Consider the following 57,671-nt stretch of genomic DNA (forward strand, 5'->3'; position numbering starts at 1 on the left):
CGCCGCCCCCCCCCCCCACCACCCCACACCCCCCTTTTTTTATCACTCTTCCCCCCCCCCCCCCCCGCCCCCACTCAAAAAAAAACAACACCCCCACGCAGGGGTTACGGGGCCAGGACCTCGGCGAGGGCGTCGATTGCGAGGTCGATCTCCGCTTCGGTGATGACCAGGGGTGGGGCGAGCCGGATCGTGGAGCCGTGGGTGTCCTTGGCGAGGACTCCGCGCTCGGCGAGCCGCTCACACGCCTCCCGACCGCTCATCAGCGCCGGGTCGATGTCCAGCCCGGCCCACAGGCCGCGGACGCGTACCCCGACCAGACCCTTGCCGACCAACCCTTCCAGGCCGGCCCGCAGCCGCTCACCCAGCTCGGCCGAACGGCGCTGGAACTCGCCGGTGGCCAGCAGCCGGACCACCTCGATCGCCACCGCGCAGGCGAGTGGGTTGCCACCGAACGTGGAGCCGTGCTGGCCGGGCTTGAGCACCCCGAGCACGTCGGCGTTCGCGGCCACCGCGGAGACCGGCACGATGCCGCCGCCGAGCGCCTTGCCGAGCAGGTACATGTCCGGCACGACGCCCTCGTGGTCACAGGCGAAGGTCGCGCCGGTACGCCCCAGACCCGACTGGATCTCGTCGGCGATGAACAGCACGTTGCGCTCGGTGCAGACCTGGCGCACGCCCGGCAGGTAGCCCTCCGGCGGCACCACCACACCCTGCTCACCCTGGATCGGCTCCAGCAGCACGGCCACTGTGTTCTCGTCGATCGCGGCGGTCAGCGCCGCCAGGTCGCCGTACGGCACGACAGTGAACCCCGGGGTGTACGGCCCGAAGTCGGCGCGGGCGTCCTCGTCTGTGGAGAAGCTCACGATGGTGGTGGTCCGGCCGTGGAAGTTGCCCTCGGCGACCACGATGTTGGCCTGGCCGGCGGGCACGCCCTTGACCTGGTAGCCCCACTTGCGAGCCACCTTGATCCCGGTCTCCACCGCCTCGGCGCCGGTGTTCATCGGCAGCACGAGGTCCTTGCCGCACAGCTCCGCCAGCTCCCGGCAGAAGTCGGCGAACTGGTCGTGGATGAACGCACGGCTGGTCAGCGTCAGCCGGTCCAGTTGGGCGTGCGCGGCGGCGATCAACTGCGGGTGCCGGTGACCGAAGTTCAGCGCGGAGTAGCCGGCCAGGCAGTCCAGGTAGCGGCGGCCGTCAACGTCGGTGAGCCAGGCGCCCTCGGCGGACGAGATCACCACCGGCAGGGGGTGGTAGTTGTGCGCGGTCCAGCGCTCGGCGTCCCGGACCGCTCCCGGCGTACGCAGCTTGTCATCCACGATCACTTGCTTGCCTTTCCCTGACGGAGTCGCAGCGTGCAGCACTTCGGTCCGCCGCCGGCCTTACGTAGCTCGGACAGGTCGACCCCGATGGTTTCGTAGCCCCGGTCGCGCAGCTTGGCGGCCAGGTCGGTGGCCTGCGCGGGCAGCACAACGTGCCGCCCGTCGCTGACCGCGTTCAACCCCAGCACCTCGGCGTCGGCCATGGTGGCGTGCACCGCGTCGGGGAAGAGCCGGCGCAGCACAGCCTGGCTGCCCGGGGAGAACGCCTCCGGCAGGTACGCCACGGTCCGCTCGTCGAGCACTGTCAACGCGGTGTCCAGGTGGTAGAAGCGCGGGTCGACCAGTTGCATGGTGATCACCGGGTAGCCGAAGACCTCCTGCAGCTGGGCGTGCGCGGCGTGCGCCGTACGGAAGCCGGTGCCGGCCAGCAGGTGGTCACCGGCCAGCAGGACGTCACCCTCGCCCTCGTTGACGTGCTTCGGGTCGTACATCTCGAAGCCGGCGGCCTCGAACCAGGCCCGGAACGCCGGCGCCTCGTCGGCGCGCTGCGGGTCCCGGAACTGCACGGCCATCGCCTTGCCGTCGATCACGGTGCCGCCGTTGGCGGCGAAGACCATGTCGGGCAGGCCGGGCACCGGAGTGATCTCCTCGACGGTGTGGCCCAGGTCAAGGTACGTCTGGCGCAGCTGCTCCCACTGCCGGACGGCCAGCGCGGCGTCGACCGGCGCGTTCGGGTCCATCCAGGGGTTGATCGCGTAGTCGACGGCGAAGTACGTCGGCCGGCACATCAACAGGCGCTGGCTGGTGGCGTCCATCGTCATTGTCCTGCTCCCAGGGGTCGGGCGCGCCCGGCCACCGTGGCCCACGGGCTGGCGCCGTTGCTCAACGGTATGCGGCGTGAGCGGCAGGATCCACCGCCAGGAGTTGCGCAGGGCGTAGATCCGTTGCGTGTGGTGAGACCTCCGAGGCGATTCGTTGCGTCGGAGCCGAGATCCGGCAGGCAGAGCTCAGAGGCAGGGCCGGGAGGCTGGTTCGCAGCCTTTGCTCTGCTGCCTTATGTGCGCCACCAGACGGCGTCGCCCTCACCGGCGAGTAGCGGAATCCGCCACCACTTCCCGGCGCCACTCATCGGACACCTGGCCCCGACCCCCTGGCGCATATAGGGCAGCAGAGCAAAGGCTGGCGTACATGGTTCGCCCGGCAGTGTGGGGTGGGGGATCGCCGGGTGACGCGCGAATCCTCCGGCGATCTGGACCGGAGACGTCGAACCCCGGAAACACTTCAGGGGCGGCGAACCGCCGCCCCTGAAAGGGTGTCTCCCGGCCGGTGAACCACCGGACTGATCGGGTTGCCGGCGAACCGCCGGCTGCTCGCCGGTGCATCACCGGCGAGCGGAACAGTGCCCGCTAGAAACGATCGACAAACTGTGAGTCAAGCCACTCACGGAAGCGCTGCACCCAGTCGCCGTCGGTGGTCGGCCAGTCGAACTGGCCGGTCATCGCGAGCACCCCGATCACGACCGCGGCCAGACCGATCAGCACGCCGAAGAGCGCGTCGGTCTTGCCGGCGACGTGCCGGCGGCGGGTTGCCATCAGGCCGAGCACCGACAGCACCGCGCCGAACGCGCCGAGCCCGATGCCGTACCCGGCCAAGGTGCCGGTCAGCACGAACGTCGCACCGACGACCGAGACGATCAGGCCGAGGGTGGCGAGCAGACTGGCCCGCGGCTTCGGGCCACGCGTCACCGGCGGCTCAGGCGTGGTCGCGCCCGGGGTCGGGTCGACAGTGCGGTCCGTGGTGGTCCGGTCCGTGACGGCACTGTCGGCCGTGACCCGGTCGGTGGTGTCGGGCCGACGGGTGGTGCTGTCGAGGTCGGCGTCCCGCTCGGCGGTGCGCGCCGTGGCCGGGACGACGGCGGGCCGGGCCCCGGTCTCCACCTTGCTGGTGGTGCCGGTGCGGGGCTCCGGCGTGACCGGGCGGGTCGTGCCGTTCACGGGCTCCGGCGCGACCGGGCGGGCCGTGCCGTTCGACGGCTCGGGCGCGACCGGGTGGGCGGTGCCCCGGGAGTCGACCTCCGCCGGTCGACCGGTGGCGGCTCGGGCCACCGCCGCACGCTCGTTGGCCCGCCGCTCGGCCTCACTGGTCTGGCCGTCGGTCGTGCCGGCGCTGCGGTACGTCGTCTGGTCGGCGTCCCGGTCGGTGACCACCGGGCGGCCGACGCTGTCGTCGGACTGGGCGGTCTCGGTGACCGGGGTGTCGCGGCCGTCCACTTGGCCGTCGAGGTTCTCGTCCCGCGTCGGTGCCGGCTCGGACCGGCGGGACAGCGAAGGAATCCTGACCACTACACACCTCCTGATGAATGCGTGGTGGCCGACGGAAAGGGTGGCACCCACGCGGTGTCGGCTCTCAACTACCCACCTGGGCGTTTCCTGACACCAATCCTGGGTACGGCCGCCAAGACCGGCCTCGGCCGGCCTCCCCGCCTGGCCTGGACCAGCCTCGGCTCGGCCTTGATCGACTCGGTTTCCCGGAAGTCGCGGTTTCCCGCCTCCGTGGACACCCCGATTTCCGGAAACCCGAGTTGATCAACGCGACGGGGACCGGGTCGGTCGAGGCGGCGGCGGGCCCGGTGCGGATCAGCGCGCGGGCCGGTCGGGCGGGGCTGGCTATCCTTGGCACCTGTGCCAGAGGGACACTCGATCCATCGCCTGGCGGCCCGGCACGCCGAGCTGTTCGCCGGGGACAAGCTGCTCGCCGCCAGCCCGCAGGGCCGCTTCGCCGAGGGTGCCGCCCGGCTCTCCGGGACAGTGCTGGAGGGCACCGAAGCGTACGGGAAACACCTGCTGCACCACTACGCCGGCGAGCTGACGTTGCACGTACACCTCGGGTTGTATGGCAAGTTCACCGACGGGCCGGGGGAGCCGCCGGAGCCGGTCGGGCAGGTGCGACTCCGGCTGGCCAGCGACCGGCACTGGCTCGACCTGCGCGGGCCTACGGCCTGTGAGCTGCTCACCCCACCCGAGGTGGCCGCGCTGCGGGACCGTCTCGGGCCGGATCCGTTGCGTGCCGCCGCCGACCCGGAGCGGGCGTACGCCCGGATCGCCCGTAGCCCCACCCCTCTCGCTGCTCTGCTGCTGGACCAGTCGGTGGTGGCCGGCACCGGTCTGATCTTCGTGACCGAGGCGCTGTTCCGGGCGGGGCTGCCGCCCACGATGCCGGGTCGACAGTTGACCACTACCGGCTGGGACGCGCTCTGGGCCGACCTGGTCGGCTTGATGCGGCTCGCTGTCGAGCACGGTCGGATCGACACGGTCCGCGACGCGCACCTGCCAGAGGCCATGGGCCGGCCTGCGCGCGTGGACCGGCACGGCGGCGAGGTGTACGTCTACCGCCGCCCGGGAGCACCCTGCCACGTCTGCGGCACCGAGGTCAGTCGCGGCGAACTGGCCGGCCGCAACCTGTACTGGTGCCGCACCTGCCAGCCCACCCACCCGGGCCACCCCGCACCCCGCACCCCGCACCCCGCACCCGCGCCGGCACCCCCGCACCCCGCACCCGCACCCCCCGCCCCGCGCCCGCCGATCTTGCGGTTTGTGTTGTCGGTATGGGTGGATACGCGCGCTGTGTCGGGACAGAAAGTGCAAGATCGCGGGAGTTGGGGCGGGTGCGGAAAGCCCGAGCGCTGCTGGAACTCAGTCCTTGTCGAGCAGCCAGCGGACCACCTCGATCTTCTCGGGGAAGACCGCCTTGTCGGCGAGGCCCCAGGACAGGGTGTGTCCGATCGTCCAGCCTCGGACCCGTTCCCGGTCCAGTCCCAGGTCGGTGCTGAGCCGGTCCAGTCGATGCCGGACGGCGGCCGGTGAGTGGCCCAACTCCGGGCCGCGCACCATCGGCACGACCGAGAACTCCCGTTCCCCGGTCAGCGGCTTCGGGTCGATCGCCAGCCACGGCCCTCGATCGCCGGCGAGCGCGTCGCCGCCGAGCGCGTTGGCGGCGAGGATGTTGCCGGCGTGCAGGTCCTGGTTGACCAGCACCTGCTCGCCCTGGCTCGACGCCAGTCCGCTGAGCAGGTCGAGCGCCGCATCCAGCAGTCGTCGCTCGTGCGGTCGGCCGGCCCGCTCCCAGGCCCGGGGCATCCGGTCGATCCAGCCGGCGGCCTCCCGTGCGAGCGGGGTGAACGGCGTGTCGGCTGGTCGCCAGAGCCGGGGGAGCAGTCCGACCACCACGTCCAGCGCCCGGTCCGGCGCAAGGTCGTGCAGGGGAGTGCCGGGCTGGCAGCGTTCGAGCAGCAGGGCACGCCGCCCGGGGTCGTGGGCGAGCAGACGGACCGCCGCGACGCCGTCCCAGAGCGCCAACGCGTCGGCCTCGTGCCGGCTCTCCTCGTCGGGATACTGGAGTTTCAGCACCACAGCGGTGCCATCGGGCAGGTGGGCGGGGAGCGCCAGTGACGCGTACGTCTGCCGGAAGGGCGGCCCGACCCGCAGCGACCAGCGCTCGGCGCACTCGTTCAGCCACGTCGGGAGTGCGGCCAGCCAGGCGCGACCGGCCGGTGATCCTCGTACCCAGTCGAGTCCTTCGGGCAGATCCATCCGGCGCTCCTGAGTCGTGCGGCAATCCGCGGCGGCTGCCAGGTGACTCAGCCGGGCTGCGGCGTTCACACACCGGTCCACAGTGACTAGCGTGGACGGGTGCAGATTGGTGTGAACGTACCGAACTTCGCCCCGGGCACCGACCCCGACGTGCTGCGTCGGTGGGCGCAGACGGTGGAGGGTCTCGGCTTCGACCTGTTGATGGTCTCCGATCACATCGCGGTGACCCCGGACGTGGCCGAGCAGTATCCGGCGCCGTTCTACGAGCCGTTCACCACGCTGTCCTGGCTGGCCGGGGTGACCAGCCGGGTTCGGCTGGGCACCACGGTGCTCATCGTCCCGTACCGGCACCCGCTGCTCACCGCCCGGATGGCGGCGAACCTCAACCGGCTCAGCGACGGCCGGCTCGTCCTCGGTGTCGGCGTCGGCTGGGCCCGGCAGGAGTTCGAGGCGCTCGGCGTGCCGTTCCGGCAGCGCGGTGCGCTGACGGACGAGTACCTGCACACGATGCGCGCGGCCTGGCAGGACACCGACGACTACGACACGGCAGCGATCCCGATCTGGGTCGGTGGCAACAGCGAGGCCGGCATGCGCCGCGCGGTACTGCTCGGTGACGCCTGGCACCCGCTGCGGGTCACACCGGGACGGCTGGCCGAGGCGGTCGGACGACTGACGGACATCGCCGGCGAGCTGGGTCGCCCGGTGCCCGCGTTGGTGCCGCGGATCGCGCTTCAGGAGACCCGGGAACCGATCACCGACCCGGACCGGCTGGCCGGTGTCGGCACCATCGACCAGATCGTCGCCGACCTGGACCAGCTTCGCGTGCTCGGCGCGGAGACGGTGGTGCTGGACCCGTTCAACGGCGACCTGACCGAGATTCGCCAGCCCGAACGCGCCTGGCGGACCCTTGCGGCAGTGGCCGCACATCACAGAACCCAGGAGGACGGATGACCCCCGACGACGAGAAGTTTCTCCGCCATGCCGTCGACATCGCCAGGCGGGCGGGGGCTTCCGGCGAACGGCCGTTCGGCTCGTTGCTTGTCGACGCGGCCGGCGTCGTCCTGATCGAGGACCACAACACCGTGGTCTCCGACGCGGACATCAGCGCCCATCCGGAGTTGAAGCTGGCCCGCTGGGCGGCTCGGGAACTCTCTCCCGAGGTGGCCGCCGGCACCACCATGTTCACCAGTTGTCAGCCCTGCGCGATGTGCGCGACGGCAATCGATCGGTCCGGCCTCGGGCGGGTGGTCTACGCGCTGTCCACCGAGCAGTTCGAGGAGGTCAAGCCGGCCACCCCGCCGCTGCCCCCGGTCCGCTACGAGGGGCCGGCGCTGTTCGACGAAGCACGCCAGCCGATCGACGACTACTACTGAGCGGAGCCGCTCCGGGTCGGTGTGACGCAGCCGGAATTGACAGTCGGCCGGCTGCCGGAGCAGGGTTGAACGGTGACAACGATGTCAACGGTCAAATAGGAGGAAAACCCTCTAGCTGCGCGCCGACCCTGGCCAGTCGCTTCGTGGCGTACCGTTGGCAGTTTTGCGGCGCGGACCCGGTCCGTTCGCCGATCCTGGCCGTATGTCCCTTTCCTACCCCACGGTGACCAGCTGAAATGACCGACGTGCCCCGATCCGACGCCGCAACGACCCCTGCCCCGCCGGGGTCACCAGACCTGCCCGAGCTGGACGAGTTCCTCGTCGACCAGACCCGGACGCTGCTCGACACCGCCCGCCGCTCGCTTCGGCCCGAGGGCGGCTTCTGGTGGCTCACCGACGACCGCACCCCGGATCGCGGAGAACCCATCCACACCTGGATCACCTGCCGGATGACCCACGTGGCCGCCCTCGCCCACCGCAACGGCGACCCGGACGCCGCCGCCCTGGTCGACCACGGGATCGCCGCGCTCAGCACGCTGCTGCGTGACGACCGGTACGGCGGCTGGTTCGGCGCGGTGGACCAGCAGGGAGCACCCGTCAACGACCGCAAGGCCGGCTACGACCACGCGTTCGTGCTGCTCGCCGCCTCCAGCGCCGCGCGCGCCGGACGCCCCGGCGCGGACCGGCTGCTCGCCGACGTGCTGGCCGTCGTGCGGGACCGGTTCTGGGACGACGACGCCGGTGCTGTCCGCGAATCGTGGAACCGGGACTGGACGGTCACCGAGGACTACCGGGGCGCCAACAGCAGCATGCACATGGTCGAGGCGTTCCTCGGCGCTACCGCCGCCACCGGTGACGCGAGTTGGGCCGACCGGGCCCTGCGGATCGCCACCCACCTCGTGCACGGTGAGGCGGCCCGACACGACTGGCGGCTCCCCGAGCACTTCACCACCGACTGGACGCCGCTGCCCGACTACAACCGGGACCAGCCCGCCGACCCGTTCCGGCCGTACGGCTCCACGATCGGGCACTGGCTGGAGTGGGCCCGGCTGCTGCTGGAGTTGGAGGCGGTGCTGCCGCAGCCACCCCGCTGGCTGCTCGCCGACGCCCGTGCCCTGTTCGCCGCCGCCGTGCGTCGCGGCTGGGCGGTCGACGGGGCGGACGGCTTCGTCTACACCATCGACTGGGACGACCAGCCGGTGGTGCGCTCCCGAATGCACTGGGTTCTCGCCGAGGCCATCGGCGCGGCGATCACCCTTCGTCGCCGTACCGGGGACGCGGTCTACCTCGACTGGTACCGGGTCTTCTGGGCGTACGCCCGCCGCACTCTCATCGACCAGACCGGATGGCGGCACGAGTTGGACGCGCAGAACCTGCCCGCCGACACGGTCTGGCATGGCCGGCCGGACGTCTACCACGCCTACCAGGCGGTACTGCTGTCCCGCGGGGCCGACGGGCTCGGCGGCCCCGGCCCGCTCGCACCGGGCGAGGTGACCGCGTGATCGTCGTCGCGGGTGAGGCGCTGATCGACCTGGTCGTGACGGCCGAAGGGCAACGTGCCGTCCCGGGTGGTTCGCCGGCGAACGTCGCCGTCACCCTGGCCCGGCTCGACCAGCCGGTACGACTGCTGGCCCGACTCGCCGACGACGACTACGGTCGGCAACTCGTCGATCATCTGAGCGCCAACCGGGTGGACCTGGAGTGGGCGGTACGCGCCGCGGAGCCCACGTCGGTGGCGGTGGCCACTCTGAACACCGCCGGGCAGGCCAGCTACGAGTTCCGGCTGGCCGGTGCGGCCGACTGGCAGTGGACGCCGCAGGAGTTGCCCGAGCTGGCGGGGTCACCGGCGATCGCGCTGCACACCGGGTCCCTCGCGCTCGCGTTGGCACCCGGCGCGGAGGCGCTGGAGGGCCTGCTCGCCCGGGAACACCAGCGGGACGGACTCACCGTCTCCATCGACCTCAACCTGCGCCCGAGCATCGTCACCGACCGGGCGGCGGCGCAGGAGCGGGTACGCCGGCAGGTTCGCATCGCGCACCTGGTCAAGGCCAGCGACGAGGACCTCGCCTGGCTCTACCCGGACCGTTCGGTGGCCGACGTGATGACCGAATGGCGTACCGCCGGTGTGTCCTGCGCCGTGGTGACCCGGGGCGGGGACGGCGCCTTGCTGCTCGCGCCCGACGGCTCGCTGCACGAGGAGCCGGCGGTCCGCACCACGGTGGTCGACACCGTCGGCGCCGGCGACTCGTTCACCGGTGGCCTGCTGGCCGCACTGGCCGACCTCGACGCGCTCGGCGACCGCCCGGCTGACCGGCTCGCCGCGGTGACTCCGCAGCAGTGGGGTGCGGTGCTCCGACAGGCCGCCACGGTGGCCGCCCTGACCTGCGCCCGCCGAGGCGCCAACCCCCCCACAAAAGCAGAGGTCGAAGCCCTCCTGACCCCCGCGCCCTGACCCCCGCCCTCACGCCCTGACCCCCGTCCCCGCGCCCTGACCCCCGCGATCTTGCACATTCTGTCCCGGCAAAAGGCGCATTCCTGCGCAGGCCGCCAACAGTAAGTGCAAGATCGCGGGGAGCAGGCGGGGATCAGGCGGGGCGCGGGGGTCAGGGGGTCAGGTTAGGCCGCGTTTTAGGAGCCTGGTGGGGAGGACCGTCGTGTCGGGTGGTGTGTCGTCTCCGGCGATTCTCTGGAAGAGGCGTTCGGTGGCCACCTTGGCCAGCTCTCTCGTGTCGTAGGCGACGACAGTCAGCGGTCGGGGCATCAGGTGGGCCAGCTCGAAGTCGTCGAAACCGACAAGCGCGGCGTCACTGCCCCGCCGGTGCAGCTCCTGGAGCGCGCCGACGGTGAGCCGGTTGTTGGCGCAGAAAAACGCGGTGGGTGGTTCCGGGAGGTCGAGCAGCGCGGCGACCGCTCGGCCGGCCTCCTCTGGCGCGATGAGCCGCTCGCGGATCAGCGACTCGTCCGGTTCGACGCCGGCAGCGTCCAGCGCCGACCGCGCCCCGGCCAGCCGCTCCCGCATGGTGGGCACGCTCGGCGCGCCGAGCAGCAGACCCACCCGTCGGTGCCCCTCGTCGAGCAACGCGCTCACCCCGGCGTGGCTGCCACCCCGGTTGTCCAACAGCACGGCGTCGGCGTGCAGCCCTTGCGGCGGCCGGTCCAGGAACACCACAGGCATGCCCAGCTCGACCTCGCGACGCAGGAACGAGTGGTCCAGGCCCGCCGGCACCACCAGCAGACCGTCGACGCGGCGTTGGGTGAAGTCCTGGAGCAGGGCGCGTTCCCGCTCCGGGTCCTCCTCCGACGACGCGGTGATCAGCATGGTGCCGTGCGCGGCCGCGATCTCGGCGGCGACGCTGGCGATGGTCGCGTAGAACGGGTTGGCGATCTCCTCGATCAGCAGCCCGACGGTGGCGTTGAGCTGCCGGGAGCGCAGGTTACGGGCGATGTCGTTGCGTCGGAAGCCCAGCTCGGCGATGGCGGCCAGCACCCGGCCGACCAGTTCCTGCCCCACCGGCTCGTCGTTCACGACCCGGGAGACCGTCTTCAGGCTGACGTCGGCCCGCCGGGCCACGTCCACCATCGTGGGACGCCGACGCACGGTCGGCCGGGTCGGGGTCTGGGTCACGGGGTGGTCCTCCACGGCGGGCGCGGGTCAACGGTCGAGGGCGGCGAGCGCGTCGACCGCTTTTCGGGCGGCGATGAGCACCGGATCCCAGACCGGCGCGTACGGCGGAGCGTAGCCCAGGTCGAGCTGCGTCATATCGTCCACCGTCATGCCGTTCCACAACGCCACGGCCAGTGTGTCGATCCGTTTGGCCGCCTCGGACCAGCCGACGATCTGCGCGCCGAGCAACCGACCGCTGGGGCGCTCGGCGATCAGCTTGACCGTCATCGGCCGGGCGCCGGGGTAGTAGCCGGCCCGGTTGGTCGACTCGGCGATCACCGAGACGAACTCGAAGCCGGCGGCGGTGGCCTCCCGTTCGCGCAGGCCGGTCCGGCCCACCTCCAGGTCGCAGACCTTCGTGACAGCCGTGCCGATCACGCCGGTGAAGGTGGCGTACCCGCCGCCGATGTTGATCCCGGCGACTCGGCCCTGCTTGTTGGCGTGCGTGCCGAGCGGCACGTGAACCGGCAACCCGCTGACCCGGTGCAGGGTCTCCACGCAGTCACCGGCCGCCCAGACGCCGGGGTGCTCGGGCACCCGCATCCGGCGGTCCACCCGGATCGCGCCGGTCGGTCCGAGGGGCAGCCCGGCGGCCTTGGCGAGCGCCGCGTTGGGGCGTACGCCGAGGCCCAGGACCACGACGTCGGTCGGGATCGGCCCCTCGGCGGTGACCACCGCGGAGACCCGGCCGTCCCGCTGTTCCAGGCCAGTCACCGGCAGGCTGGTGCGGATGGTGACGCCGAGGCTCCGCATGGCCTCGGTGACCAGCTCGGCCATGTCGGCGTCGACCGTCGCCATGGGCTGCTCGCCCGCCTCCACCAGGGTCACCGAGAGGCCGCGTTGGATCAGGGCCTCAGCGATCTCGACGCCGATGTAGCCGCCGCCGACCACCACGGCCCGGCGCGGCTGCGGGTCGGCGTCCAGCCAGTGTCGTAGCGCAGCACCGTCGTCGAGGGTCTGCATGCCGAACACGCCGTCCGCGTCGGTGACCGCCCACTGCGGCTTGACCGGCACCGCGCCGGTGGCGTACATCAGGTCGTCGAAGCGTTCGCGGACCTCGCCGCCGCCGGTCAGGTCCCGGGCCACGACCTCGCGGCGCTCCAGGTCGATGGCCGTGACCTCGTGGCGCATCCGGACGTCCATCGCGTACTCGGTGCGGAACGTCTCCGGGTCGCGGGCGATCAACGCCTCGGGGCCGGGCACCAGGCCGCTGATCCAGTACGGGATGCCGCACGCCGAGTAGGAGGTGAAGTTGCCCCGCTCGAAGACCACGATCTCCAGGTCGCCACGGTCACGGCGGCGTCGGGCCTGGGACGCCGCCGACATTCCGGCGGCGTCCCCGCCGATGACGATCAGCCGTTGCGCCACGGGCTCATCTTGTCACGCGGTGATCAGCCGCGGGTCTGCCGTGCGACGTCCTGCACCACGTCGGTGAGTCGGCCGGTGCGTTCGAACACCGCACGCTGCCGCGCCGCGCCGCTGCCGTGCCGGCGCAAGCCGCCCAGCAGGTCGTTCACCTCGGCCCAGTCGCCGTGCTGCTCCAGCGCCGGCCGCATCCGCTCCACGAACCGGTCCAACAGCTCCCAGGCCGGGCGCAGCTCACCGTTCGTGACGTCGACGGCTTCGCCTTCCAGACCGTCATGGGCGGCCCGCCAGTGCGCCCCGACCAGCAGGTGGTGGTCGGTCTGCAACGCCGGTCGGCCGGCCTCGACATCCGCCATGGCGGTGGCGACAAGTGCCCGGACCAGCGCGGCGACGAGCACCGCGTCGTCCACCGACGGGCAGACGTCGCCGATCCGCAGCTCGACGGTCGGGTACTTCGCCGACAGGCGGGCGTACCAGTAGAGCATCCCCTCGTCGAGCATCACCCCGCTGGAGATCAACTGACGGATCAGCCGCTGGTAGTGCTCGTGCGACTCCAGGAACGGGGTCGGCGCCACCGACGGCCAGCGCTCCCACTCGACCGAGCGCCAACTGGCGTAGCCGGTGTCCTCGCCCCGGGAGAACGGCGAGTTGGTGGTCACCGCGTGCAGCATCGGCAGCCACGGCCGTACATGGTTGAGCACCTGCACGCCGGTGTCCGGGTCGGGCACCCCGACGTGGACGTGCATGCCGTTGTTGCCGGGGCCGGGGACGAGCAGCCGGAACCGCTCGATCATGCGGTCGAAGCGTGGCTTGTCGACCACCGGTGGCACCGGGCCGTCGACCGGGCCGGTGCCGATGGCGAGCAGGCGTACGCCGGCCCGCTCGGCGGCGTCGGAGAGCGCCTTACGCAGGACGCCGAGGGAGTGCCGGATCGACGAGAGCTCCAGGCCGGGCGGGCTGCCGATCTCGATCTGACTGGTCTGGAACTCCCGCTCCACCTGCCCGCGAAGTTCGGCCGGCACCTGCTCCATGACGAGGTCCACGGCCGGGACCGCGGCCCCGGTGTGCGGGTCGACGAGCAGGAACTCCTCCTCGACACCCACGGTGAGCAACCCGGTGGCCGCAGCCCTGTCGCTCAGCGCGTCCGCCACCTGACCGGTCATCGACATCACCCGTCCGTTTCTGCCGTTCGCGGTCCGTCCGCGTCGGTCCTTCGCTTGGTTACCCAACGTGGCGATGCCGGGAAACGTGGCGGCGGCACGTCGTCCTCGAAGGCGGGCCGCCGATTCGGCCGGGTGACGAGACAGCGGGTCCTATGCTGAGCCCGTGCCGGTGCTGCTGGGGTATGTCGGGGTCGCGTGGATGTCCGCGTTCGCCCAGCTCACCCTGCTCGCGGGCCGCCCTGTGGACCTGCTGGCGGGCGCCGCGATGACCGCCCTGGTGCTGCTCGCGGTGGTGCTCGCGGCCCGGGTGCGCGACCGGGCGGGCGCGCCTGGTGCCGGGCCGCGCTCGGCCGGCCTGCGGGCCCGCTCCCGCAGTCGCCGAATGCCCCGCCAGATCGACCCGGATGCGGCGGGTCGACCTCGTCCCCGTGCTCCGGGGCACCCCTCGGCCGCGTAGCGCCTCGCCGCCGCGCGGCCGATCCCGCCGTCACCGGCCCCCCTTGCTGGGCGGACGCCGCCCGGGGGAGGGCCTCACCGGAATCGGACCGAGGGGTTTCCCATGCTTGCCTTCGCACCACTGCACGACGCTGTCGCCGCTGCCGGCAGCGCGCTGAACTGGCTCACCGAGCTGCTCGAACCACTGGCCGGCGGCGGAGCGACAGCCGCCGCCATCGTGCTTTTCACCATCGCCGTCCGGCTGCTGATCTCGCCGCTGACCGTCGCGCAGGTCCGCGGTGAGCGGCGCCGCGCGGCGCTCGCCCCGCAGGTGCGTGAGCTTCAGCAGCGGTACGCGGACGACCCCGCGACGCTTCAGCGCGAGGTTTTCACGTTGTACCGCGAGGCCGGCGCGAACCCGGTCACCGGCTGCCTGCCGCTGCTCATCCAGGCGCCGTTCCTGCTGGTGCTGTACCGGTTGTTCAGCACCAGCGAGGGCGGCACCGGGCTGCTGGACGAGCGGTTGGCCGGCGTGCCGCTGGGTCACCATCTCAGCGACGGGCTGGCCGGTGCTGCCGGACCGCTGTTCGGCGTACTGCTGGTGGTGTTGCTGGCGGTGGCCTGGTGGTCGTCGCGGCGGGCCCGGCGGGCGTCGGCGGCGGTGGGCACTGTGGCCGGTACGCCGACCGAGGGGCCGGGGGCGGCCACGCTCGGCCGGCTGCTGCCTCTGCTGCCGTTCACGACGGTGCTGGTGGCGCTGGTGCTGCCGCTCGCCGCGGTGATCTACCTGGTCACCACGAGCGTGTGGTCGGCAGTTGAGCAGGCGGTGCTCCGCCGCCCGCAGGCCTCTCCGACGGGTGCTCTGGACAGAAACAGTTAACTGTCTTAATAATTAGCGGCAACGTTGACGTCCATAAATGCCCGTCCGGGCCCGGAGGGTCGCATGAAACGCTCCAGATCCCTTGTCCTGTCCCTCGTCGCCGCCCTCGCGGCCACCCTCGGCGCGGCCTGGGTGGCGCTGCCCGCTTATGCCGCCGGCGCCACCGCCAGCTTCGTCAAGACCGCCGACTGGGGCTCGGGCTGGGAGGGGAAGTACACGATCACCAACGGCGGCAGCTCGACCATCAACGGCTGGAACCTGACCTTCGACCTGCCGTCCGGCACCACCCTCGGCAGCTACTGGGACGCGTTGCTCAGCTCCACCGGCCAGCGGCACACCTTCACCAACAGGTCCTGGAACGGCACCGTCGCCCCGGGCGCGTCGGTCTCCTTCGGCTTCCTGGCCAGCGGCTCCGGTTCGCCGAGCGGCTGCCAGCTCAACGGCGTGTCCTGCGGCGGCGGCACTCCACCCACCACGCCCCCACCCACCACGCCCCCACCCACCACGCCTCCGCCGACGACGCCTCCGCCGACCACCCCACCGCCGACCGACCCACCCACCGGTGGGTTGCCGAAGCACCTGCTCACCGGGTACTGGCACAACTTCGACAACCCCGCGGTCGAGCTGCGGCTGCGCGACGTCCCCACCGAGTACGACCTGGTGGCGGTCGCCTTCGCCGAGGCCACCTCGACGCCCGGCGCGCTCACCTTCGGCGTCGACCCCGGACTGGCCGCCTCGCTCGGTGGCTACACCGACGCGGACTTCACCGCCGACGTCCGCACCCTGCACAGCCGGGATAAGCGGGTGATCCTCTCCGTCGGCGGCGAGACCGGCCGGGTCACAGTGAACAACGCCGCCTCAGCCACCGCGTTCGCCGACACGGCCGCCGCGCTGATCGCCAGGTACGGCTTCGACGGGATCGACATCGACCTGGAGAACGGACTCAACCCGACGTACATGGCGCAGGCGCTGCGCGCCCTGCGGGCCAAGATCGGATCGGGCCTGATCATCGCGATGGCGCCGCAGACCATCGACATGCAGAACCCGGCCGGCGGCTACTTCAAGCTGGCGCTCGACATCAAGGACATCCTCACCGTCGTCAACACCCAGTACTACAACTCCGGCGCGATGCTCGGCTGCGACCAGAACGCCGCGTACGGCCAGGGCACCGTCAACTTCATCGTCGCGTTGGCCTGCATCCAGTTGGAGGCCGGGCTCCGCCCCGACCAGGTCGGCCTCGGCCTGCCCGCCGGAGCTGGGGCGGCCGGCGGTGGCATCGTCGCGCCCAGCGTGGTCAACGCCGCCCTGGACTGCCTGGCCCGGGGCACCAACTGCGGCAGCTTCCGTCCGCCGCGCACCTACCCGGGCATCAGGGGCGCGATGACCTGGTCGGTGAACTGGGACGTCAGCAACGGCAACGGCTTCGCCAACACCGTGGGACCGCACCTGGACACCCTGCCCTGACCACCCCGCTGGCCTTCCGAAGCGCCAGCGGCAGCGGATCAGCGACCGGCGGTCACCGACCGCCGGTCGTCGCGGTCCCGACGCTTGCGGACCTTGCGGATCGCCCAACTGGCCACCATCACGACGAAGATCGCGACGATCGCGTAGTTGAACCAGTCGCTGTAGCGGGCCACGTCCTGCCACTGGCTGCCCAGCGCATAGCCGGCCCCCACGATGAGACCGTTCCACACCCCGCTGCCGATCGTGGTGAGCAGGATGAACTCACCCATCGGCATCCGGTTGGCCCCGGCCGGCACGGAGACCAGGCTGCGGACCACCGGCACCACCCGGCCGATCAGCACCGCCCACCGGCCGTGCCGCTCGAACCACTTGTCGGCCCGTTCCAGGTCGTCGCTGTCCACCAGGGGAATGTGGTCCAACCAGCGCTTGAGTCGTTCCTCGCCCAGCGCCGCGCCGAGCCAGTAGAGCACCAACGCGCCCACCAGCGAGCCGACCGTCGCGGCCAGCACCACGACGAAGACGTTGAACTTGCCCTCGTGCGCGAGGAAGCCGGCGAGCGCCAGCACGATCTCACTGGGAATCGGCGGGACGATGCTCTCCAGCGCCACCAGCAGCGCCACTCCGACCGGGCCCATCACCTCGATCACCGAGGCCACCCAGCCGGTCAACCCGGTGAACTCGGACGGGTCGCCAGCCTGGGCGTACGCCATGGTGGTCCTTCCGGTCGGCTGTCGGGGATCAGAGGGTCATACCCAGCGGGGCCCGACTCACACCTCCGGGTGCAGCGCGGTGTCCGCCGGACCCTGCCGCCAACCGGTGAACACCACTGTCAGACCGGCGCGGGACGGCGCGCAGCAGAACGGGCCGGCCAGGGCCTCGGCCGTCGGGTCCAGCGGAGCGAGCCGGACCAGTCTCCACGGTTCGTCGTCGACCCGGGCGCGAACGGTCACCGCGTCACCCGCCCGGCTGACCCGGACCGTCACCTCCCGGCCCGCCCACTCCGGCACCGGCGCCACCGACCAGTCGGAGAACTCCCGGGTCACCACAGCGCCGAGCTGCGCCTCGCCGTCGCTCACCTCGACGCCGGCCTTGGTCCACGTCCGCTCGTCGACGCGGACGAACGCGCCGGCCTGGTCGAACTGCGCCGAGAAGTCGAGCCGGAAGCTCACCTCCATCGCGGTGCCGACCGGCAGCGGCGCCAGCAGGGCCGGGCCGTCGTCGTGCACGAAGCCGTAACTGGTCCGCCGCCAGAAGTCGCTCTCCGCGGCCGGCTCGACGACCAGTTCGCCGGCCGGGCCCTCCTCGACGCGTACCGGCGGGTGCAGCCAGCTGCCCTGGGACCAGTCCAACAACTCGCTCGGCGGCACGAGGTCGTTCTCCATGACGGGCACGGTAACCGGTCGCCGGTCGCCGGTCGCCGGTCGCCGGTCGGCCCGGCTGGTTTGCCGCGATGATCAACTGGAGAGATTTCTTCGGCATGGGTGACCGTTGGTATTCCGAAGCCGTCGTCTACTGCCTCGACATCGACACGTACGCCGACTCCGACGGCGACGGGGTCGGTGACATCCGTGGCCTGATCGGGAGGCTGGACTACCTGGCCCGCCTCGGCGTGACCTGCCTGTGGCTGCACCCGATCCACCCGTCACCCAACCGCGACGACGGCTACGACGTCACCGACTTCTACAACGTGGACCCGCGCTTCGGCACCCTGGGCGACTTCGCCGAGCTGCTGCACCAGGCGCAGAACCGGGGCATCCGGGTGATCATCGACCTGGTGGTCAACCACACCTCCGACGAGCACCCGTGGTTCCAGTCGGCCCGCTCCTCGCCGGACTCGCCGTACCGGGACTGGTTCCTCTGGTCCGACACCGAGCCGGCCGACCGGCACCAGGGCATGGTCTTCCCCGGCGAGCAGAAGGAGACCTGGAGCTACGACCGCACCGCCAAGGCGTGGTTCTACCACCGGTTCTACAAGTTCCAGCCGGATCTCAACTTCGCCAACCCGGAGGTCCGGGCCGAGGTCAAAAAGATCATGTCGTTCTGGCTCCAGCTCGGCGTCTCCGGCTTCCGGATGGACGCGGTGCCGTTCATCATCGAGCTGACCGAGCCGGGCAACCCGGACTCGCCGAAGGACTTCGAGTTCCTCACCGAGATGCGCCAGCACGTCCAGTGGCGGCGCGGCGACGCCGTCCTGCTGGCCGAGGCGAACGTCGAACCCGACCAGCTTCCCACGTTCTTCGGCGACACCAGCGGCTCGGGCAACCGCATCCACATGCTCTTCGACTTCATGCTCAACGGTCGACTCATGCTCGCCCTGGCCCGCGAGGACCCGGAGTCGCTGATCGAGGCGCTCCGGGACACCCCGAAGCTTCCGGTCGGAGGGCAGTGGGCCACCTTCCTGCGTAACCACGACGAGATCGACCTGTCCCGGCTGACCACCGAACAACGCAACCAGGTGTACGCGAAGTTCGGCCCGGACGAGAACATGCGCATCTACGACCGGGGCATCCGTCGCAGGCTCGCCCCGATGCTCGGCAACGACCGGCGGCACATTGAACTGGCGTACGCCCTCCAGTTCTCGATGCGCGGCACGCCGGTGCTGCGGTACGGCGAGGAGATCGGGATGGGCGAGGACCTGTCGCTGCCCGGTCGGGAGGCGATCCGTACCCCGATGCAGTGGTCGTACCAGCCGAATGCCGGCTTCTCCACGGCGGACCCGGAGAAGCTGGTCCGCCCGGTGATCGACAAGGGTGAGTTCGGCTACCAGAACGTCAACGTCACCGCCCAGCGCAGCGACTCGAAGTCGCTGCTCGCCTGGTTCGAGCGGATGATCCGTACGCTGCGGGAGGCCCCGGAGATCGGGTCCGGCTCGACGACCCACATCGACGTGGCGATGCCGCCCGGCGTGCTCGCCCACCGGGCCGACGGGCCGACCGGAACGATGGTCTTCGTGCACAACCTCGGCACCGACGACGTCGAGGTGGACCTCAGCAGCCTCGAGCCGGAGGCCGACCTGCCCATCGACGTGCTCGCCGACCGTGGCTACGGAGAGTTGGGAAAGCTCGGCGCGGTCAAGGTCTCCGGCCACGGATACCGGTGGATTCGCCTATGCCGAGGGTCGGCCTGTTGAGGTTAAGCTCCCCCGATCGACCCCACGTTACCGGGAGGTAATCATGTCGGAGGAGTCCCGCGTCGCCATCGTCACCGGAGCCGCACGCGGCATCGGCGCGGCCACCGCCCGACGGCTGGCCGCCGACGGAATGGCCGTCGCCGTGGTCGACATCGAGGAGGCGGCCACCAAGGAGACGGTGGACGCCATCGCCGGGGCCGGCGGCCGGGCGCTCGGGGTGGGCGCCGACGTGTCCGACCGCGACCAGGTCGAGGCGGCGGTGAGCCGCGTCGCCGCCGAGCTGGGCGCGCCCACGGTACTGGTCAACAACGCCGGTGTGCTCCGCGACAACCTGCTGTTCAAGATGACCAGTGCCGACTGGGACACGGTGATGGGGGTGCACCTGCGCGGCGCGTTCCTGTTCAGCCAGGCCGCCCAGAAGCACATGGTGGACCAGAAGTGGGGGCGGATCGTCAACCTCTCCAGCACCTCCGCGCTGGGCAACCGGGGCCAGGCGAACTACGCCGCCGCCAAGGCCGGCCTACAGGGCTTCACCAAGACGCTCGCCATCGAGCTGGGTCCGTTCGGGGTGACGGTGAACGCCGTCGCACCCGGCTTCATCGTCACCGACATGACAGCGGCCACCGCGGCCCGGATGAAGGTCGACTTCGACGACTTCCAGAAGCACGCCGCCGCCGAGATCCCGGTCCGCCGCCCCGGCCGCCCGGAGGACGTCGCGCACACCATCTCGTTCCTGGCGAGCGAGGGCGCCGGCTTCGTGTCCGGTCAGGTCATCTACGTCGCGGGCGGCCCACGGGACTGACCCGTACTCCCGACGAGGGCGCTCCGGCAGACAAGCCGGCGCCCTCGTCGCCGGGCCCTGGCGCCGGGTCAGCCGAGAGCGCGTCGGGCGGGTGCGGCGCGGTGGGTCAGGCGGGTGCGCGGCGGGTGCGCCAGAGCCAGATCAGGCCGAGCACCGGCAGCACCAGCGGGATGTAGCCGTACCCGCTGCCGAACTGCGACCAGACCGTCTCGTCCGGGAAGAGATCCTTGTCGACCAGGCTCAGGATGCCGACCGCGACCACCCCGACCAGCTCCACCGAGCAGCACGCCAGCGCGACCCGCCGGCCGGTGTGCCCGGCGCGGGCCAACCCCACCGCCGCAACGATGTAGATGAGCGCGGCCACCCCGGAGAGCAGGTACGCCACCGGCGCCTCGTCGAACTTGGTGGCGATCTGCAAACCCGCCCGACTCGTCGCCGCGATCGCGAAGAGCAGGTAGACGGCGATCAGCAGCCGCCCCGGGCCGGAGTTCGTGCGCTGCCGAGCCGATTTTGTCTCAACCACCGAGCACCTCCCAGGTCTGCTGCAACCGGACGACCACCACCGGGGCCACCAGGCAGACCGCGCACACGATCGCCGAGCCCCAGCGGGTCGGTTCCATCCGGGCCAGCACCCAGGCCAGTGGCGGCAGACACACCAGCGTGACCAGGTAGCCGAAGAAGGCGCCGGGCTCGCCGGGCCGATCCCCACCGCCGACCGCGACGAGCGCCAGTACGCTCAACACCAGCAACGCCACTTCGAGTACGGCCAGACCGACGAACTGCACAGGGTCCGGCGGCCGGTGGCGTACCGCAGCCACCAGCGCCCACACCGCCACGAGCAGCGACAGCACGATCGGCACTGCCGCGACGATCCCGTCCACCGGCGAATCGACGCCCGCGCTGGTCACCGGCACCACCCGGTCGTTGCCTCGGTCACCGGCACAGCCTACTAACCGTCGTAGTAAAGGGGTGCCCTGCCTCTCCGCGTGTGACGCGCGCCCGTCGAGGGTCCGCGGCCCCGGTGCCCATGCTCCCGGTGCCCAGCTTTTCGGGTGGGCGTCAGTCGCCTGCTTGCAGCCAGTAGACGGAGACGGCGAGGAGTGGGTCCGGTCCGTCGTTCCGAATCTGATGCGGCACCCTGCTGTCGAACGCCGCGACGTCGCCGGCCCGCAGGACACGCGCCTGGTCGGCGAACGTCAGGGTTCCGGTCCCGGACACGATGATCCACACCTCACGGGAGCGATGGACATCCAGGTCGTTGGAGGTGTTCGGGGCCACCGACCAGCGCGCGACCTCGAACGGGGCGGGCGCTGTCGACGGGAACGGCAGCAGCGCGCGGTGCACCGGGCCGCCCTCGGTGAAGTCGTACCAGTGTTCAAACGCCACGACACCGCTGGTGATCGCTGAATCCGAGCTCCGCATGCCGTCGAGCCTGCCCCGCCGTACGTGGTGTGTCTGGCGGTGATCGGACCTGACGCTGCCGAGAGCGGTGCTGGCGGACCGCTGCTCACCGACAGCCGGGCGGGTACCTCGACCACCGACCGGAAATGAAAGGTGAGCTGCTTCGATTGGTCGAACCCGCCGCCGTTCCGGCCGCCCGGGCGACTAGCGTGGATCACGTCCGTGGCGTTGTCGCGGTGCGGGGAAACAGCGGAGGTACACGTGCTGCGGTTCGGCTTGTTCGGCACCGGTCACTGGGCGATCGAGACGCACGGGAAGGCGCTGCACGCCCATCCCGACGCGGAGCTGGTCGGTGTGTGGGGTCGCAACCCGGAGCGGGCCTCCGCGCTGGCCGAGCGGTACGGGGTGCCCGCCTACGCCGACGTCGACGCGCTGATTGAGCAGTGCGAGGCGATCGCCGTCGCCCTGCCGCCGGACATCCAGGCCGACATCGCGGTCCGGGCGGCCCGCGCCGGTCGGCACCTGCTGCTGGACAAGCCGCTGGCGCTCAGCGTGGACGACGCCGACCGGGTCGTGGCCGCCGCCGAGGAGTCCGGGGTCGCCTCGGTCGTCTTCTTCACCCAGCGGTTCCAGCCGAACGTGACAGCGTTCCTGGCCGCCACCGCCGCCGCCGGGGGCTGGCAGCACGGCCGGACCACCGCGTTCGCCTCGATCTTCCAGGACGGCAGCCCGTACGGCGGCTCGTTGTGGCGTCGGGAGCACGGTGCGCTCTGGGACATCGCCCCGCACGCGCTCTCGATCCTCCTGCCGGTGCTGGGCCGGGTGACGCAGGTGGCGGCGATGGACGGACCGAGCGGGATGGTGCATCTGCTGCTCACCCACGAGGGCGGTGCCACGAGCAGCGCCTCGCTCTCCCTGGACGCCCCGACCGAGTCGATGGCCCGGGAGTTCGTGTTCTACGGCGAGAACGGCATCGAGAACGTCCCGTTCGGCGAGAACGACGCCGCCACCGCGTTCGGCGTCGCCATCGACCAACTCGTCGAGCAGGTGCGGGCGGGCACCCGGGACCACCGCTGTGACGTCCGCTTCGGCCGCGAGGTCGTCGCCATCCTCGCCGCCGCCGAAACCGCCCGAACCGAATCCCGCACCATCCCCCTCCCCTAATCAACCCGAACCCCAACCCCCACCGCCCGTCGCCCCGGTGATCATGGAGTTAGCGGCGCGACACGCCGTGGCGGATGGCAATAACCTCATGATCACCGGGGCGGGGCGGGGCGGGGCGGGGCGGGGCTGGTTGGGTTTAGGTGGGGGTGGTTAGGGCGGCGTTCAGCTCGTCCGGGTTGTTGAACTGCTCGGGCGGTAGGGCCTGGAGCATCTGCAACATTGCCGTGCTGGCCCCGTTCTCCTGACCCCAGCGGATCAGGTCCTCCCGGGAGACCGGGTAGTCGAGCCCGGCCAGGTACTCCTGCAACTGAACCCCGGTGACGGTCATGTCGGCCGGCTACCCACTCGCGGTGGTCGTACACCGGCTTGGTTGGAGCCCACGACGGCCCGGCGGCCGGCGTGTCGGCCGCGACGCGCCCACGGTTTGCCGCTGCGGCGGTCGGGTAGCCGCTGGCATGCTGGTTCAGCGGCTCGGCGCGCCGAGCGATTTCGACCCGTTGCTGGAGCGCGTTCGCAATGCCCGGGTGGTGATGATCGGCGAGTCCACCCACGGCAGTTACGACTACTACCGGTTGCGCGAGCAGCTCACCCGCCGGTTGATCGCGGAGTGTGGGTTCTCCTTCGTCGCGGTGGAGGGTGACTGGCCCGACTGCGATCGGGTGCACCGGTCGGTGACGGCCGCGCCGGGTGGCGCGCTCGAACCGCAGCTCGCACTCGACCAGTTTGAGCGATGGCCGACCTGGATGTGGGCCAATGCCGAGGTGGCCCGGTTCGCCAGCTGGCTGCGGGCCTGGAACCTGGAGCTGCCGGAGGAGCAACGGGCCGGGTTCCACGGCCTCGACGTGTACAGCCTCTGGGAGTCGATGCAGGCGATCTTCGACTACCTGGGGGAGGAGGACCCGAAGTCGCTGGAGGCGGCGCAGGACGCCTACCGGTGTTTCGAGCCGTACGGCAAGAGGGTCGAGGAGTACGGCGCGGCCAGCCGCTTCGTCTCGGCCCGGTGCGAGGAGGAGGTCGTCCGGTTGCTCGCCCGGACCCGTGAACACGCCCTCTCCGACGGCCCGGACCGCTTCTCGGCCTGGCAGAACGCGGAGGTGGTGGCCGGCGCCGAGCGCTACTACCGGGCGATGGTGGCAGGCGGGCCGGACTCGTGGAACATCCGCGACACCCACATGCAGGACACCCTGGACCGGCTGTTGGAACGGTACGGCCCGGACGCACGGGGCGTCGTCTGGGCGCACAACACGCACGTCGGAGATGCGCGGGCCACCGACATGGCCGCCGACGGGATGGTCAACATTGGTCAGTTGGCCCGGGAGCGGCACGGCGAGGACGCGGTGGCACTGGTCGGCTTCGGCAGCTACCGGGGCACAGTGATCGCCGCACCCCGCTGGGGTTCGCCGCCCGAGGCGATGGTGGTGCCCCCGGCTCGGGAGGGCTCGGTCGAGCGGCGGTTGCACGAGCTGATGCCGGAGCGGGCGGTGCTGATCTTCGGCGGCGACGATCAGCCGGGCTGGGTCACCGAAACCGTTGACCACCGGGCGATCGGGGTCGTCTACGACCCGTCGTTCGAGTCCTGGGGCAACTACGTGCCCACCCGGCTGGGCGACCGCTATGACGCCTTCATCTGGTGCGACGACACCACGGCCCTGCACCCGCTACCGGTGCCAGCGGCCCCCGGCGAGATGGAAACCTACCCAGCAGGAGTCTGACCCGCGCCCGCTGGCGTCGATCATGGAGTTGTGGTGCTGGACGAAGGCCTCTGATCGGGGCACGACGGGCACCACAACTCCATGATCGACCGGGTGGTGCGGTCAGACGTGCGTGGGGGTGCGGTCTTCCAGGTGGGTGCGCAGGCCTTCGCCCTCGATGTCCACGTTGGGCAGGGCGCGGTTGAGCCAGCGGGGCAGCCACCAGGCGCGGTCGCCGAGGAGCGACATGACCGCCGGGACGATGGTCATCCGGACCACGAACGCGTCGATGGCCACGCCGATGGCGAGCGCGAAGCCCATCGACTTGATGATCGGGTCTTCGAGGAACACGAAGCCGCCGAAGACGGACATCATGATCAGCGCGGCGGCGGTGACCACCCGGGCGCCGTGGCCCATGCCGCTGATCGTGGCCTCACGCGCGGTGTCGCCGTGCACGAAGTCCTCCCGCATCCGGGAGACCAGGAACACCTCGTAGTCCATGGCCAGCCCGAACAGGATGCCGATCAGCAGGATGGGCAGGAAGCTGACCAGCGGGGCCGGGGTGTCCAGGCCGACCAGGTCGGCGAGGTGGCCCTGCTGGAAGATCGCCACCGTGATGCCGAACGTGGCGGCCACGGTGAGCAGGAAGCCCAGCGCCGCCTTGAGCGGCACCAGCAGCGACCGGAACACCAACATCAGCAGCAGCACCGAGAGCCCGACGACCAGCAGCAGGTAGATCGGCAGTGCGTCCGAGAGCTTCTCCGAGACGTCGATACCAATGGCGGTGGCGCCGGTGAGCAGCACCTCCGCGCCCTGCACCCCGCCGACCGCGTCGCGGACGTCGTGCACCAGGGTCTCGGTGGCCTCGTCGGTCGGGCCGGTCTTCGGCACCACGCCGAGCAGCGCGGTCCGACCGTCCGGGCTCAGCTGCGGCGGTGCCACGGCGAGGACGTTCTCGGTGCGCTGGATCATCGCGGTCACCTGCGGCACCGCGGCTGCCGTCGCCTGCGCGTCGTCGCCCGCCACGACCACCGCGAGCCGACCGGTGAAGCCCGGACCGAAGCCCTCGGTGGTCAGGTCGCTCGCCACCCGGGCCGGTGAGCCCTCGGTCGCCGTACTGGCGTCCGGCAGAGCCAGTCGCATGTCCGGCGTGGGCAGCGCGAGCAGCCCCAGGCCGAGCAGCGCGACCAGGATGACCGGCACCCGGAAGCGGGTGACGAACCGCGCCCAGCGGAAGCCGAACCCTGAGCGGTCCTCGACCGGCAGCGTCTCCTCGCCCACCGGCTCACCTGGCGCGGCGGAGTCGACAGTGGAGCGCAGCCGGCGCGGGAGCACCCGGTTGCCGGCGAAGCCGAGCAGCGCGGGCTGGAGGGTGATCGCCACGAGCACGGCGATGGTGACCGTACCGGCGGCGGCGAGACCCATCACGGTGAGGAACGGGATGTTCACCACGGCCAGACCGGCGAGGGCGATGACAACTGTGGCGCCCGCGAAGACCACGGCGGAACCGGCGGTGCCCACCGCGCGGCCGACCGCCTCCTCCGGGGACAGGCCTTCGAGCAGGTTCTGTCGGTGCCGGGAGGTGATGAACAACGAGTAGTCGATGCCGACGGCGAGGCCGAGCATCAGCGCCAGGATCGGCGCGGTGCTGGTCAACTCGATGACACCGCTCAGCGCGAACAGTCCAGCCATGCCGACGCCCACGCCGATCAGGGCGTTGAGCATCGTCATGCCGGCGGCGACCAGGGAACCGAAGGTGATGATCAGGACGATCGCGGCGACCAGCACGCCGAGCGCCTCGGTGGAGCCGATCTCCGGCTCACCGCCCAGCACCTCGCCACCCGGGGCGACCTGCCAACCCTTCGCCTCGACGGCGGCGCCGACCTCCTCGTACGCGGTGCGCTGCTCGTCGGTCACATCGTCGCCGCCGGTGGCGAACTGGACCTGGACCAGCGCGTACCGGCCGTTGGGCGAGACCGCGCCGACCTGGAACGGGTTGACCGCACCGACCACGCCGGGCAGAGCCGAGGCCTCCTGGACCAGCTCCTGCACCACGGCCTGGCCCTGCGGGGTGGCCAGTTGGCCGTCGGCGGGTGCCTTGAGCGCGATGGTGCCGGTGGCACCACTGGCCGCGGGGAACTGGTCGGCCAGCAGGTCGAGCGCGCGCTGGCTCTCGGTGCCGGGCATTGTGAAGTTGCTCGCCGTCGGGCCGCGCAGGGTCGCCGCGGCCAGGCCGGCGACGACGAGTACGACTAGCCAGAGCGCGACGACGAGCCGTCGCCGGCGCAACGCGCCCCGGCCGAGCCGGTAGAGCAGGGTGGCCATCAGGAGTCCTTGTCCTCGGTCGTGGGTGAATGGGGCACTGGTGCGTCGACGGGTTCGACGGCCCGCCGGGCGAGAGTGAGCAGGGCGAGGCGCAGTTCGTCGTCGGGGATGTCGGCGAACTCGCCGCACGCCTCGGAGATGCCGGCGAGCAGCACCAGCGCGGCGATCCGGGCGCCTGGCCGGTCGGAGTGCCCGGCAAGGGCGTCCCGCAGCCGGTCGGAGATTTCCTGGATGTGCGCGAAGGCGGGCTGGCACAGCAGCTCCGGGAACTCGCCGCGCAGGACGGCGATCTCCTGTCGGAACCGCACCGCGAGGTCGACGAAGCCGCTTGCGGCGACCTCCTGGGCGGCAGCCCCGGTCAGGCCGTTGAGCTGGTCGTCGAGGCTGCGAAGCACCTCGATCGCGGGTGCCATCAGTTCGGCGAGCAGGGCTTCCTTGTTGGCGAAGTGGTAGAGCACGGTGGCCTTGGAGCAGCCGACCTCCCGGGCGATGTCCTGCAGAGAGGTGCCCCGGTAGCCGGTCACAGTGAACTGCCGCGCCGCCGCGGCGAGGATCTCGCCGTGCGTGTCGGGTACCGCTCTGCCCATGCCCGGTCCACCTCCCGCAGACCAGCATGCCTGACCGATCGGTCAGACCCTGACCGATCGGTCAGATGGAAGCGGTGGCGTTCACCACACTCCTGGCGGGTTTGCTCAGGCGTGCTCGGTGTCGTACCTGGTCCGGGCCTCGGCGATGGCCCGCCGATGCCGCTCGGCCCAACTGGTCAGCGCGACCAGCGACTCGTAGAGCTCCAGCGCCATCGGGGTGGCCGTGTACTCGACCTTGGGCGGGACGGTCGGGTAGACGGTGCGGTGCAGCAGGCCGTCCCGCTCCAGGTTGCGCAGCGTCAGCGTGAGCATCCGGCGGCTGATCCCCTCGATGTGCCGCTCCAGTTCGGTGAAGCGCACCGGGCCGTGCGAGGCGGCCACCAGGATGCCGATGCTCCACTTGCCGCCGACCCGGTCGAGCACCTCGCGGACTGTGCACGCGCGAGCCTGGCCCGGGGTGAACGGCACGTTCTCGGCCGAGCAGGTCAGCTCGGCCTTGACCAGCGCGGACACATCGCTGTTCCTCTGGGACATCAAAGTGCCTCCTTCCGCCGCGGTTAATGGTCACAGACGATGACCTCGGTAACAAACCGTGCACCAAGGAGGGGTTCCGTGGAACGTGTCGTCCCATCCCGCTGGCCGGCGCTGCTGGTGCTCTGCGCCGGCAGCCTGATGATCATCCTGGATGGCACCGTCGTCGCGGTGGCGCTGCCCGCCATCCAACGCGACCTGGGCTTCAGCGCCACCGGCCTGGCCTGGGTGGTGAACGCCTACCTGGTCGCGTTCGGCGGGCTGCTGCTGCTCGCCGGCCGGCTCGGAGATCTGCTGGGCCGCCGCAGGGTCTTCCTGGCCGGCGTCGCGATGTTCACGGTCGCCTCGCTGGCCTGCGCGGTCGCCACCGGGCCGGCCCTGCTGGTGGGCGCGCGGTTCGGGCAGGGCGTCGGCGGCGCTCTGGCCATGGCGGTCAGCCTCGGCATGATCGTCCGGCTCTACCCCGAAGCGGCCGAGCGGGCCCGCGCCATCGCCGTCTTCAGCTTCACCGGCGCGGCCGGTGCGTCGGTCGGCACGGTCGCCGGAGGGGTGCTCACCGAGGCCGCCGGATGGCGGACCATCTTCCTTGTCAACGTGCCGATCGGGACGGTCATCCTCATCGCGTCCCTCCGCCGGCTGCCGGCCGAACGAGGGATCGGCCTGCGCGCCGGCCTGGACCTGCCCGGCGCGCTGCTCGCCACCGCCGGTCTGATGGCCGCCGTGTTGGGCATCGTCGGAACGGGCGAGCACGGCTGGACCAGCCCCCGGACGCTCGGCGCGGTGGCCCTCGCGGTGCTGCTGCTCGGCGGGTTCGCGCTGCGCCAACGGGTGGCGGCCGCCCCGCTCGTGCCGTCCCGGGTGCTGCGCGTCCCGGGCCTGGTGGCGGCGAACGCCGTGCAGTTCCTCATGGTCTGCGCGTACTTCGGGTTCCAGTTCCTGCTCGCCGTGGAGCTGCAACTGGTGCTGGGGTTGGATGCCGCCGCGACCGGCTGGGCCTTCCTGCCCACCCCGGTCGTGATCGCCGTCGTCTCGCTCGGCCTGGCCGGTCGGCTGATCGCCCGCTTCGGTGCCCGGATGGTCCTGCTGGTCGGGCTCGGCCTGGCGAGCGTCGGCTTCCTCCTGCTCGCCCGGCTGCCCGCCGACGGCGCCTACGTCGCTGACGTACTCCCCGCGATGTTGATCTTTGGGGTGGCCGGCGGCCTGACCCTGCCGGCGGTCACCACGGCGGCCATGGCCGGCGCGACCGACACCGACGCCGGGCTCGCCTCCGGCCTGGTCAACACCACCCAACAGGTAGGCGGAGCGGTCGGCCTGGCCGCGCTGGCCACAATTGCCGCCACCCGCACCGACGGGCTGCGGGCCGCCGGCTGGGCCGAGACCGCCGCGCTCGCCGGCGGCTACCGGACGGCGTTCGCCGTGGCCGTGGGTCTCGTGGTCGCCGCGTGGCTGGTGGCGCTGACCACACTGCCCCGACGCCCGGCCCGGCCGTCGTCGGCGGCCGACCCGTCGGAGCCGGCCGGGGTGGGTGCCGGAATCGATCCGTAGCGAAGCGCCGCGTCCAGTTGACCGACGGCGGTGCGGCCGGGAGGGTGGTCGGGTGAGCAAGGCTGACGAGACCCGGGACGGCGTGGCCCTGACCAACCTGGACCAGCCGCTGTCCGACCGGGACGACGCGACGAAGCGTGACCTGGTCGACTACCTCGACGCGGTCCGGGACCGGATCCTCCCGCAGCTGCGGGGCCGGCCGCTGTCGGTGATCAGGGTCCGCCCCGGCCAGCCGCCGTTCATGCAGAAGAACCTGCCCCGCTACACCCCGGACTGGGTCCGCCGGGCACCGGTCTGGGCGGAGGCGTCGCACCGGGAGATCTCGTACGCCCTCTGCGACGACCGCCGCACCCTGCTCTGGTTCGCCAACCAGCGGGCGGTGGAGTACCACCCGACGCTGGCCACCGTGGCGGATCTGCATCGCCCGACCCACCTGATCCTCGACCTGGACCCGCCGGACGGCGACGGGTTCCGCGCGGCGGTCGACGCCGCCCTGCTGGTCCGTCAGGCGCTCGCCGACGCCGGCCTGGCCGGTGCGGTCAAGACCAGCGGCGCCAAGGGCGTGCACGTCTTCGTTCCGGTGACCGACGAACCAACGGCCGAGGAGCTGGCCGCCGCCACCCGGGCGCTCGCCGTCCGCGCCGAGCGGCTCGACCCGGCGCTGGCCACCACCGCGTACATCAAGGAGGACCGGGGAGGCCGGGTCTTCGTGGACGCCACCCGGGCGGGCGGGGCGACGGTGGCCGCCGCGTACAGCCCCCGGCTACGCCCCGGAATGCCGGTCTCGTTCCCGGTCGACTGGGCGGACCTGACCGAGGTGACCCCCGCCGACTTCACCATCCGGACCGCGCCCGCACTGCTCGCCGACGGCGACCCGTGGGCCGCGCTGATGCCGGCCCCGCAACCGCTCCCCGCCGACCTGGTCGCCGAGGGCCGGACCATCCCGGTCGCCCGGGTGCAGGCCATGCACGAGGGGAAGCGCCGGGCCCGCGCCCGCCGCGAGGCCGGCTGACCGGCCCGCCGGCCCGCCGGCCTCCGCCCGGCGGGCGGCGGATTGTCGGTGGGTTGTGGCACGATTTCGCAGGTGAGCAGCAAATCCGACGCGACCCAGCGACTGGCCGACCTGGCGCGGCTGCGCCGGGTCCGCGACCGGATCGACCGGGAGTACGCGTCTCCGTTGGACGTCGAGGCGCTCGCCCGTGGCGCGCACATGTCGGCCGGGCACCTCAGCCGTGAGTTCCGGCTCGCCTATGGCGAATCTCCCTACAGCTACCTCATGACTCGGCGGATCGAGCGGGCGATGGCCCTGTTGCGCCGTGGCGACCTGAGCGTCACCGACGTCTGTTTCGCTGTTGGTTGCTCGTCGTTGGGCACCTTCAGCACCCGCTTCACCGAGCTGGTGGGCGTGCCGCCCAGCGTCTACCGGCGGCAGGCGGCGCCGGCGACGGCCGGGATGCCGTCGTGCGTGGCGAAACAGGTGACCAGACCGGTCAGGAATCGAGAAGCGCGGGTCGCCGAGCCGCAACTAGCGTGACCAGCATGGACATCACCATTCACTCGAGCTTCCTGCCGCACACCGACCCGGAGGCCTCGCTGGCCTTCTACCGCGACATCCTCGGCTTCGAGGTCCGCCTCGACGTCGGGTACGAGGGGATGCGGTGGATCACGGTCGGGCCGGTCGGCCAGCCCAGCACCGCCATCGTCCTGCACCCGCCGGCCGCCAACCCCGGCATCACCGACGACGAGCGGCAGACCATCCTTGAGCTGATGGCCAAGGGCAGCTACTTCGGCGTCAACCTGGCCACCACCGACCTCGACGCCACCTTCGCCAAGTTGGAGGCCAGCGACGCCGAGGTCGTCCAGGAGCCGACCGAGCAGCCGTACGGCGTGCGCGACTGTGCCTTCCGGGACCCGGCGGGCAACATGATCCGCATCCAGGAAGTGCGCTGATTCCTGCGCGCCCGACAGATGGAGACACGATGAGCACGGCCGCCCAGCCGTCCGCGCCGCACGTCGCCGACAGCCACGACCTGATCCGGGTGCAGGGCGCGCGGGTGAACAACCTCAAGGACGTCAGCGTCGAGATCCCGAAGCGGCGGCTGACGGTGTTCACCGGTGTCTCCGGCTCCGGCAAGAGCTCGCTGGTGTTCGGCACCATCGCGGCCGAGTCGCAGCGGATGATCAACGAGACCTACAGCGCCTTCGTGCAGGGCTTCATGCCGACGTTGGCGCGGCCCGAGGTCGACCTGCTGGATGGCCTGACCACGGCGATCATCGTGGACCAGGAGCGGATGGGCGCCAACTCCCGCTCCACCGTCGGCACCGCCACCGACGCCAACGCGATGCTGCGCATCCTGTTCAGCCGGCTCGGGCAGCCGCACCTCGGCTCGCCCAACGCGTACTCCTTCAATGTTCCCTCGGTGAAGGCGACCGGGGCGATCACCGTCGACCGCGGCGCCGGCAGGACGAAGACCGAGAAGGCGACCTTCAACCGTCTCGGCGGCATGTGCCCACGGTGCGAGGGCATGGGTGCGGTGACCGACATCGACCTGTCGGCGCTCTACGACGACAACCTCTCGCTCAACGAGGGCGCGATCACCATCCCGGGTTACAGCATGGAGGGCTGGTACGGCCGGATCTTCCGGGGCTGCGGCTACTTCGACCCGGACAAGCCGATCGCCAAGTTCACCAAGCGGGAGCTGCACGACCTGCTCCACCGGGAGCCAACCAAGATCAAAATTGACGGGATCAACCTGACGTACGCGGGCCTCATCCCGTCGATCCAGAAGTCCTTCCTCGCCAAGGACATCGACGCCCTGCAGCCGCACATCCGCGCCTTCGTGGAGCGCGCGGTGACGTTCACGACCTGCCCCGAGTGTGCCGGCACCCGGCTCAGCAAGGAGGCCCGGTCGTCGAAGATCAAGGGCAGGAACATCGCCGACGCGTGTGCGATGCAGATCAGCGACCTGGCCGTCTGGGTCCGCGGGATCGACGAGCCGTCGGTGGCCCCGTTGCTGGCCGGCCTGCAACACCTCCTCGACTCGTTCGAGGAGATCGGGCTGGGCTACCTGTCGCTCGATCGACCGTCGGGCACCCTCTCCGGCGGAGAGGCGCAGCGCACCAAGATGATCCGCCACCTCGGCTCCTCGCTCACCGACGTCACCTACGTCTTCGACGAGCCGACGATCGGGCTGCACCCGCACGACATCCAACGGATGAACGAGCTGCTGCTCCAGCTGCGCGACAAGGGCAACACAGTGCTGGTCGTGGAGCACAAGCCGGAGGCCATCGCCATCGCCGACCACGTCGTCGACCTCGGGCCCGGCGCAGGCACGGAGGGCGGGACCGTCTGCTACGAGGGCACAGTGGAAGGTCTGCGGGCCAGCGGCACCATCACCGGCCGCCACCTCGACGACCGGGCGGCCCTCAAGGAGACGGTGCGGACGCCCACCGGCAAGCTGGAGATCCGCGGCGCCACTGCCAACAACCTCCAGGACGTGGACGTCGACGTACCCCTCGGGGTGCTCGTCGTCGTGACCGGCGTTGCCGGCTCCGGCAAGAGTTCGCTGGTGCACTCCTCGATCCCGGCCGGCGCGGGCGTGGTCTCGATCGACCAGGGCGCGATTCGCGGCTCACGGCGCAGCAACCCGGCCACCTACACCGGGTTGCTCGACCCGATCCGCAAGGCGTTCGCGAAGGCCAACGGGGTGAAGCCGGCGCTGTTCAGCGCCAACTCCGAGGGCGCCTGCCCGAGCTGCAACGGTGCCGGCGTCATCTACACCGACCTGGGGATGATGGCGGGCGTCGCCGCACCCTGCGAGGACTGCGAGGGCAAGCGGTTCCAGGCGTCGGTGCTGGAATACCGCTTCGGCGGCCGGGACATCAGCGAGGTGCTCGCGATGTCGGTGACGGAGGCCGAGAAGTTCTTCGGCGCCGGCGAGGCGCGTACGCCGGCAGCGCACGCCATCCTCGAGCGGCTCGCCGACGTCGGGCTCGGCTACCTGAGCCTGGGGCAGCCGCTCACGACTCTCTCCGGCGGCGAGCGGCAACGGCTCAAGCTGGCCACCCACATGGCCGAGAAGGGCGGCGTCTACGTCCTCGACGAGCCGACCACCGGCCTGCACCTGGCCGACGTCGAGCAACTGCTCGGCCTGCTTGACCGCCTGGTCGACGCCGGCAAGTCGGTGATCGTCATCGAGCACCACCAGGCGGTCATGGCGCACGCCGACTGGATCATCGACATCGGCCCCGGTGCCGGCCACGACGGTGGCCGGATCGTCTTCGAGGGCACACCCACGGACCTCGTCGCCGCCCGCTCCACCCTCACCGGCGAGCACCTGGCGGCGTACGTCGGCAGGTGAGCCCGTGGACGGCGATCAGCGCTCCGCTCGGCGTGGCCGGCTGATGGGGGCGCTGAGCATTCCGGTGATGGCGTCGACGAGGAAGTCGCCGACCTCGGGCCATCGGGGGTCTTCTCCGTTGCGTTCGGCGAGTGCCTCGACCTCGGCTGTCGCGGTGCTGACGATGCGGGTGATCAGACGCGCCCGACCGGCGACCACGTCCGGGTCGAGGTGCCGTAGTCGCGCGGCCAGTGAGGCCCGCAGCTGTAGTGCCTGTGGCGTGGTGTCCTGGGCTTCCCGCATGAACGGCTCAGTGGCGGGGTTGTGCAGCACGTGATCGAGGAACCGGGCCCGCCAGCTCGGGCGCGGTAGCTGGTCGAGGACGCGCATGCTCGGTGCCACGAGACCGCGTATGTCGCCGAGGACGGAGTCCTCGGTTGGGGGCATGCCGGCGCGCACTTGCGCCACGTCGTGCACGTGGCGGGCCATCAGTGCCTTGAGCAGGCCCTCGCGCCCGCCGAAGTAGTAGCGCACTGCTGAATGGTTGGTGTTGCCGGCCGCTTCAGCCACCCTGCGGTCGGAGACTTCGGCGACTCCCGATTCGGCGAACAGCCGCTCCGCCGCGTCGAGCAGCGCGGTGCGGGCCGCCTCGGACCGCCTCATGACCGGCCCCCTCGTGTCCTCGCCCGGATGTGACTCAGGTCAACCTAGCCGGATTCCCGCTCCCGGCATCCGCCGCCTACAGTTTGTAAGTCACTTGGCGTACAAATATGAGCTGGAGCGTGCATGGATACCGAAGCCGTGATCGAGGCTGCCGACGTGGTGGACGGCCGCCCGCCCGGCGCGGACCGCAAGGAACAGGTCATCCGAATGGTCGCCCTGTTCGTGATGCCGTTCCTCATGGTCACGATGATGTTCGCGACCTACATGTCGACCATGCACTCACCGCACCCCCGGGACATGCCGGTGGCGGTCGTCGGCAGCGGCGCCACGGCGCAGGCCCTCGTCGACGGGCTCAACTCGGGCGACAGCACCGAGGCCACGCTGGTGACCACCCGCGACGACGCCGTCGACCTGCTGCACGGCCAGGAAGCCGCCGGCGCGCTCGTCCTGCCCACCGACGGCAGCGCCAACGCGACAATCCTCACCGCCTCGGCGGCCGGAGCCTCGCAGAACGCCACCGTTCAGCAGTTGCTCGCGCCCGTGGTCTTCCAGAACAGCTTGCAGGCCACCACCGAGGACGTCGCACCGCTACCCGCGGGTGACTCGGCCGGCATCGCGGTCCTGTTCGCGGCGATGGGCATGATGCTGGCCGGTTACGTGCCACTGAGCATCATGGTGATGGGCGTCCCCCACCTGCTGCGGCTGCGACGGTTCCTGCCCGTGCTGGCCGGCTGGTCCGCGCTCACCAGCTCGATCATCTGGCTCATCCTCGGGCCCGTCGTGGGTGCCGTCGACGGCCACTACCCCACCTTCCTCGGCGTCGGCATGCTCGCCACCGCAGCCGTCGGCCTGGCCCAGCTGCTGCTCTCCAAGCTGATCGGGCCCCTCGCGGTGCTGCCCGGCATGCTGCTCTGGGTCGTGTTCGGCATGCCCGCGTCGAACCTGGCCCTGTCCGTGCACAACATGCCCGGGTTCTTCCAGTTCCTCCATGGCGTGCTGCCGCTCCCGGCGGCCGGTGAGGCGCTGCGCTCGGTCCTGTACTTCGACGGCAACGGTCTGGGCACCCACCTGATCGTTCTGGCTGTGTGGATCGTGGCCGCCCTCGCGCTCTGCCTGCTCAAGGAGCGCAGCGCGAGCGGGAACATGATCCCCGGCGTCCCGCCGATCACCGACCCCGACGCGAAGGCCCCCGCTCTGGCCGGCGGGCCGCCGCGCTCCAAGCGATTCCGGTACGTGGCCGCAGCGGGCTTCCCGCTGGCCATCCTCGTGGTGGTCGTGGGTGCCATGGGGTTCTCCATGCACAAACCGCAACCGCACGACATCCCGGTCGTCGTGGTCGCCGCTGCCCCTGGGCAGGCTCAGCAGACTGCTGCCGGTCTCAACGCGCAGCTCGACGGCATCCTCGACGTCACCGTCGCCGACACGGTTGCCGAAGCCACCGAGCAGATCCAGTCCCGCGACGTGGTGGCCGCCTTCGTCCTGCCGTCGGCACCGGACACTCCGGCGACGCTGTACTCGGCGTCCGCCGCCAACGCCAGCCAACAGTCCGCTATCCGCGCGATCTTCCAGCCGATCACCGCGGCCCAGGGCCTCCCGCTGATGCTCACCGACGTGCAACCCCTGAGCGAGACCGACACCGGCGGCAGCAACAGCATGTACGTCGGCATGTCCTGGATCATGGCCGGGTTCCTGTTCCTGGCCGTCCTGCGGGGCGGTGCCCCGCACGTGCGCCGCCTGCGCCAGTTCCTGCCGCTGCTGGGCGGCTGGGCGATCGGCATGTCCGTCTGGCTGTGGTTCCTCTTCGACGTCCTCATCGGCGCGATCAGCGGCAACGCCCTGGAGACGATCGCCTACGGCGCTCTGACCATTTTCTCGGTCTCGCTGGCCACCGGAGTGCTCACCCGTACCGTCGGCCTGGCGGGCATCATCCCGATGATGGTGGTGCTGATGATGGCCGGCGTACCCGCCTCCGGCGGTGGCATGTCGGTGTACCTGGTCCCCGAGGTGTTCCGCCCCCTCCAGGACGTGCTGCCGTTGCCCGCGGCGGTCGACATCGCCCGATCGTTGCGGTACTTCGACGGCGTCGGCGTCGGGCAGAATCTGCTGGTCATCGCCATCTGGGGCGCCGTCGGGCTCGTCGGAAACCTCATGGTCGACCAGTGGCTCAAACGCCGCGAGCGCCGCTCGGACTCCGGCGGCCCGAACGCGGGTACGGCATCCGGGCCGCACCTGAGGTTGGTGCCGGCCGAGGCGCACTGAGCGGCACCGCAGCCCACCGCCGATCCCTCGTGATCGGCGGTGGGCTGCTCCTTCTGGTCAGGCAGGCTTGTACCCGACGGCGACGTCGAGCACCCAGGTGACGCCGAACGGGTCGGTGAGCATGCCGTAGAGGGGAGCCCAGCCGGCGGGCGCCAGGTCGACCAGGACGGTCGAGCCCTCGCTCAGCTTCTTCCAGTAGCCGGTGATCTCGTCTGCGTCGCTGCCCCGGACCGAGACGAAGAACGGCCTCTCGCCCTGGCTCCACGGCCGCGCCGACGGCACGTCGTACGCCATGATCTGGAAGCCCTCGGCGGACGTGACCTGACCCCACATGACCTGGTCGGCCTCGTCCGGGCTCTGCACGTTGTGGGCGTCGGCGTAGGTCACCGCGGCGAGGTCCCCGCCGAAGACGGACCGGTAGAAATCGAGGGCGGCCCGCGCGTTGCCCCGAAGGTTGATGTGCGCGACGGTGTTGATGCTCATTGCTGCTCCTCGTGTGACGTGACCCATGGCTGGTGCCCCGGGTGCAACGCCGACGATGGCAGGGGTAGCGGTCAGTTTGTGTCCGCTACCTGGGGCAGACTCGGATGCATGGCCACGACCTCCGCGAGACTGCTGTCTCTGCTCTCGCTCCTCCAGGCCCGACGTGACTGGCCGGGTAGCCTCCTGGCCGAGAGGCTGGACGTGAGCCCGCGAACGGTGCGACGCGACGTCGACCGGCTGCGCGAGCTCGGCTACCCGATCAGCGCCTTCAAGGGGCCGGACGGCGGGTACCGGCTCGACGCCGGCGCCCAACTGCCACCGCTGCTGTTCGACGACGATCAAGCCGTGGCCATCGCCGTCGCACTCCAGGTGGCAGCCCTCTCCGGGGCGGACATCCAGGAGGGCGCGGCGCGAGCACTGAACACCATGCGGCAGGTCATGCCCAGCCGACTGCGGCACCGCATCGACGCTCTCCAGGTCACCGCCGTCGGACAACCCACCACCGGGCCGGACTCCCCGGTCGACCGCACCGTGCTGACAGCCATCGGCGCGGCCGTCAACGCCCGCGAGGTTCTGCGCTTCGAGTACGCCTCGACGAGCGCCGCCACCGACGCGACACCTCGCCGCGTGGAGCCCCACCACCTCGTCACCCGGAATGGGCGCTGGTATCTCGTCGCCTGGGACCTCGACCGGGACGACTGGCGAACCTTCCGCTGTGACCGGGTCAGCCCGCGTACCCCGACCGGACCACGCTTCACCCCACGACAACTACCCATGGGAGACGTGGCCACGTACGTCACGGGCCGCTTCCGAGGTTCCACCGACAGCTCAGCGTGGCCCTGCGTGGGTGAGGTCATCATCGACCTTCCCGCCGCCGTCGTCGCCGCGTACACCCGCGACGGGCTTGTCGAAGAACTCGGCCCCGATTGCTGCAGGCTCGCACAGGGCTCCTGGTCCTGGGTCGCCCTCGCAGCGGCGCTCGGCAGGTTCGGCGCGGACATCGAGGTGATCGGTCCGGTCGAGCTCAAGGCCGCCTTCGCGGGACTCGCCCGCCGCTACGCCGACGCGGCCCGTCCGAAGCAGACCCCACGCGTACATGGCGCCGGCGCCCGCACCGGCGAGAAGCGCCGCCGCCCGCAACCAACCCTGCCGGGAGCGTTCGCCTTTGCTGAGCGTCGCGCCGAGCCCACGTAGGGTGAGGATCGCCGCGGTGGCGGCTCCGCCCAGCGCGGCGAGGAGCAGCCCGAGAAACAGCATGACGGCATCATGGATCTTGCGGGTTCGCGTGCCCTCGTCGGGGCGGCCGGGCGGAGCGGCGGGGCTCACGTCCACCCGGGTGGCCCGCTGCGGGCTTCGGCGAGTGGAAACGCAAAACCGGGCGCGTGGAGGCTGTATCCCCCTGCGCCCGGCAGTGTCGTGTGAAACTTTTCCTGGTGCCCCCGGCAGGATTCGAACCTGCGCCCCCGCCTCCGGAGGGCGGTGCTCTATCCCCTGAGCTACGGGGGCTCAGCGACTGGAGAAGACTAGCAAACCTCCTCCGCGTACGCCGAATCGGTATCGGGTGAGCCGATCGTGTCGGCAACCGGCTCACCCGGTGCTCAGGCCGCAGCTACCGCCCGCCCGCAGCTGGGCAGCGGGTGCAGGACGATTCGCCGAGGGAGCCGGCGCGGCCACTCGTTGCGTGGCCAGGAGCCGTCCACTATCAGGTGGACGGTGCGCTGCTCCTCGCCACTGAGCCGCAGCACGAAGTCGCGGGGGAGCGGCGGGTCCACCGTCGGCGTAGTGATCATGAAGCGCACCCGACCGCGGGACGAGACAGCGGAGATCACGTCGGCGGCCGGCATCGTGCCGCGCAGCCGGATCCGGCCGATCCAGTAGACCTCCGCGAGGTGCTCCTGGGCGGCCCGGGTGATCCCCGGGTACTCGCTGCGGACCCAGCGCTCGACCGCGCTGACGCAGAGCCCGCAGGCCCGCTCCCGCGGTTCCCGCGGACCCAACCCCCAGGCCCGCAGGTACGCCCCGACCGCGCCGGTGTCCAGCGGCAGCTCGAAGCGCCGCTGGATGAGCGTGGTCAGGCTCTGCCGTGTCCACAACTCCTCGTCCAGGCCGAACTCGTCGGGATGGACGCCCCGCAGCATGTCGATCAACTCGAGTTCCTGTTCGCGGCTGAGCATTCCCGGCTCGCCCTGCCGCTGTCCGCGACGGACGGCTGCCACCGCCCCGTCACCACCGATGGTGTGGCGTCGGCACCAACTGGTGACCGAACGCCGTGCGTCTCTGAGTGCAACCCCCACGTCTTGGGCAACGAGCCCGAATCGCAACTGGTCACGATATGTGGGGAGAAAACTCTCTAAGCAACGTAATCGCCTGTGCCACGCAAAACGCCCACAAGGGACGAGAGGGGTGTTCAGGTCATACGCGGCGGGTCTGGCTCCTTGATCGACTCGGGTTCGTGGAACTCGGGGCGTCTCGGTCGCATGGACGGCGCGGTTTCCCGCAACCCGAGTCGATCAAGGCCGGGCGGGGTCGGGAGACATGGTGCGGCCCGCGTCACCGCCACGGATCGGCGGGGACGCGGGCCGGTTGCGCCCGTGCGGTCGGTCAGCCCTTGGCCTGCGCCTGGAGCTGCCGGAGATTGTTCAGCTCGCTCTGCTGGGTGTTCTTCATGGTCTGGGCAACCCGTACGACCTCGGCGTTGTCGGTCTCGTCGAGCGCCGCGTCGATCATGTGGATGCCGCCCAGGTGGTGGTCGTACATCAAGGTCAGGAACTGCCTGTCGACCTCGATGCCCTGAGCGTTGCGCAGGGCGGTCATCTGCTGCGGCGTGGCCATGCCCGGCATCAGACCGTCCTTGACGGTGGCCCCGTCGGACATCCACGACATCGGCGGGTTCGACGCGGTAGGGCTGAGGCCCCACTCGCGCAGCCAGGTCTGCATCGCGCCGATCTCGCCCTGCTGCCCGGTGGCGATGTCGACGGCGATCTGCCGCACCTCGGGGAGGGTCGCCGACCGGTACGCGATCAGGCTCATCTCCACCGCCTGCGCGTGGTGGGTCGTCATGTCCCGGGCGAAGCCCGCCTCGACCGAGGCGTCACCGGGTCGGGTGAGCCGCGGCGTCAGCAGACCACCCGCGTAACCGAGGAGAAGCCCCACCACCAGCATGATGGCGAGCGCCAGCACGCCGTAGCGCGACGCCGGGGCCCGGCCGCCCTCGGCCGGGGTCTCGTCGTACTCGCTGTCGGTGGTCGCCGGAGCGGTCATTGCCGTCCTTACTGCTGGGGCTGCTGCTGGAGCTCACGCGGCGTGGTGCCGGTGGCGGTGATGCCGGTGTTGCAGAGCGCCGTCGGGCCCTCGACGGACGCGTTGACCCGCAGGTCCTTGATGAACTCGTCGATCCGCGAGTCGTCGGCGTTGTCGAGCTTGAGCTGGTAGCCCCACGCCTGCAGCGAGATCGGCTTGTCCAGGCCCTCGTACGGGCTCATCAGCATCTTCTCGACGCCGCGCACCTTGCCGGCGAGCTTGTCGACCTGGTCCTTGGGGAGGTCGGGGCGGTAGGTGATCCACACCGCGCCGTGCTCCAGGCTGTGCACCGCGTGCTCGCTGGCGATCGGGGCGTCGTACACGTCGCCCATGCAGTTCTGCCAGGCGGCGTTGTGCACCCCACCCACCGGCGGCGAGTAGTTCCAGGTCAGCGGGCCCGACTTGTGGGACTCGTACTTCAGGCTGTCCGGGTCGGACTTGCGGATGTTGGCGATGCCGTCGATGGCGTTGGCCCGCTTGTCCCACGGCTTGGCGCCCTGGAACGACGCCCAGGCGCCGTAGCCGATGATGCCGGCAGCGAGCACGCCGACCGCGACGAAGAGCGCGATCGGCCCCCATGCGCGGCCCTGGCTCACCTTGACCGGTGTGACCGGCTTGCGCGGGCCCTTTCCACCGGCCCGGGGGGAGCCTGCCGGCCTGCCCGTCGGCTTGCCGGAACCGGCCTTGGCGCCGGACGCCGGCCGGCCCGCGGCCGGCTTCTTGCCGGTGCTGACCACGGTCGGGCGGCGCTCAGGGCCACCTGGGGTGCTGATGCTCATCGTGCCTCGTCAAGTCGGTCGGTCAGGGGAGTGGCGGGCCGGATGACGCGCAGGGGAGCCGCCGAGTGCCCGAGTCTACCCCCGATAACATGGCAGGGTGACTCCTGCAGAACTAGCCTCGGTCGTCCTTGCCGCCGCCCACGCCGTCTTCGAGCAGCGTGGGCTCGACCGCGCCGCGCTGCCGGCGAGCACGGTGGTGGAGCGACCGCGCAACCCCGAGCACGGCGACTACGCCTCGACGCTCGCGCTGCAGTTGAGCAAGAAGGTCGGCGTTCCTCCCCGGGAGTTGGCGACGGCCCTGGCGGACGAGCTGGGCCGGGCAGAAGGCGTCAAATCGGTGGAAATCGCCGGGCCGGGTTTCCTGAACATCCGGCTCGACGCGGCGGCCGCCGGTCAGCTCGCGCGGGTGATCGTCGAGACCGGCGCGGAGTACGGCCGCAGTGACCGGCTCGCCGGCGAAAAGATCAACCTGGAGTTCGTCTCGGCCAACCCGACCGGACCGGTGCACATCGGCGGGGTCCGCTGGGCGGCCGTGGGTGACGCGCTGAGCCGGCTGCTGCGGGCCACCGGCGCCGACGTCGGCACGGAGTACTACTTCAACGATGCCGGTTCGCAGATCGACAGGTTCGCCCGGTCGCTGCTCGCCGCCGCCAAGGGCGAGCCGGCGCCGGAGGACGGCTACGGCGGGGCGTACATCGCCGAGATCGCCGCCGAGGTGCAGGCCCGCCGGCCGGAGGTGTCCTCGCTCGATGACGACGCGGCCCAGGAGGTCTTCCGGGTCGAGGGCGTCGCGCTGATGTTCGACGAGATCCGCTCCTCGCTGCGCGACTTCGGGGTGGAGTTCGACACCTACTTCAACGAGAAGGACCTGCACGACAGGGGCGAGCTCGACCTGGCGCTGAACCGGCTGCGTGAGCAGGGGCACCTCTACGAGTCCGAGGGCGCCACCTGGCTGCGCACCACCGACTTCGGCGACGACAAGGACCGGGTGCTGCGCAAGTCCAACGGCGAGTGGACGTACTTCGCCGCGGACTGCGCCTACTACCTGGACAAGCGCGAGCGCGGCTTCGAGCGGGTCGTGATCATGCTGGGTGCCGACCACCACGGCTACATCGGCCGGATGAAGGCGATGTCCGCCTGCTTCGGCGACGACCCGGAACGCAACCTGGAGATCCTCATCGGGCAGCTGGTCAACCTGCTGCGCGACGGCGCCCCGATGCGGATGAGCAAGCGGGCCGGCACCGTGATCACCCTGGAGGACCTGGTCGACGCGATCGGCGTGGACGCCTCCCGGTACGCGTTGGCCCGCTACTCCAGCGACTCCCCGATCGACATCGACATCGAGCTGTGGACCCGGGCGACCCGCGACAACCCGGTCTACTACGTGCAGTACGTGGCCGCCCGGACGGCGGGTGTGGCCCGTAACGCCGCCGAGGTGGGGCTGGTCCCGGGTGACGCCGACGCGTTCCGCCCCGAGCTGCTCGACCACGAGAAGGAGAACGAGCTGCTCAAGGCGCTCGCCCAGTTCCCCGCGGTGGTGGCGACGGCCGCCGAGCTGCGCGAGCCGCACCGGGTCGCCCGCTACCTGGAGGAGAGCGTCGCCGCCTCCTACCACCGGTTCTACGACAACTGCCGGGTGCTGCCGCTGGGCGACGAGGAGATCACCGACCTGCACCGCGCACGGCTCTGGCTCAACAACGCCACCCGCACGGTGATCGCCAACGGCCTGCACCTGCTCGGCGTCTCCGCACCCGAGAGGATGTGACATGAGGGCTCATGAGGCTGGTGCGCTGCACGCGGACATCAGCAACCAGGGGCCGGCCTGGCTGCGTACCCCGGCAGACGTCAACGCCCTCGTGCCGGCGCTGTGGCCGCGCAGCGTGACGCGCGGCGCGGACGGCGCGGTCGCCGTCGCGGGCCTCAGCGTCCGCGACATCGCGGCCGAGTTCGGCACCCCGGTGTACGTCCTCGACGAGGCCGACCTGCGCTCGCGTTGCCGCGACTTCCGGGCGGCCTTCCCGACCGAGGACATCTTCTACGCGGGCAAGGCGTTCCTCTGCCGGGCGGTGGTCCGGATGATCGCCGAGGAGGGGCTGTTCCTCGACGTCTGCACCGGCGGCGAGCTGGCCACCGCCCTGTCGGCCGGAATGCCGCCGGAGCGGATCGGCTTCCACGGCAACAACAAGTCGATCGCCGAGCTGGGCCGGGCGCTGGACGCCGGGGTGGGCCGCATCATCGTCGACTCGTTCACCGAGATCGACCGGCTCACCGCGCTGGCCCGCGAGCGCGGGGTCCGGCCCCGGGTGCTGGTCCGGGTCACCGTGGGCGTCGAGGCGCACACCCACGAGTTCATCGCCACCGCCCACGAGGACCAGAAGTTCGGCTTCTCCCTCGCGGGCGGTGCCGCGGCGACCGCCGCCTTCAAGATCCTCGACGAGGGCGTGCTGGAGCTGCGCGGCCTGCACTCGCACATCGGGTCGCAGATCTTCGACGCCAGCGGCTTCGAGGTCTCGGCCCGTCGGGTGCTCGCCCTTCAGGCGCAGATCCGCGACGCGCGCGGGGTGGAGCTGCCCGAGCTGGACCTGGGCGGCGGCTTCGGTATCGCGTACACCACCCAGGACGACCCGGCGACCCCGCAGGATCTGGCCAAGCGGCTTCGCAAGATCGTCGATTCGGAGTGCGCGGCGGAGAACCTGGCCGTGCCGCACCTGTCGATCGAGCCGGGCCGGGCCATCGTCGGCCCGTCCGTGTTCACCCTCTACGAGGTCGGCACGGTCAAGGACCTCGACGGCCTCCGGACGTACGTCAGCGTCGACGGCGGGATGAGCGACAACATCCGCACCGCCCTCTACGACGCGTCCTACTCGGCGACGCTGGCCTCGCGGGCCTCGACCGCGCAGCCGTTGCTCGCCCGCGTGGTGGGAAAGCACTGTGAGTCCGGGGACATCGTGGTGAAGGATGAATTCCTGCCCGCCGACGTGCAGCCCGGAGATCTTGTCGCAGTGCCCGGCACCGGTGCGTACTGCCGAAGCATGGCCAGCAACTACAACCATGTGCCCCGGCCACCGGTGGTCGCGGTGCGCGACGGCCAGGCGCGCCTGATCGTCCGGCGGGAAACCGAAGAGGACCTGCTCGCATTGGATGTTGGATGACGTCACCTGTGCGCTTGGCGCTGCTCGGCTGTGGCACTGTCGGCCAGGAGGTGGTCCGGCTGCTGCACGAGCAGTCGGCCGACCTCACCGCGCGGATCGGCGCCCCGCTGGAGATCGCCGGCATCGCCGTCCGTCGGCTCGGCCGCGACCGGGGTGACCTGCCGGTCGACGAGGACCTGTTCACCACCGACGCGCTCGGCCTGATCAAGCGCGACGACGTGGACGTGGTCATCGAGGTGGTCGGTGGCATCGAACCGGCCCGGAGTTGGCTGGTCGAGGCGTTGCGCGCCGGCAAGAGCGTGGTCACCGCCAACAAGGCGCTGCTGGCCGAGGACGGCGTGGCCCTGCACGAGGCGGCGGCCGAGGGCGGCGGCGACCTCTACTACGAGGCGTCCGTGGCCGGGGCCATCCCGCTGCTGCGCCCGCTACGCGAGTCGCTGCACGGCGATCGGATCAACCGGGTCACCGGCATCGTCAACGGCACCACCAACTTCATCCTCTCCGCGATGGACGCGACCGGCGCCGGCTTCGCCGAGGCCCTTGAAGAGGCCACCGCCCTGGGGTATGCGGAAGCCGATCCGACCGCCGACGTGGAGGGCTTCGACGCGGCGGCGAAGGCGGCGATCCTCGCCTCGCTGGCGTTCCACACCCGGGTCGGCGCCGCCGACGTGCACCGCGAGGGCATCACCGAGGTGACCGCCGCGGACATGGCCAGCGCCCAGGCGATGGGTTGCACGATCAAACTGCTCTGCATCGCGGCCCGGGGTGTCGACTCCACCGGCCAGGAGACGGTCAGCGTCCGGGTGCACCCGGCGATGATCCCGCGCAGCCACCCGCTGGCCAGTGTCGGGGACGCGTTCAACGCGGTCTTCGTGGAGGCCGACGCGGCCGGGCAGTTGATGTTCTACGGTCGGGGCGCCGGTGGCGCGCCCACCGCCAGCGCGGTGCTCGGTGATGTGGTCGCGGTGTCCCGCAACCGGCTCGCCGGGGTGCGCGCGGCCAGCGAGAGCGCGTACGCGGACCTTGCGGTCCGGCCGATGGGTGAGGCGTTGACCCGCTACCACGTGAGCCTCGACGTGGCCGACCGCCCGGGTGTGCTGGCGTCGGTGGCGAGCGTGTTCGCCCGGCACGACGTGTCGATCGCGACGGTGCGGCAGGGCTCGGCGGGCGGGCCGGCGGGTCGCGACGGCGACGCCGAGCTGGTCATCGTCACCCACGTGGCACCGGACGCCGCGCTCGCCGCGACCGTCGGCGAGCTGCGCGGTCTGGACATCGTCCGGTCGGTCACCAGTGTGCTGCGGGTCGAGGGCGGCGCCTGAGTCGTTGCATCATCGACGGGGCGGCGCGCGCGTCCCGCCAGGTGGGTAGGCAGGGGTGTGCCATTGACCACTCCAGCAGGCTGGTCCAAGGTGGCCCTGACAATCGGGTGGGCACGGCGGTAGAGGCGAGGAGAGCGACATGTGGCGGGGTCTGATCGAGGCGTACCGGGATCGGCTGCCGGTCACCGCGGCCACGCCGGTCGTCACGCTGCACGAGGGCAACACCCCGCTGTTGCCGGCGCCGGTGCTGTCCGCCCGGCTCGGCTGCGACGTGCACCTCAAGGTGGAGGGCGCCAACCCGACCGGCTCCTTCAAGGACCGGGGGATGACCCTCGCGGTGTCCAAGGCGGTCGAAGCCGGCAACAAGGCCATCATCTGCGCCTCCACCGGTAACACCAGCGCCTCCGCCGCGGCGTACGCGGCCCGGGCCGGGTTGACCTGCGCCGTGCTGGTGCCGCAGGGCAAGATCGCGTTGGGCAAGTTGGCCCAGGCGCTGGTGCACGGCGCGAAGCTGCTCCAGGTGAACGGCAACTTCGACGACTGCCTCGCGACGGCCGCCAAGCTCGCCCAGGACTACCCGGTCGCGTTGGTCAACTCGGTCAACATCGACCGGCTGCACGGCCAGAAGACCGCAGCCTTCGAGATCGTCGAGGCGCTCGGCGACGCGCCCGACATCCACTGCCTGCCGGTCGGCAACGCCGGCAACATCTCCGCGTACTGGATGGGATACGCGGAGGATCGGGCCGCCGGTGCCACCACCCGCACCCCGAAGATGTACGGCTTCCAGGCCGCCGGCGCGGCCCCGATCGTGACCGGCCAGGTGGTGCCGGAGCCGTCCACCATCGCCACCGCGATCCGGATCGGCAACCCGGCGAGCTGGACCAAGGCACTGGATGCCCGAGACGCCTCCGGTGGCCTGATCGCGTCGGTGACCGACCGGGAGATCCTCTCCGCGTACCGTCTGCTCGCCCGTGAGGTGGGGGTCTTCGTCGAGCTGGGCAGCGCGGCCAGCGTGGCCGGCCTGTTGCAGCAGGCCGCGGCGGGCGCGGTGCCGCCCGGCTCCACAGTGGTCTGCACGGTGACCGGCCACGGGCTGAAGGACCCGGAATGGGCGATTTCCACCGCGCCGGCACCGGTGACCATCGCGAACGACCCGCTGGCCGCGGCGCGCGCCCTCGACCTGGCCTGAGCGCGCCGCCGTCCGGGCGGTGTTCGACGGCGGGCAGCTGAACGGCGCGACGGCCCGGGGGCGGCGGGGGCCGAGGTATGCGAGTCCGGCACACTTTCGGGTATCCCCGCCCGCATTCTCGTTCAGGAGTGAGCCAGGCCGATGTCGCTGCTCGCCAGATTCAGCCTCGCCAACCGAGGGCTGATTGCCCTCATCGCGGTGGTGACCACGGTGTTCGGAGTGTTCGCCGTGCCGTCGCTGAAGCAGCAACTGCTGCCGTCGCTCGAGTTCCCGGCCGCGTTCATCGTGGCTCCCTTCCCCGGCGCCGGCCCCGAGATCGTCGAGTCGCAGGTGACCGAGCCGATCGAGAACGCCCTCCAGGGCATCCCGGGGCTGGACCAGGTCACCTCCACCTCCCGCGAGGGGGCGGCCACCGTCCAGGTGACGTACGAGTTCGGCACCGACCTCGACGACGTCGTCAACAAGATGCAGACCGCGTTGAGCCGGATCGACTCCCAACTGCCGGAGGGCGTCGACCCGCAGGTCATCGCGGGTAGCACCGACGACCTGCCGGCGGTGGTGCTGGCCGCGGCCGGCGCCGCGGACGAGCGGGCGCTGGCCGAGAAGCTGCGCGCGACTGTGGTGCCGGAGCTGGAGGGCATCGAGGGGGTACGCACTGTCGAGGTGACCGGCACCCGCGACGACGTCGTGGTGGTCACCCCGGACCCGGCGAAGTTGGCCGCAGCGAAGATCCAGCCGACGGCCATCGGCGCGGCGCTGAAGACCAACGGCGTGGCGGTTCCGGCCGGCGCGGTGACCGACGGAGCGTTGGCCCTCCCGGTGCAGGTCGGCACGCCGATCGCCACCCTGGAGGACCTGCGCGGCATCGTGGTCGTCCCAGCCGCGGCACCCGTTCGCCTCGGTGACGTGGCGACGGTCGAGCAGCAGCTCGCCCCGGCCACGGCGATCACCCGGACCAACGGCAAGGACAGCCTCGGTATCGCGGTCACCGCGGCACCGGACGGCAACGCCGTGGAGATCTCGCACGAGATCCGGGACCGGCTCGACGACCTGAAGGACGCCTCCGGCGCGGAGCTGACAGTGGTCTTCGACCAGGCGCCGTTCGTCGAGAAGTCGATCGAGTCCCTGACCACGGAGGGCCTGCTGGGCCTGGTGATGGCGGTCATCGTCATCCTGGTGTTCCTGCTGTCGGTGCGCTCGACGGTGGTCACCGCGGTCTCCATCCCGCTCTCCGTGCTGGTGGCGTTGATCGCCCTGTGGATCGGTGACTACTCGCTCAACCTGCTCACCCTCGGCGCGTTGACCATCGCGGTCGGTCGGGTGGTCGACGACTCGATCGTGGTGTTGGAGAACATCAAACGCCACCTTGAGTACGGCGAGGAGAAACGGCACGCCATCATCACCGGCGTTCGGGAGGTCGCCGGTGCGGTGACCGCGTCGACCCTCACCACGGTGGCGGTGTTCGCGCCGATCGCGCTGGTCGGCGGGTTCGTGGGCCAGCTCTTCGCGCCGTTCGCGATCACCGTGACGGTGGCCCTGCTCGCCTCGCTGCTGGTGTCGCTGACAGTGATTCCGGTCCTCGCGTACTGGTTCCTAAAGCCACGCGGCGGCACCGCTGACGACGAGGCGGTACGCCACGCGGCGGAGGAGAAGGAGCTGCGCAGCCCGTTGCAGCGGGCGTACCTGCCCGTGATCGGGTTCGCCACCGGCAAGCGGTCGACCCGTTGGATCACCGTCGGGCTCGGCCTGCTGGTGCTCTTCGGCACCTTCGGTCTGGCGCAGAAGTTGGAGACCAACTTCCTGGACGACTCCGGCCAGGACACCCTCAACATGAGCCAGGAGCTGCCGGCCGGCAGTGGCCTGGCGGCCACCGACGCGGCGGCCAAGCAGGTCGAGTCGGTGCTGTCGAACACCGACGGCGTCGAGACGTACCAGGTGACCGCCGGCGGTGGGGACAACCCGTGGGCGGGCGGCGGCGGCAACAACGTCGCCAGCTGGTCGCTGGCGCTCGACGGTGACACCGACGCGAAGCAGATGCGTGAGGTGCTGCGCAAGGAGTTCGACAAGCTCGGCGCCGGTGTGGGTGAGATCAGCTTCGGTGGCGGGCAGGAGGCGTCGACCAGCCAGCTGGAGGTGATCGTCCAGGCCAGCGACCCGGAGGCGCTGACCCGGGCCGCCGAGGAGGCGCGGGCCGCGATGGCCGGCCTGCCGGACGTCGAGGACGTGTCCACCAGCCTGGCCGCGCGGGTGCCGCGGGTCGACGTGGTGGTGGACCGGGTCGCCGCCGGTCGGGTCGGGCTCACCGAGGCCGCCGTGGGGCAGCTCGTGTCGCAGGCGTTCCGGGGAGCGCCGCTGGGTCAGGTCGCGCTCGACGGCCAGCAGCAGAACGTGGTGCTGCGGTTGGGCACGCAGCCGCCGATGACGGTGGAGGAGCTGCGGGCACTGCCGGTTGGTCCGGTCAAGCTGGGCGACATCGCGCAGGTCACCCAGGGTGAGGGCCCGCAGCAGGTCACCCGCATCGACGGTGAGCGCAGCGTGTCGGTGACCGGCGCGGCGACCGGCTCGAACCTGGGCGCGACCAGCAAGGAGTTGCAGAAGCGGCTGGACGGCCTCAACGTGCCGGGTGCGAGCTTCACCATCGGTGGTGTCAGCGCGGACCAGGCGGACGCCTTCGCGGACCTGGGCCTGGCGGTGCTGGCCGCGATCGCCATCGTCTTCCTGATCATGGTGGCCACGTTCCGTAGCCTCACTCAGGCGCTGATCCTGCTGATCTCCATCCCGTTCGCGTCGACCGGTGCCATCGGTCTGCTGTTGATCACCGGGACGGCGCTCGGTGTGCCGGCGCTGATCGGTGTGCTGATGCTGGTCGGCATCGTGGTGACCAACGCGATCGTGTTGCTCGACCTGATCAACCAGTACCGGGCGCAGGGCATGGGGGTCCGGGAAGCGGTGGTCGAGGGTGGTCGTCGCCGGCTGCGCCCGATCCTGATGACGGCGGTAGCGACGATCTTCGCGCTGCTGCCGATGGCGTTCGGGTTGACCGGTGAGGGCGGCTTCATCTCTCAGCCGCTGGCGGTCGTGGTGATCGGTGGTCTGCTCAGCTCGACGCTGCTCACGCTGATCCTGGTGCCGACGCTCTACACGATGGTGGAGCACACCAAGGAGTCGCTGCGGGCTCGGCGCGCACGACGGCGTTCCGGCGGGTCGGCGGTGACCACGACGACGGAGGCCGACGAGACGCCAGCGCCGAACCAGGTCGCGGTGCCGAGTGGCGCACCCGCCCCGGTCGCGACCGAGGGTGTGCAGCCGGCCGCGCGACCCGCGCCGTCGGCCGCGCTGGTGGAGGGCACGGACCAGTTCGAGGTGCTGCGGTTGCCGCGTAGCCGTACCTCCCCGCTGCCTCCGGCGGAGCCGACCGAGTAGGTCGCAGAGCAGTTCGGAACGCCCCCGGCGGATTGTCGCCGGGGGCGTTCCCGGTTCATTCGACCGAAAACACTCCGACTCGACCACCCCACACTTTGTGTAACTTCTTGCATACTCCTCGTAGACGGGTGGGGGTGTGGGTGAAGCGGGGCGGGCAGATGGCCGAGGGCGCGCGCGGGTGGGGCCGACGCGACCTGCTGCGCCGTGGCCTGCTGGTGGTGGGCGGTGTGGCCATCGGCGCGGGGACGTCCGAGGCGTGGTGGATCACCCATCGCCGGATGCCGATCGCCGGCGGCCCCGCCAGCGCCACCCTCGGTAACGGCCAACAGGATGTCGGCTCCGGCGCGGTGGACGTCGTCTGGTCCGGGCGGACCAACCAGCGCCTGGTGGCCCTCACCTTCGACGACGGGCCGGCACCACAGTGGACTCCCATGGTGCTCGACACACTGGCCCAGCACCGGGTGCCGGCCACCTTCTTCATGGTCGGCGCGCAGGTCCGTCGACACGCCGACGTCGTCCGCGACCGGCTCGCCGGGCACGAGGTGGGCAACCACAGCTGGGAACACCGGGACCTGGCCGAACTGGACGCCGCCGAGGCGTACGACGACCTGCGCCGCAGCCACGACGCGATCGCCGACCTGACCGGGGTGCCGCCGGCGCTCCTCCGCCCGCCGTATGGCCACCTGGGCGGGGCGGTGCTGCACGCGGCGGCCCGGCTGGACTATCGGCTGGTGCTCTGGTCGTTGCAGATGGTGGAGCGCCAGTTCCCCGACGATCCGGCCGGTCACGCCCAACGGATCGTGGCCGAGGTTCGACCGGGAACGATCGTGCTCGGCCACGATGTGGGGGCGCACCGGCGGCTGGTCGCACTGCGGGGTCTGACCGACATGATCAACGGGCTACGGTCGCGTGGTTACACCTTCGTCACGGTTTCGGCGCTGCTGGGAGCGGGTGTGGGTACGACACCGACCAGGTAGGGTCGCGCTCCGTGGCGTCCACCCTCTCGGTTCTGACCGGCAATCGGAGCTTCCGCAACCTCTTCGCCGCCGAGCTGGTGGTCTTCGGCGCCGACTGGTTCGTCATGGTGCCGCTGCTGGTGCTGCTGCCGCACCTGACCGGCAGCGGCGTCTGGGGCGCGCTGGTGTTGGCCGTGGACACCGGCATCGTGGCGTTGCTGCTGCCGTACACCGGCACCATCGCCGACCGCTTCGACCGCCGAAAGATCATGATCGCCGCGAACGTGGCCGCGCTGGCGGGCGTGTTGCTGCTGCTCGGCGTGCGGAACGCCGGAACCGCGTGGCTGGCGCTGGTCGCCATCGGAGTGGTGGCGGTCGCCAAGGCGTTCTACTCGCCGGCCGCCCAGGCTGCGCTGCCCAACGTGCTGGAGCCCCACGAACTCGCCGCTGGCAACGCCGTCGCCGGCTCGGCCTGGGGCACCATGACCGTGGTCGGTGCGTCGCTCGGCGGCGTGCTCAGCACCGCTGCCGGCCCGTACGTCTGCTTCTGGGTCGCGGCGGTGGGCCTGGCGGCGGCCGCGGCCCTCGCCACCCGGATCCGTCGGCCGTTGCAGGCGCCTCGGGACGCCGACCAACCGGCCCAGCGAACCTGGTCGGCGGTCCGCGAGGCGCTCGGCTACATCGGTCACCGCCCCCGGGTGCTCGCGCTTGTCACCGTCAAGTCCGCGGTGGGCCTGGGCAACGGCGTGCTGACAGTGTTTCCGCTGCTGGCCGGCGTGTACGGTGTCGGCCCGCTCGGTGCCGGCCTGCTGTTCGCCGTACGCGGCGCGGGAGCGTTGGTGGGGCCGATCCTGATGCGCCGGGTGTTGACCAACCGGGCCTGGCTGCTGCCCGGGCTCGCGCTGTCCATGTCGCTCTATGGCCTGTCCTACCTGGGCACCTCGGTGGTGCGATGGTTTCCGCTGGTGCTGCTGCTGGTCTTCGTGGCGCACTTCGCGGGTGGCAGCAACTGGGTGATGTCGAACTTCGCCCTTCAGGGTGAAGTCCCGGACCGGTTGCGGGGCCGCGTCTTCGCCACCGACATGATGCTGGCGACGCTGGCGATCTCGGTGAGTCAACTGGCGGTTGCCCTGGTGGTGGACTCGGTCGACGAACGGGTGGTGCTCGCCGGCTGCGGTCTGATCACCCTCGTGTACGCGGTCGGCTGGCGGATCGCCACCCGCCGGCTGTCGCTCACCGATCCGGCCGTCGAGCCGGTCCCGGACCCGGCCGGCTGAACTCGACGGTCCCAGGCAGCGGGCGCGGGACCGGTTCGTCGGTCCCGAGCCCTAGCATGGGCGCGTGCCGACGAACTTCACCGCCGAGCCGGTCCGGGTCCGCGTCCCGGCGACCAGCGCCAACCTGGGCCCGGGCTTCGACGCGCTGGGTCTCGCCCTCGGGCTCTACGACGACGTGGCCGCCGAGGTCGCCTCGGGCGGTGTCCGGGTGACAGTGACCGGGCAGGGCGCCGGTGAGCTGCCCGACGACGACCGGCACCTGGTGGTGCGGGCCATGCGCGCCGCGTTCGACGTGCTCGGGGCCCACCCCGCAGGGCTGAGCGTGGAGTGTGTCAACCGGATCCCGCAGGCACGTGGGCTGGGCTCCTCGTCCGCCGCGATCGTCGCCGGGGTGCTGCTGGCCCGTGCCCTGGTCGTCGATGGGGAGCAGCGCCTCGACGACGCCGGCGCGCTGCGACTGGCCGCCGAGATCGAGGGCCACCCCGACAATGTGGCGCCGTGCCTGCTCGGCGGTTTCACTGTGGCCTGGTCCGAGCCGGGCGGCGCCCGGGCGGTTTCGCTGCCGGTCGCCGCAGCGGTGCGGCCCACTGTTTTCGTTCCGGCGGAACGCGGTTTGACCGCGACCGCGCGGGAGGCTCTGCCGGCAACCGTGCCGCATGGTGACGCCGCGTTGACCGCCGGGCGCGCGGCGCTGCTGGTGCACGCGCTCACCACGGACCCGACCCTGCTGCTGCCGGCGACCGTCGACCGACTCCATCAGGATTACCGCGCAGCGGGCATGCCAGGCACATCTGCCCTGGTCAGCGCGCTGCGTGCGGCCGATGTGGCAGCTGTGGTCAGTGGGGCGGGGCCGACTGTTCTGGCGCTCAGTCAGCCTCCGGCGGGCTTCCCAGTGGGAACAGACTGGGAGATCTGGCAGTTACCGATAGACGTCAGCGGCGCGCGGGTCGCACGGGGTAGACTTGGACACGCCGAGCGGGACCCTGTTGCCGCAGGTCGGAAGAGTTGATTACGCTCTAGACCTAGCACAGCCGCGAAGCACGCGATCTCCTGCGGGGCGGCGCACCCCCGAAGCTCTCGGCGGTCAGCCCGTCTACCCCTGCCAAAGGCCCACGCCGCACCGCAGTTTCCACAGGTCGCCGCAGACGGCGAGACCTGCTCACCGACGTTGGTGAGTCGGGATACCGACCGGCTGCTGTGTAACAGACTCCCGCGACGCGTCCTTGCGAGGCGGGTGCACCGAGGCCGCCCGGCCACCTGAGCTCCGACTCCGGGCAGTCCCGGCCTATCGAGGGAAGGAATCCATTGAGCGACACCACCGACGTGACGTCGGATGTTTCCAACGTCGCTGGCGATGCCACCGCAGCCGCTCCCGCCCGTCGGCGGCGTAGCGGCACCGGTCTGTCGGCGATGCTGCTGCCAGAGCTGCAGAGCCTGGCTGCGTCGCTCGGCATCTCCGGCACGGCTCGCATGCGCAAGGGCGAGCTGATCGCCGCGATTTCCGAGCGGCAGGGCGGCAACGCCGCCGGGACCCCTCGACCACGGGCCGAGGTCGCGGCCGCGGCCGCCCCGACCCGTGAGGGAGTGCGCGCCGAGGTGCGGGAGACCGCCGACCGGCCGGCAGCCGAAGGACGCGGTGCCGAGCAGGCGCCGGCCGAGCCGGCCGCCGAGACCGAGGGCCGTAGCCGCACCCGGCGGAGCCGGACCGCAACGGCGGAGGCCCGTACCACCGAGGCTCGCCCCGCTGAGGCGCGGACGACCGAGCCGCGGGCAACCGAGGCACGGGCAACCGAGGCACGGACGACCGAGCCGCGTAGCGACGAGGCGGAAGCCGGCGAGCGGGCCGAGCGTGGCGAGAACCGCCGCGACCGGGCCGAGCGTCCGGAGCGCGCCGAGCGTGCCGACCGGGGCGAGCGTGCCGACCGGGGCGAGCGTGCCGACCGGAATGAGCGTTCCGACCGGGGCGAGCGGGCCGAGCGTGGCGAGCGGACCGAGCGGGCCGACCGCGGTGAGCGTGCCGACCGGGGTGAGCGGACCGAGCGTGGCGAGCGCAACGACCGGGGCGACCGTGCCGAGCGTGGCGATCGGGCCGAGCGGGGCGAGCGCAACGACCGGGGCGAGCGTTCCGACCGGGGCGAGCGGGCCGAGCGCAACGACCGACCCGACCGCGGTGACCGCAACGACCGCAACGACCGTGGTCAGCGTGTCGAGCGGGACAGCGACGACGACGACGAGGGTGGCGGCCGGCGCGGCCGGCGCAGCCGTTTCCGGGACCGTCGCCGTGGGCGCGGCGAGCGTACCGAGACCGGTACCGACACCGGCGGGCGTGAGCCGCAGGTCAACGAGGATGACGTACTCGTCCCGGTGGCCGGCATCATCGACGTGCTCGACAACTACGCCTTCGTGCGGACGACCGGTTACCTGGCCGGCCCGAACGACGTGTACGTCTCGATGTCCCAGATCAAGAAGTACGGCCTGCGCCGCGGTGACGCGATCACCGGTGCGGTGCGGGCGGCCCGAGAGGGCGGCAACAGCGGTGACCAGCGGCGCGACAAGTACAACCCGCTGATGCGGCTGGACACGATCAACGGGATGGAGCCCGAGGAGGCCCGGCGTCGTCCGGAGTTCTACAAGCTCACCCCGCTCTACCCGCAGGAGCGCCTGCGGCTGGAGACCGAGCCGCACATCCTCACCACCCGGGTCATCGACCTGGTCATGCCGATCGGCAAGGGCCAGCGGGCACTCATCCAGTCTCCGCCCAAGGCGGGTAAGACGATGGTGCTGCAGGCGATCGCGAACGCGATCACCCGCAACAACCCGGAGTGCCACCTGATGGTGGTGCTGGTGGACGAGCGGCCTGAAGAGGTCACCGACATGCAGCGGTCGATCAAGGGCGAGGTCATCGCGGCCACGTTCGACCGTCCGCCGCAGGACCACACCACGGTGGCGGAGCTGGCCATCGAGCGGGCCAAGCGCCTCGTCGAGCTTGGGCACGACGTCGTCGTGCTGCTCGACTCGGTGACCCGGCTCGGTCGGTCGTACAACCTGGCGGCGCCGGCCAGCGGCCGGATCATGTCGGGTGGTATCGACTCCACGGCGCTGTACCCGCCGAAGCGCTTCCTCGGCGCGGCCCGCAACATCGAGAACGGCGGGTCGCTGACCATCATCGCCACGGCGCTGGTGGAGACCGGGTCCATGGCGGACACGGTCATCTTCGAGGAGTTCAAGGGCACCGGCAACGCCGAGTTGAAGCTGGACCGGAAGATCGCCGACAAGCGGACCTTCCCGGCCATCGACATCAACCCGTCCGGTACGCGTAAGGAAGAGGTCCTGCTCGCACCGGAAGAGCTGGCCATCATCCACAAGCTCCGGAAGGTGCTGCACTCGCTGGACTCGCAGGCCGCGATGGATCTTCTGCTGGACCGGCTCAAGCAGTCCCGCACGAACATCGAGTTCCTGATGCAGATCGCGAAGTCGACGCCGGGGGAGTAACCATCCCCGGGTGACGACGAAGGGGCACGGCCATCGCGGCCGTGCCCCTTCGTCATGTTTCCGAGCCGACATCCGCAGCCGGCGGGCGATGACCTCCACGCCGTCAGATGATGGAATTTTCCTTCGGTTCAGTCGACAGGTATTGAAACTTCTATTCATCGCCGGGTTGACTGTCGTCCATGCGTACCCGCAGACGATCCGCCCGCCGCACCGGCGTCCTGCTGCTGACGCCGCTGCTCGCCCTGGCCCTGTCGCCGCCGGCCACCGCCGCACCCACCATCGACCCGCCCACACCGGCCTCACCGTCCGTGGCCTCACCCACCATCGCCGAGGAAGCGCCGCCCGCGTCCTCCCGCCCGGCCGGCTCGGTCAGCCTGTCCGCCGCGCCGACGGTCGCGACCGCCCCGACCACCGGCGCTGGTGGTCTGGAGCCGGCCGGTGGGCTGGAGACCACGAAGGCCACCCGGCCGGTCGCGCCGGGCGTGCAACTGACGTCCTTCGACCGGTACGACGCCGAGGGCTGGCTGCGCGCCGACGCGCTCACCACCGACCTGGCCGGCGGCTCCACGGTCGACTACGTCAACTCCGGCGCGGTCAGCCGGGCCGAGCCCCTGCGAAAGGCGGTGGACCAGTCGCGCGCTGTCGCCGCGGTCAACGGCGACTTCTTCGACATCAACAACTCCGGTGCCGCCCAGGGCGTCGGCGTCCGTGACGGCGAGCTGATCCAGTCGGGGGTCAACGGTCATCGCAACGCGGTGGCGGTCACCACCAACGGGGTCGGGCGGGTGATCGAGGTGAACTTCGACGGCAGCGCCGCCCTGCCCACCGGGCCGGTCCCGCTGACCCAGTTCAACAACATGGTGCAGGCCGACGGCATCGGCGCCTTCACCGAGCTGTGGGGGACGTATCCCCGGCAGCGTGCCGTGGAGGGCGCGGTCCGGGTGGTCGAGGTCACCGTGACCGGCGGTCGGGTGGCCGCGGTGGGAAGCGTGGCCGGTAGCGGCCCGATCGTCGCGGGCAGCACCGTGCTGCTCGGCCGCGACCTCGGCGCGGACGCGCTTGCCGGTCTGCGCCCCGGTGACCCGGTGGCGGTCGCCTGGCGGCCGAAGCCGTCCGACGGCAGCACCCTGCACGCGGCGGTCGGGGGCGGCAACGTCCTGGTCCGCGACGGCGTCGTGCAGGCCATCGCCGACCCGACCCTCGCACCCCGCACCGCCGTCGGGTTCAGCGCCGACGGTCGAAAAATGATCATGCTGACGGTGGACGGCCGTCAGGTCGACAGCCGCGGCGTGACGCAGACCGAGATGGGCCGGATGATGGCCGAGTTGGGCGCCCACCACGCGCTCAACCTGGACGGTGGCGGATCGTCCACGCTGCTGGCCCGGGAGCCGGGCGCGCCCGCCGTGCAGCTGGAGAACGGCCCCTCCGACGGCAGCGAGCGGGCCGTGCCCAACGGCCTGGCCATCTACGCGCCGAAGGGCAGCGGGCGACTCACCGGCTACTGGGTCGAGACGGCCAGCGACCCCACCGCCGCCCCGGGCGTCTCACCGGTGCGAGGTGGACGGCCCGACCGGGTCTTCCCGGGGCTGACCCGCACACTCACCGCATCCG

The 57,671-nt window shown here is 71.2% G+C and carries 49 protein-coding genes, 1 tRNA gene and 1 pseudogene (1 of these 51 running past the window's edge); 29 read left to right on the forward strand and 22 right to left on the reverse strand.

Features of this window, described 5'->3' with window-relative positions; translation table 11 throughout:
* Positions 1-104 precede the first annotated feature (104 nt).
* The 3 genes from rocD to AB0B48_RS04115 form a co-directional block, all read right to left on the reverse strand.
* Positions 105-1,319, reverse strand: a complete 1,215-nt coding sequence (gene rocD, locus AB0B48_RS04105) for an ornithine--oxo-acid transaminase (protein WP_357195691.1) — start codon at positions 1,317-1,319, stop codon at positions 105-107.
* The gene (gene ddaH / locus AB0B48_RS04110) at positions 1,319-2,134 is read right to left on the reverse strand and encodes a dimethylargininase (RefSeq protein WP_357195694.1); all 816 of its coding nucleotides are present in this window, start codon (positions 2,132-2,134) and stop codon (positions 1,319-1,321) included. Before ddaH ends, rocD begins: the two co-directional genes overlap by 1 nt.
* 591 nt (positions 2,135-2,725) lie before the next feature.
* Positions 2,726-3,661, reverse strand: coding sequence for a thrombospondin (locus AB0B48_RS04115; RefSeq protein ID WP_357195578.1), 936 nt, complete (start codon positions 3,659-3,661; stop codon positions 2,726-2,728).
* Between the two features lie 339 nt (positions 3,662-4,000).
* Here AB0B48_RS04115 and AB0B48_RS04120 point away from each other — a divergent pair.
* Positions 4,001-4,801 (forward strand): annotated as a pseudogene (locus AB0B48_RS04120) (DNA-formamidopyrimidine glycosylase family protein); the annotation flags it as partial.
* Positions 4,802-5,011: 210 nt separating this feature from the next.
* Here AB0B48_RS04120 and AB0B48_RS04125 read toward each other — a convergent pair.
* Positions 5,012-5,908: an aminoglycoside phosphotransferase family protein gene (locus AB0B48_RS04125; RefSeq protein WP_357195581.1), complete on the reverse strand. Its 897-nt coding sequence runs from the start codon at positions 5,906-5,908 to the stop codon at positions 5,012-5,014.
* A gap of 99 nt (positions 5,909-6,007) precedes the next feature.
* Between AB0B48_RS04125 and AB0B48_RS04130 the strand changes: the two genes are divergently transcribed.
* The 4 genes from AB0B48_RS04130 (at position 6,008) to AB0B48_RS04145 (ending at position 9,733) form a co-directional block, all read left to right on the forward strand.
* Positions 6,008-6,859: an LLM class flavin-dependent oxidoreductase gene (locus tag AB0B48_RS04130; protein WP_357195584.1), complete on the forward strand. Its 852-nt coding sequence runs from the start codon at positions 6,008-6,010 to the stop codon at positions 6,857-6,859.
* Positions 6,856-7,281 carry a nucleoside deaminase gene (locus AB0B48_RS04135; protein WP_357195587.1) on the forward strand — a complete coding sequence of 142 codons (426 nt, stop codon included), beginning with the start codon at positions 6,856-6,858 and terminating at the stop codon, positions 7,279-7,281. Before AB0B48_RS04130 ends, AB0B48_RS04135 begins: the two co-directional genes overlap by 4 nt.
* Before the next feature lie 236 nt (positions 7,282-7,517).
* Positions 7,518-8,783, forward strand: coding sequence for an AGE family epimerase/isomerase (locus AB0B48_RS04140; RefSeq protein ID WP_357195590.1), 1,266 nt, complete (start codon positions 7,518-7,520; stop codon positions 8,781-8,783).
* Positions 8,780-9,733 (forward strand): carbohydrate kinase, encoded by a 954-nt coding sequence (locus tag AB0B48_RS04145; protein ID WP_357195593.1) that lies wholly within the window; start codon positions 8,780-8,782, stop codon positions 9,731-9,733. The genes AB0B48_RS04140 and AB0B48_RS04145 overlap by 4 nt, the downstream gene beginning before the upstream one ends.
* 159 nt (positions 9,734-9,892) lie before the next feature.
* Here AB0B48_RS04145 and AB0B48_RS04150 read toward each other — a convergent pair whose 3' ends face one another.
* The 3 genes from AB0B48_RS04150 to AB0B48_RS04160 form a co-directional block, all read right to left on the reverse strand.
* Positions 9,893-10,861 (reverse strand): LacI family DNA-binding transcriptional regulator, encoded by a 969-nt coding sequence (locus AB0B48_RS04150; RefSeq protein ID WP_355008237.1) that lies wholly within the window; start codon positions 10,859-10,861, stop codon positions 9,893-9,895.
* A gap of 72 nt (positions 10,862-10,933) precedes the next feature.
* Positions 10,934-12,313: an FAD-dependent oxidoreductase gene (locus AB0B48_RS04155; RefSeq protein ID WP_357195596.1), complete on the reverse strand. Its 1,380-nt coding sequence runs from the start codon at positions 12,311-12,313 to the stop codon at positions 10,934-10,936.
* A 23-nt stretch (positions 12,314-12,336) separates the two neighbouring features.
* Positions 12,337-13,473, reverse strand: a complete 1,137-nt coding sequence (locus AB0B48_RS04160) for a glutamate--cysteine ligase (protein WP_357195599.1) — start codon at positions 13,471-13,473, stop codon at positions 12,337-12,339.
* A 163-nt stretch (positions 13,474-13,636) separates the two neighbouring features.
* Between AB0B48_RS04160 and AB0B48_RS04165 the strand changes: the two genes are divergently transcribed.
* The 3 genes from AB0B48_RS04165 (at position 13,637) to AB0B48_RS04175 (ending at position 16,252) form a co-directional block, all read left to right on the forward strand.
* Positions 13,637-13,930, forward strand: coding sequence for a DUF6412 domain-containing protein (locus AB0B48_RS04165; protein WP_357195602.1), 294 nt, complete (start codon positions 13,637-13,639; stop codon positions 13,928-13,930).
* A 102-nt stretch (positions 13,931-14,032) separates the two neighbouring features.
* Positions 14,033-14,788 (forward strand): membrane protein insertase YidC, encoded by a 756-nt coding sequence (gene yidC / locus AB0B48_RS04170; RefSeq protein ID WP_357195605.1) that lies wholly within the window; start codon positions 14,033-14,035, stop codon positions 14,786-14,788.
* Positions 14,789-14,851: 63 nt separating this feature from the next.
* Positions 14,852-16,252 carry a cellulose binding domain-containing protein gene (locus tag AB0B48_RS04175; protein ID WP_357195608.1) on the forward strand — a complete coding sequence of 467 codons (1,401 nt, stop codon included), beginning with the start codon at positions 14,852-14,854 and terminating at the stop codon, positions 16,250-16,252.
* 38 nt (positions 16,253-16,290) lie between these two features.
* Here the strand turns inward: AB0B48_RS04175 and AB0B48_RS04180 are convergent, their stop codons facing one another.
* Together AB0B48_RS04180 and AB0B48_RS04185 are read right to left on the reverse strand one after the other, a co-directional pair.
* Positions 16,291-16,962 (reverse strand): DedA family protein, encoded by a 672-nt coding sequence (locus AB0B48_RS04180; protein WP_357195611.1) that lies wholly within the window; start codon positions 16,960-16,962, stop codon positions 16,291-16,293.
* A 57-nt stretch (positions 16,963-17,019) separates the two neighbouring features.
* Positions 17,020-17,634: a DUF1349 domain-containing protein gene (locus AB0B48_RS04185; protein WP_357195614.1), complete on the reverse strand. Its 615-nt coding sequence runs from the start codon at positions 17,632-17,634 to the stop codon at positions 17,020-17,022.
* A gap of 95 nt (positions 17,635-17,729) precedes the next feature.
* Between AB0B48_RS04185 and AB0B48_RS04190 the strand changes: the two genes are divergently transcribed.
* Together AB0B48_RS04190 and fabG are read left to right on the forward strand one after the other, a co-directional pair.
* Positions 17,730-19,382 (forward strand): alpha-amylase family protein, encoded by a 1,653-nt coding sequence (locus tag AB0B48_RS04190; RefSeq protein WP_357195699.1) that lies wholly within the window; start codon positions 17,730-17,732, stop codon positions 19,380-19,382.
* Positions 19,383-19,425: 43 nt separating this feature from the next.
* Positions 19,426-20,184 carry a 3-oxoacyl-ACP reductase FabG gene (gene fabG / locus AB0B48_RS04195; RefSeq protein WP_357195617.1) on the forward strand — a complete coding sequence of 253 codons (759 nt, stop codon included), beginning with the start codon at positions 19,426-19,428 and terminating at the stop codon, positions 20,182-20,184.
* Positions 20,185-20,290: 106 nt separating this feature from the next.
* Here the strand turns inward: fabG and AB0B48_RS04200 are convergent, their stop codons facing one another.
* The 3 genes from AB0B48_RS04200 to AB0B48_RS04210 all read right to left on the reverse strand — a co-directional run bounded on the left by AB0B48_RS04200 (position 20,291) and on the right by AB0B48_RS04210 (position 21,570).
* The gene (locus AB0B48_RS04200) at positions 20,291-20,707 is read right to left on the reverse strand and encodes a hypothetical protein (RefSeq protein WP_357195620.1); all 417 of its coding nucleotides are present in this window, start codon (positions 20,705-20,707) and stop codon (positions 20,291-20,293) included.
* Positions 20,700-21,092 carry a hypothetical protein gene (locus AB0B48_RS04205; protein ID WP_357195623.1) on the reverse strand — a complete coding sequence of 131 codons (393 nt, stop codon included), beginning with the start codon at positions 21,090-21,092 and terminating at the stop codon, positions 20,700-20,702. The genes AB0B48_RS04200 and AB0B48_RS04205 overlap by 8 nt, the downstream gene beginning before the upstream one ends.
* 151 nt (positions 21,093-21,243) lie before the next feature.
* A complete protein-coding gene (locus tag AB0B48_RS04210; protein ID WP_355008102.1) occupies positions 21,244-21,570 on the reverse strand; it encodes a cupin domain-containing protein in 327 nt (108 codons plus the stop codon).
* A gap of 276 nt (positions 21,571-21,846) precedes the next feature.
* Between AB0B48_RS04210 and AB0B48_RS04215 the strand changes: the two genes are divergently transcribed.
* Entirely contained in the window at positions 21,847-22,749 is a 903-nt protein-coding gene (locus AB0B48_RS04215) for a Gfo/Idh/MocA family oxidoreductase (RefSeq protein WP_355008101.1), read from the forward strand.
* Positions 22,750-22,885: 136 nt separating this feature from the next.
* On the opposite strand, the gene AB0B48_RS04220 is transcribed toward AB0B48_RS04215, so the two are convergent.
* Positions 22,886-23,077, reverse strand: coding sequence for a DUF2795 domain-containing protein (locus tag AB0B48_RS04220; protein WP_355008100.1), 192 nt, complete (start codon positions 23,075-23,077; stop codon positions 22,886-22,888).
* 127 nt (positions 23,078-23,204) lie between these two features.
* Between AB0B48_RS04220 and AB0B48_RS04225 the strand changes: the two genes are divergently transcribed.
* The gene (locus AB0B48_RS04225; protein ID WP_357195628.1) at positions 23,205-24,461 is read left to right on the forward strand and encodes an erythromycin esterase family protein; all 1,257 of its coding nucleotides are present in this window, start codon (positions 23,205-23,207) and stop codon (positions 24,459-24,461) included.
* A gap of 102 nt (positions 24,462-24,563) precedes the next feature.
* Here the strand turns inward: AB0B48_RS04225 and AB0B48_RS04230 are convergent, their stop codons facing one another.
* The 3 genes from AB0B48_RS04230 to AB0B48_RS04240 all read right to left on the reverse strand — a co-directional run bounded on the left by AB0B48_RS04230 (position 24,564) and on the right by AB0B48_RS04240 (position 27,889).
* Positions 24,564-26,765, reverse strand: a complete 2,202-nt coding sequence (locus tag AB0B48_RS04230; protein ID WP_357195631.1) for an MMPL family transporter — start codon at positions 26,763-26,765, stop codon at positions 24,564-24,566.
* A complete protein-coding gene (locus tag AB0B48_RS04235; protein WP_357195634.1) occupies positions 26,765-27,352 on the reverse strand; it encodes a TetR/AcrR family transcriptional regulator in 588 nt (195 codons plus the stop codon). Before AB0B48_RS04235 ends, AB0B48_RS04230 begins: the two co-directional genes overlap by 1 nt.
* A gap of 105 nt (positions 27,353-27,457) precedes the next feature.
* Complete coding sequence (locus AB0B48_RS04240) at positions 27,458-27,889, reverse strand: helix-turn-helix domain-containing protein (protein WP_357195637.1); 432 nt, start codon at positions 27,887-27,889, stop codon at positions 27,458-27,460.
* A gap of 75 nt (positions 27,890-27,964) precedes the next feature.
* On the opposite strand from AB0B48_RS04240, the gene AB0B48_RS04245 reads away from it, so the two are divergent.
* The 5 genes from AB0B48_RS04245 to AB0B48_RS04265 all read left to right on the forward strand — a co-directional run bounded on the left by AB0B48_RS04245 (position 27,965) and on the right by AB0B48_RS04265 (position 33,789).
* Positions 27,965-29,428, forward strand: coding sequence for an MFS transporter (locus AB0B48_RS04245; protein ID WP_357195639.1), 1,464 nt, complete (start codon positions 27,965-27,967; stop codon positions 29,426-29,428).
* A gap of 52 nt (positions 29,429-29,480) precedes the next feature.
* The gene (locus AB0B48_RS04250) at positions 29,481-30,440 is read left to right on the forward strand and encodes an ATP-dependent DNA ligase (protein WP_357195642.1); all 960 of its coding nucleotides are present in this window, start codon (positions 29,481-29,483) and stop codon (positions 30,438-30,440) included.
* A 72-nt stretch (positions 30,441-30,512) separates the two neighbouring features.
* Entirely contained in the window at positions 30,513-30,962 is a 450-nt protein-coding gene (locus tag AB0B48_RS04255) for a helix-turn-helix transcriptional regulator (protein ID WP_357195645.1), read from the forward strand.
* A 5-nt stretch (positions 30,963-30,967) separates the two neighbouring features.
* Positions 30,968-31,378 carry a VOC family protein gene (locus tag AB0B48_RS04260; protein WP_357195648.1) on the forward strand — a complete coding sequence of 137 codons (411 nt, stop codon included), beginning with the start codon at positions 30,968-30,970 and terminating at the stop codon, positions 31,376-31,378.
* Between the two features lie 29 nt (positions 31,379-31,407).
* Positions 31,408-33,789, forward strand: coding sequence for an excinuclease ABC subunit UvrA (locus tag AB0B48_RS04265; RefSeq protein ID WP_357195651.1), 2,382 nt, complete (start codon positions 31,408-31,410; stop codon positions 33,787-33,789).
* A gap of 15 nt (positions 33,790-33,804) precedes the next feature.
* On the opposite strand, the gene AB0B48_RS04270 is transcribed toward AB0B48_RS04265, so the two are convergent.
* Complete coding sequence (locus AB0B48_RS04270) at positions 33,805-34,431, reverse strand: TetR/AcrR family transcriptional regulator (protein ID WP_124855056.1); 627 nt, start codon at positions 34,429-34,431, stop codon at positions 33,805-33,807.
* A gap of 123 nt (positions 34,432-34,554) precedes the next feature.
* Between AB0B48_RS04270 and AB0B48_RS04275 the strand changes: the two genes are divergently transcribed.
* Positions 34,555-36,690: an ABC transporter permease gene (locus AB0B48_RS04275; protein WP_357195654.1), complete on the forward strand. Its 2,136-nt coding sequence runs from the start codon at positions 34,555-34,557 to the stop codon at positions 36,688-36,690.
* Between the two features lie 57 nt (positions 36,691-36,747).
* Here the strand turns inward: AB0B48_RS04275 and AB0B48_RS04280 are convergent, their stop codons facing one another.
* Positions 36,748-37,173, reverse strand: coding sequence for a VOC family protein (locus AB0B48_RS04280; protein ID WP_355008089.1), 426 nt, complete (start codon positions 37,171-37,173; stop codon positions 36,748-36,750).
* Between the two features lie 108 nt (positions 37,174-37,281).
* Here AB0B48_RS04280 and AB0B48_RS04285 point away from each other — a divergent pair, with 108 nt between their 5' ends.
* Positions 37,282-38,367, forward strand: coding sequence for a YafY family protein (locus AB0B48_RS04285; protein WP_357195658.1), 1,086 nt, complete (start codon positions 37,282-37,284; stop codon positions 38,365-38,367).
* Positions 38,368-38,604: 237 nt separating this feature from the next.
* Here AB0B48_RS04285 and AB0B48_RS04290 read toward each other — a convergent pair.
* The 4 genes from AB0B48_RS04290 to AB0B48_RS04305 form a co-directional block, all read right to left on the reverse strand.
* A tRNA-Arg gene (locus AB0B48_RS04290) sits at positions 38,605-38,679 on the reverse strand.
* Positions 38,680-38,771: 92 nt separating this feature from the next.
* Positions 38,772-39,467, reverse strand: coding sequence for a winged helix-turn-helix domain-containing protein (locus tag AB0B48_RS04295; protein WP_357195702.1), 696 nt, complete (start codon positions 39,465-39,467; stop codon positions 38,772-38,774).
* A 307-nt stretch (positions 39,468-39,774) separates the two neighbouring features.
* Positions 39,775-40,434: a DUF305 domain-containing protein gene (locus tag AB0B48_RS04300; protein ID WP_357195660.1), complete on the reverse strand. Its 660-nt coding sequence runs from the start codon at positions 40,432-40,434 to the stop codon at positions 39,775-39,777.
* Between the two features lie 8 nt (positions 40,435-40,442).
* Positions 40,443-41,252, reverse strand: coding sequence for a DUF3105 domain-containing protein (locus AB0B48_RS04305; RefSeq protein ID WP_357195663.1), 810 nt, complete (start codon positions 41,250-41,252; stop codon positions 40,443-40,445).
* Between the two features lie 97 nt (positions 41,253-41,349).
* Here AB0B48_RS04305 and argS point away from each other — a divergent pair, with 97 nt between their 5' ends.
* From argS to AB0B48_RS04355, 10 genes are all read left to right on the forward strand, one after another.
* A complete protein-coding gene (argS, locus tag AB0B48_RS04310; protein ID WP_357195666.1) occupies positions 41,350-43,017 on the forward strand; it encodes an arginine--tRNA ligase in 1,668 nt (555 codons plus the stop codon).
* 1 nt (position 43,018) lies between these two features.
* Positions 43,019-44,404: a diaminopimelate decarboxylase gene (gene lysA, locus AB0B48_RS04315; protein WP_357195669.1), complete on the forward strand. Its 1,386-nt coding sequence runs from the start codon at positions 43,019-43,021 to the stop codon at positions 44,402-44,404.
* An 8-nt stretch (positions 44,405-44,412) separates the two neighbouring features.
* A complete protein-coding gene (locus AB0B48_RS04320) occupies positions 44,413-45,723 on the forward strand; it encodes a homoserine dehydrogenase (RefSeq protein WP_357195705.1) in 1,311 nt (436 codons plus the stop codon).
* Between the two features lie 139 nt (positions 45,724-45,862).
* Entirely contained in the window at positions 45,863-46,912 is a 1,050-nt protein-coding gene (thrC, locus tag AB0B48_RS04325) for a threonine synthase (protein WP_355008081.1), read from the forward strand.
* Positions 46,913-47,053: 141 nt separating this feature from the next.
* Entirely contained in the window at positions 47,054-50,335 is a 3,282-nt protein-coding gene (locus AB0B48_RS04330; protein ID WP_357195673.1) for an efflux RND transporter permease subunit, read from the forward strand.
* 134 nt (positions 50,336-50,469) lie between these two features.
* A complete protein-coding gene (locus tag AB0B48_RS04335) occupies positions 50,470-51,312 on the forward strand; it encodes a polysaccharide deacetylase family protein (protein ID WP_357195676.1) in 843 nt (280 codons plus the stop codon).
* A gap of 11 nt (positions 51,313-51,323) precedes the next feature.
* A complete protein-coding gene (locus AB0B48_RS04340) occupies positions 51,324-52,568 on the forward strand; it encodes an MFS transporter (protein WP_357195679.1) in 1,245 nt (414 codons plus the stop codon).
* Positions 52,569-52,632: 64 nt separating this feature from the next.
* On the forward strand, positions 52,633-53,577 hold the full coding sequence (gene thrB, locus AB0B48_RS04345) for a homoserine kinase (protein WP_357195682.1): 945 nt from the start codon (positions 52,633-52,635) through the stop codon (positions 53,575-53,577).
* 296 nt (positions 53,578-53,873) lie between these two features.
* Entirely contained in the window at positions 53,874-56,060 is a 2,187-nt protein-coding gene (gene rho, locus AB0B48_RS04350) for a transcription termination factor Rho (protein ID WP_357195685.1), read from the forward strand.
* Positions 56,061-56,239: 179 nt separating this feature from the next.
* A protein-coding gene (locus tag AB0B48_RS04355; protein ID WP_357195688.1) for a phosphodiester glycosidase family protein crosses the window boundary here: on the forward strand, positions 56,240-57,671 show its start. Its footprint extends 2,063 nt past the window's final position; the window shows 1,432 of its 3,495 coding nt (coding positions 1-1,432); the start codon lies at positions 56,240-56,242; the stop codon falls past the right edge of the window.

This window comes from Micromonospora sp. NPDC049089 (assembly GCF_040648775.1).
Lineage (GTDB): Bacteria > Actinomycetota > Actinomycetes > Mycobacteriales > Micromonosporaceae > Micromonospora.

Coding starts and splice junctions, on each gene's coding strand:
- ddaH (WP_357195694.1), bottom strand. CDS start 2,134: ATGGACGCCACCAGCCAGCGCCTGTTGATGTGCCGGCCGACGTACTTC.
- AB0B48_RS04125 (WP_357195581.1), bottom strand. CDS start 5,908: ATGGATCTGCCCGAAGGACTCGACTGGGTACGAGGATCACCGGCCGGT.
- AB0B48_RS04135 (WP_357195587.1), top strand. CDS start 6,856: ATGACCCCCGACGACGAGAAGTTTCTCCGCCATGCCGTCGACATCGCC.
- AB0B48_RS04140 (WP_357195590.1), top strand. CDS start 7,518: ATGACCGACGTGCCCCGATCCGACGCCGCAACGACCCCTGCCCCGCCG.
- AB0B48_RS04150 (WP_355008237.1), bottom strand. CDS start 10,861: ATGGTGGACGTGGCCCGGCGGGCCGACGTCAGCCTGAAGACGGTCTCC.
- AB0B48_RS04160 (WP_357195599.1), bottom strand. CDS start 13,473: ATGACCGGTCAGGTGGCGGACGCGCTGAGCGACAGGGCTGCGGCCACC.
- yidC (WP_357195605.1), top strand. CDS start 14,033: ATGCTTGCCTTCGCACCACTGCACGACGCTGTCGCCGCTGCCGGCAGC.
- AB0B48_RS04175 (WP_357195608.1), top strand. CDS start 14,852: ATGAAACGCTCCAGATCCCTTGTCCTGTCCCTCGTCGCCGCCCTCGCG.
- AB0B48_RS04180 (WP_357195611.1), bottom strand. CDS start 16,962: ATGGCGTACGCCCAGGCTGGCGACCCGTCCGAGTTCACCGGGTTGACC.
- AB0B48_RS04185 (WP_357195614.1), bottom strand. CDS start 17,634: ATGGAGAACGACCTCGTGCCGCCGAGCGAGTTGTTGGACTGGTCCCAG.
- AB0B48_RS04190 (WP_357195699.1), top strand. CDS start 17,730: ATGGGTGACCGTTGGTATTCCGAAGCCGTCGTCTACTGCCTCGACATC.
- fabG (WP_357195617.1), top strand. CDS start 19,426: ATGTCGGAGGAGTCCCGCGTCGCCATCGTCACCGGAGCCGCACGCGGC.
- AB0B48_RS04220 (WP_355008100.1), bottom strand. CDS start 23,077: ATGACCGTCACCGGGGTTCAGTTGCAGGAGTACCTGGCCGGGCTCGAC.
- AB0B48_RS04225 (WP_357195628.1), top strand. CDS start 23,205: ATGCTGGTTCAGCGGCTCGGCGCGCCGAGCGATTTCGACCCGTTGCTG.
- AB0B48_RS04230 (WP_357195631.1), bottom strand. CDS start 26,765: ATGGCCACCCTGCTCTACCGGCTCGGCCGGGGCGCGTTGCGCCGGCGA.
- AB0B48_RS04235 (WP_357195634.1), bottom strand. CDS start 27,352: ATGGGCAGAGCGGTACCCGACACGCACGGCGAGATCCTCGCCGCGGCG.
- AB0B48_RS04260 (WP_357195648.1), top strand. CDS start 30,968: ATGGACATCACCATTCACTCGAGCTTCCTGCCGCACACCGACCCGGAG.
- AB0B48_RS04265 (WP_357195651.1), top strand. CDS start 31,408: ATGAGCACGGCCGCCCAGCCGTCCGCGCCGCACGTCGCCGACAGCCAC.
- AB0B48_RS04270 (WP_124855056.1), bottom strand. CDS start 34,431: ATGAGGCGGTCCGAGGCGGCCCGCACCGCGCTGCTCGACGCGGCGGAG.
- AB0B48_RS04275 (WP_357195654.1), top strand. CDS start 34,555: ATGGATACCGAAGCCGTGATCGAGGCTGCCGACGTGGTGGACGGCCGC.
- AB0B48_RS04280 (WP_355008089.1), bottom strand. CDS start 37,173: ATGAGCATCAACACCGTCGCGCACATCAACCTTCGGGGCAACGCGCGG.
- AB0B48_RS04285 (WP_357195658.1), top strand. CDS start 37,282: ATGGCCACGACCTCCGCGAGACTGCTGTCTCTGCTCTCGCTCCTCCAG.
- AB0B48_RS04300 (WP_357195660.1), bottom strand. CDS start 40,434: ATGACCGCTCCGGCGACCACCGACAGCGAGTACGACGAGACCCCGGCC.
- AB0B48_RS04305 (WP_357195663.1), bottom strand. CDS start 41,252: ATGAGCATCAGCACCCCAGGTGGCCCTGAGCGCCGCCCGACCGTGGTC.
- lysA (WP_357195669.1), top strand. CDS start 43,019: ATGAGGGCTCATGAGGCTGGTGCGCTGCACGCGGACATCAGCAACCAG.
- thrC (WP_355008081.1), top strand. CDS start 45,863: ATGTGGCGGGGTCTGATCGAGGCGTACCGGGATCGGCTGCCGGTCACC.
- AB0B48_RS04330 (WP_357195673.1), top strand. CDS start 47,054: ATGTCGCTGCTCGCCAGATTCAGCCTCGCCAACCGAGGGCTGATTGCC.